Annotated in this window: 54 protein-coding genes (1 of these 54 running past the window's edge); 2 read left to right on the top strand and 52 right to left on the bottom strand. The window is 35.7% G+C overall.

Translation table 11 applies throughout. The annotated features are described in order from the left end of the window. Positions 1 to 12 precede the first annotated feature (12 nt). On the bottom strand, positions 13 to 633 hold the full coding sequence (gene lexA / locus WMO42_RS03455) for a transcriptional repressor LexA (protein WP_022501765.1): 621 nt from the start codon (positions 631 to 633) through the stop codon (positions 13 to 15). A gap of 186 nt (positions 634 to 819) precedes the next feature. On the opposite strand from lexA, the gene WMO42_RS03460 reads away from it, so the two are divergent. Both WMO42_RS03460 and WMO42_RS03465 read left to right on the top strand, forming a co-directional pair. After that, entirely contained in the window at positions 820 to 1,305 is a 486-nt protein-coding gene (locus tag WMO42_RS03460) for a LysM peptidoglycan-binding domain-containing protein (RefSeq protein WP_349191571.1), read from the top strand. Between the two features lie 65 nt (positions 1,306 to 1,370). Beyond that, positions 1,371 to 2,624, top strand: a complete 1,254-nt coding sequence (locus tag WMO42_RS03465; RefSeq protein ID WP_055174727.1) for a DEAD/DEAH box helicase — start codon at positions 1,371 to 1,373, stop codon at positions 2,622 to 2,624. Positions 2,625 to 2,793: 169 nt separating this feature from the next. On the opposite strand, the gene WMO42_RS03470 is transcribed toward WMO42_RS03465, so the two are convergent. From WMO42_RS03470 to WMO42_RS03720, 51 genes are all read right to left on the bottom strand, one after another. Continuing rightward, positions 2,794 to 4,317 carry a sodium/proline symporter gene (locus WMO42_RS03470; RefSeq protein WP_055174724.1) on the bottom strand — a complete coding sequence of 508 codons (1,524 nt, stop codon included), beginning with the start codon at positions 4,315 to 4,317 and terminating at the stop codon, positions 2,794 to 2,796. Positions 4,318 to 4,471: 154 nt separating this feature from the next. Continuing rightward, positions 4,472 to 5,032, bottom strand: a complete 561-nt coding sequence (locus WMO42_RS03475; RefSeq protein WP_349191572.1) for a L,D-transpeptidase — start codon at positions 5,030 to 5,032, stop codon at positions 4,472 to 4,474. Between the two features lie 143 nt (positions 5,033 to 5,175). Then, on the bottom strand, positions 5,176 to 5,811 hold the full coding sequence (locus WMO42_RS03480) for a cytidylate kinase-like family protein (RefSeq protein WP_022501770.1): 636 nt from the start codon (positions 5,809 to 5,811) through the stop codon (positions 5,176 to 5,178). A gap of 133 nt (positions 5,812 to 5,944) precedes the next feature. Continuing rightward, positions 5,945 to 6,475, bottom strand: coding sequence for a hypothetical protein (locus WMO42_RS03485; RefSeq protein ID WP_022501771.1), 531 nt, complete (start codon positions 6,473 to 6,475; stop codon positions 5,945 to 5,947). Between the two features lie 114 nt (positions 6,476 to 6,589). Next, the gene (locus WMO42_RS03490; RefSeq protein WP_349191573.1) at positions 6,590 to 7,558 is read right to left on the bottom strand and encodes an RluA family pseudouridine synthase; all 969 of its coding nucleotides are present in this window, start codon (positions 7,556 to 7,558) and stop codon (positions 6,590 to 6,592) included. A 57-nt stretch (positions 7,559 to 7,615) separates the two neighbouring features. Continuing rightward, entirely contained in the window at positions 7,616 to 8,176 is a 561-nt protein-coding gene (gene lspA, locus WMO42_RS03495) for a signal peptidase II (protein ID WP_349191574.1), read from the bottom strand. A 156-nt stretch (positions 8,177 to 8,332) separates the two neighbouring features. Next, positions 8,333 to 9,430 carry a 3-dehydroquinate synthase gene (gene aroB, locus WMO42_RS03500; RefSeq protein ID WP_349191575.1) on the bottom strand — a complete coding sequence of 366 codons (1,098 nt, stop codon included), beginning with the start codon at positions 9,428 to 9,430 and terminating at the stop codon, positions 8,333 to 8,335. A gap of 78 nt (positions 9,431 to 9,508) precedes the next feature. Then, entirely contained in the window at positions 9,509 to 10,045 is a 537-nt protein-coding gene (locus tag WMO42_RS03505; RefSeq protein ID WP_022501775.1) for a cell division protein SepF, read from the bottom strand. Between the two features lie 89 nt (positions 10,046 to 10,134). After that, positions 10,135 to 10,830 carry a YggS family pyridoxal phosphate-dependent enzyme gene (locus WMO42_RS03510; RefSeq protein WP_055306672.1) on the bottom strand — a complete coding sequence of 232 codons (696 nt, stop codon included), beginning with the start codon at positions 10,828 to 10,830 and terminating at the stop codon, positions 10,135 to 10,137. Positions 10,831 to 10,869: 39 nt separating this feature from the next. Continuing rightward, complete coding sequence (locus WMO42_RS03515) at positions 10,870 to 12,255, bottom strand: HlyD family efflux transporter periplasmic adaptor subunit (protein ID WP_349191576.1); 1,386 nt, start codon at positions 12,253 to 12,255, stop codon at positions 10,870 to 10,872. A gap of 84 nt (positions 12,256 to 12,339) precedes the next feature. Then, positions 12,340 to 12,735 (bottom strand): methylglyoxal synthase, encoded by a 396-nt coding sequence (locus tag WMO42_RS03520; protein WP_022501778.1) that lies wholly within the window; start codon positions 12,733 to 12,735, stop codon positions 12,340 to 12,342. An 88-nt stretch (positions 12,736 to 12,823) separates the two neighbouring features. Beyond that, a complete protein-coding gene (locus WMO42_RS03525; RefSeq protein WP_022501779.1) occupies positions 12,824 to 13,984 on the bottom strand; it encodes an FtsW/RodA/SpoVE family cell cycle protein in 1,161 nt (386 codons plus the stop codon). A gap of 40 nt (positions 13,985 to 14,024) precedes the next feature. After that, entirely contained in the window at positions 14,025 to 14,300 is a 276-nt protein-coding gene (gene minE, locus WMO42_RS03530; RefSeq protein ID WP_022501780.1) for a cell division topological specificity factor MinE, read from the bottom strand. A 53-nt stretch (positions 14,301 to 14,353) separates the two neighbouring features. After that, a complete protein-coding gene (minD, locus tag WMO42_RS03535) occupies positions 14,354 to 15,166 on the bottom strand; it encodes a septum site-determining protein MinD (protein ID WP_022501781.1) in 813 nt (270 codons plus the stop codon). A 138-nt stretch (positions 15,167 to 15,304) separates the two neighbouring features. Continuing rightward, positions 15,305 to 16,096 carry a septum site-determining protein MinC gene (gene minC, locus WMO42_RS03540; protein WP_022501782.1) on the bottom strand — a complete coding sequence of 264 codons (792 nt, stop codon included), beginning with the start codon at positions 16,094 to 16,096 and terminating at the stop codon, positions 15,305 to 15,307. 33 nt (positions 16,097 to 16,129) lie between these two features. After that, positions 16,130 to 18,964, bottom strand: coding sequence for a penicillin-binding transpeptidase domain-containing protein (locus WMO42_RS03545; protein WP_055174712.1), 2,835 nt, complete (start codon positions 18,962 to 18,964; stop codon positions 16,130 to 16,132). Next, positions 18,948 to 19,481 carry a rod shape-determining protein MreD gene (gene mreD / locus WMO42_RS03550; protein ID WP_022501784.1) on the bottom strand — a complete coding sequence of 178 codons (534 nt, stop codon included), beginning with the start codon at positions 19,479 to 19,481 and terminating at the stop codon, positions 18,948 to 18,950. The genes WMO42_RS03545 and mreD overlap by 17 nt, the downstream gene beginning before the upstream one ends. A 17-nt stretch (positions 19,482 to 19,498) precedes the next feature. After that, complete coding sequence (gene mreC, locus WMO42_RS03555) at positions 19,499 to 20,341, bottom strand: rod shape-determining protein MreC (protein WP_022501785.1); 843 nt, start codon at positions 20,339 to 20,341, stop codon at positions 19,499 to 19,501. A gap of 11 nt (positions 20,342 to 20,352) precedes the next feature. Further along, the gene (locus tag WMO42_RS03560) at positions 20,353 to 21,372 is read right to left on the bottom strand and encodes a rod shape-determining protein (protein WP_055174709.1); all 1,020 of its coding nucleotides are present in this window, start codon (positions 21,370 to 21,372) and stop codon (positions 20,353 to 20,355) included. A 28-nt stretch (positions 21,373 to 21,400) separates the two neighbouring features. Beyond that, positions 21,401 to 22,102, bottom strand: coding sequence for a DNA repair protein RadC (radC, locus tag WMO42_RS03565; protein ID WP_055306594.1), 702 nt, complete (start codon positions 22,100 to 22,102; stop codon positions 21,401 to 21,403). A 22-nt stretch (positions 22,103 to 22,124) separates the two neighbouring features. Beyond that, positions 22,125 to 22,397 (bottom strand): DUF4321 domain-containing protein, encoded by a 273-nt coding sequence (locus tag WMO42_RS03570; RefSeq protein ID WP_022501788.1) that lies wholly within the window; start codon positions 22,395 to 22,397, stop codon positions 22,125 to 22,127. Between the two features lie 133 nt (positions 22,398 to 22,530). Further along, a complete protein-coding gene (locus WMO42_RS03575; protein ID WP_022501789.1) occupies positions 22,531 to 23,808 on the bottom strand; it encodes a methionine gamma-lyase family protein in 1,278 nt (425 codons plus the stop codon). Positions 23,809 to 23,837: 29 nt separating this feature from the next. Further along, positions 23,838 to 24,818: a tRNA (adenosine(37)-N6)-dimethylallyltransferase MiaA gene (gene miaA, locus WMO42_RS03580; protein ID WP_349191578.1), complete on the bottom strand. Its 981-nt coding sequence runs from the start codon at positions 24,816 to 24,818 to the stop codon at positions 23,838 to 23,840. 14 nt (positions 24,819 to 24,832) lie between these two features. Then, positions 24,833 to 26,809, bottom strand: a complete 1,977-nt coding sequence (mutL, locus tag WMO42_RS03585; protein WP_349191579.1) for a DNA mismatch repair endonuclease MutL — start codon at positions 26,807 to 26,809, stop codon at positions 24,833 to 24,835. Between the two features lie 18 nt (positions 26,810 to 26,827). Further along, positions 26,828 to 29,497, bottom strand: a complete 2,670-nt coding sequence (mutS, locus tag WMO42_RS03590) for a DNA mismatch repair protein MutS (protein WP_349191580.1) — start codon at positions 29,495 to 29,497, stop codon at positions 26,828 to 26,830. 30 nt (positions 29,498 to 29,527) lie between these two features. Further along, the gene (miaB, locus tag WMO42_RS03595) at positions 29,528 to 30,985 is read right to left on the bottom strand and encodes a tRNA (N6-isopentenyl adenosine(37)-C2)-methylthiotransferase MiaB (protein ID WP_055174698.1); all 1,458 of its coding nucleotides are present in this window, start codon (positions 30,983 to 30,985) and stop codon (positions 29,528 to 29,530) included. A 10-nt stretch (positions 30,986 to 30,995) separates the two neighbouring features. Further along, on the bottom strand, positions 30,996 to 32,678 hold the full coding sequence (locus tag WMO42_RS03600) for a bifunctional diguanylate cyclase/phosphodiesterase (protein WP_349191643.1): 1,683 nt from the start codon (positions 32,676 to 32,678) through the stop codon (positions 30,996 to 30,998). Positions 32,679 to 32,690: 12 nt separating this feature from the next. Next, positions 32,691 to 33,938: a glutamate-5-semialdehyde dehydrogenase gene (locus WMO42_RS03605; RefSeq protein WP_022501795.1), complete on the bottom strand. Its 1,248-nt coding sequence runs from the start codon at positions 33,936 to 33,938 to the stop codon at positions 32,691 to 32,693. A gap of 100 nt (positions 33,939 to 34,038) precedes the next feature. Beyond that, on the bottom strand, positions 34,039 to 34,632 hold the full coding sequence (locus WMO42_RS03610; protein WP_055174688.1) for a 5-formyltetrahydrofolate cyclo-ligase: 594 nt from the start codon (positions 34,630 to 34,632) through the stop codon (positions 34,039 to 34,041). Then, positions 34,613 to 34,855 (bottom strand): DUF896 domain-containing protein, encoded by a 243-nt coding sequence (locus WMO42_RS03615; RefSeq protein WP_055174685.1) that lies wholly within the window; start codon positions 34,853 to 34,855, stop codon positions 34,613 to 34,615. The genes WMO42_RS03610 and WMO42_RS03615 overlap by 20 nt, the downstream gene beginning before the upstream one ends. A 29-nt stretch (positions 34,856 to 34,884) precedes the next feature. After that, positions 34,885 to 36,045: a hypothetical protein gene (locus tag WMO42_RS03620; RefSeq protein WP_022501798.1), complete on the bottom strand. Its 1,161-nt coding sequence runs from the start codon at positions 36,043 to 36,045 to the stop codon at positions 34,885 to 34,887. A 12-nt stretch (positions 36,046 to 36,057) separates the two neighbouring features. After that, entirely contained in the window at positions 36,058 to 36,906 is an 849-nt protein-coding gene (gene proB / locus WMO42_RS03625; RefSeq protein WP_022501799.1) for a glutamate 5-kinase, read from the bottom strand. A gap of 84 nt (positions 36,907 to 36,990) precedes the next feature. Further along, on the bottom strand, positions 36,991 to 38,667 hold the full coding sequence (locus tag WMO42_RS03630) for an FAD-dependent protein (protein WP_349191581.1): 1,677 nt from the start codon (positions 38,665 to 38,667) through the stop codon (positions 36,991 to 36,993). Next, complete coding sequence (locus WMO42_RS03635; RefSeq protein ID WP_349191582.1) at positions 38,664 to 39,929, bottom strand: aminoacetone oxidase family FAD-binding enzyme; 1,266 nt, start codon at positions 39,927 to 39,929, stop codon at positions 38,664 to 38,666. The genes WMO42_RS03630 and WMO42_RS03635 overlap by 4 nt, the downstream gene beginning before the upstream one ends. Positions 39,930 to 39,950: 21 nt before the next feature. Then, the gene (locus WMO42_RS03640) at positions 39,951 to 40,394 is read right to left on the bottom strand and encodes a hypothetical protein (protein ID WP_349191583.1); all 444 of its coding nucleotides are present in this window, start codon (positions 40,392 to 40,394) and stop codon (positions 39,951 to 39,953) included. A gap of 84 nt (positions 40,395 to 40,478) precedes the next feature. Then, a complete protein-coding gene (gene cdd / locus WMO42_RS03645) occupies positions 40,479 to 40,865 on the bottom strand; it encodes a cytidine deaminase (RefSeq protein ID WP_055306585.1) in 387 nt (128 codons plus the stop codon). A 123-nt stretch (positions 40,866 to 40,988) separates the two neighbouring features. Beyond that, positions 40,989 to 41,498, bottom strand: coding sequence for an rRNA maturation RNase YbeY (ybeY, locus tag WMO42_RS03650; protein WP_055306584.1), 510 nt, complete (start codon positions 41,496 to 41,498; stop codon positions 40,989 to 40,991). Beyond that, positions 41,488 to 42,558 (bottom strand): PhoH family protein, encoded by a 1,071-nt coding sequence (locus tag WMO42_RS03655; RefSeq protein ID WP_090140024.1) that lies wholly within the window; start codon positions 42,556 to 42,558, stop codon positions 41,488 to 41,490. Before WMO42_RS03655 ends, ybeY begins: the two co-directional genes overlap by 11 nt. Positions 42,559 to 42,590: 32 nt before the next feature. Then, positions 42,591 to 43,787, bottom strand: a complete 1,197-nt coding sequence (locus WMO42_RS03660; RefSeq protein ID WP_349191644.1) for a sporulation protein YqfD — start codon at positions 43,785 to 43,787, stop codon at positions 42,591 to 42,593. Positions 43,788 to 43,814: 27 nt separating this feature from the next. Further along, positions 43,815 to 44,075: a YabP/YqfC family sporulation protein gene (locus WMO42_RS03665; RefSeq protein ID WP_022501807.1), complete on the bottom strand. Its 261-nt coding sequence runs from the start codon at positions 44,073 to 44,075 to the stop codon at positions 43,815 to 43,817. Positions 44,076 to 44,174: 99 nt separating this feature from the next. Next, the gene (gene rpsU, locus WMO42_RS03670) at positions 44,175 to 44,351 is read right to left on the bottom strand and encodes a 30S ribosomal protein S21 (RefSeq protein WP_005539624.1); all 177 of its coding nucleotides are present in this window, start codon (positions 44,349 to 44,351) and stop codon (positions 44,175 to 44,177) included. 185 nt (positions 44,352 to 44,536) lie between these two features. Continuing rightward, on the bottom strand, positions 44,537 to 47,212 hold the full coding sequence (gene alaS / locus WMO42_RS03675; RefSeq protein ID WP_172677778.1) for an alanine--tRNA ligase: 2,676 nt from the start codon (positions 47,210 to 47,212) through the stop codon (positions 44,537 to 44,539). Further along, positions 47,178 to 47,327, bottom strand: a complete 150-nt coding sequence (locus WMO42_RS03680) for a hypothetical protein (protein WP_022501810.1) — start codon at positions 47,325 to 47,327, stop codon at positions 47,178 to 47,180. Before WMO42_RS03680 ends, alaS begins: the two co-directional genes overlap by 35 nt. A 70-nt stretch (positions 47,328 to 47,397) precedes the next feature. After that, the gene (locus WMO42_RS03685; protein ID WP_055174669.1) at positions 47,398 to 49,107 is read right to left on the bottom strand and encodes a hypothetical protein; all 1,710 of its coding nucleotides are present in this window, start codon (positions 49,105 to 49,107) and stop codon (positions 47,398 to 47,400) included. After that, the gene (gene deoD / locus WMO42_RS03690) at positions 49,107 to 49,835 is read right to left on the bottom strand and encodes a purine-nucleoside phosphorylase (RefSeq protein ID WP_349153207.1); all 729 of its coding nucleotides are present in this window, start codon (positions 49,833 to 49,835) and stop codon (positions 49,107 to 49,109) included. Before deoD ends, WMO42_RS03685 begins: the two co-directional genes overlap by 1 nt. Positions 49,836 to 49,929: 94 nt before the next feature. Next, positions 49,930 to 50,454, bottom strand: coding sequence for an adenine phosphoribosyltransferase (locus WMO42_RS03695; protein ID WP_022501813.1), 525 nt, complete (start codon positions 50,452 to 50,454; stop codon positions 49,930 to 49,932). A gap of 87 nt (positions 50,455 to 50,541) precedes the next feature. Then, the gene (spoIVA, locus tag WMO42_RS03700) at positions 50,542 to 52,038 is read right to left on the bottom strand and encodes a stage IV sporulation protein A (RefSeq protein WP_022501814.1); all 1,497 of its coding nucleotides are present in this window, start codon (positions 52,036 to 52,038) and stop codon (positions 50,542 to 50,544) included. 196 nt (positions 52,039 to 52,234) lie between these two features. Further along, positions 52,235 to 53,593, bottom strand: coding sequence for a sodium-dependent transporter (locus tag WMO42_RS03705; RefSeq protein ID WP_090140030.1), 1,359 nt, complete (start codon positions 53,591 to 53,593; stop codon positions 52,235 to 52,237). Between the two features lie 79 nt (positions 53,594 to 53,672). Continuing rightward, on the bottom strand, positions 53,673 to 53,903 hold the full coding sequence (locus WMO42_RS03710; RefSeq protein ID WP_022501816.1) for a hypothetical protein: 231 nt from the start codon (positions 53,901 to 53,903) through the stop codon (positions 53,673 to 53,675). 12 nt (positions 53,904 to 53,915) lie between these two features. Next, entirely contained in the window at positions 53,916 to 55,970 is a 2,055-nt protein-coding gene (gene recG, locus WMO42_RS03715) for an ATP-dependent DNA helicase RecG (protein WP_116443426.1), read from the bottom strand. 72 nt (positions 55,971 to 56,042) lie between these two features. Further along, on the bottom strand, positions 56,043 to 57,671 hold the 3' portion of the coding sequence (locus tag WMO42_RS03720; protein ID WP_090140034.1) for a DAK2 domain-containing protein. The gene runs 72 nt beyond the window's last position; the window shows 1,629 of its 1,701 coding nt (coding positions 73–1,701); its start codon lies beyond the right edge, outside the window; its stop codon occupies positions 56,043 to 56,045.

Consider the following 57,671-nt stretch of genomic DNA (forward strand, 5'->3'; position numbering starts at 1 on the left):
ATGTGCAGATAATTAATCAACCTGCCATCTTATCAGACCTATAACCTTACCGACTATTGAACAATCATCAACTATAATAGGATCCATAAAATCATTCTCTGGCTGAAGTCTTATATGTCCGTCTTCTTTGTAAAATCTCTTTACTGTTGCAGAATCATCTATAAGTGCTACAACAATATCTGAATTCTCAGCAGTATTACACTTCTTAACAATAACGTGGTCGCCATTGTAAATTCCTGTATTAATCATACTTTCACCCTGAACAGTAAGCATAAAACACTCTTCATTAGGCATAAATTCCGCTGGAATAGGGAAGTAGCCAGTTATATTATCAACTGCCAGTAAAGGCTCTCCGGCAGCTACACGGCCAAGAATAGGTACATTAACTACCTCTCTGCGGGCAAGATTAAAATTATCATCTATAATCTCTATTGTTCTTGACTTTGTTGGATCTCTTCTTATGTAACCATTCTTCTCAAGAGATTCAAGATGTGCGTGTACTGATGATGTTGACTTTAAATTAACAGCAGCACATATATCTCTAACTGATGGTGGATATCCTTTATTCAATATCTGTGACTTTATATATTCAAGTATCTCAGACTGTTTCTGTGTTATTCTGCCATATGCCATATATTTACCTCCAAATCATATAACTATATACAATATAATAACATACATCTGTCCATAACGCAAACGTATTTTCAGAACATTTTTTCTGAATTTATGTTCGATTGATATTGACAAACAACTGTTCGCAATTTATAATTACCAATATAAAGAACATATGTTTTAAATGCATCAGTTGGAGGTAATATTATGAACAATTCAATAGCAGTACATAGCCATACAGATTTAATCAATATATATAATAATGAATGTAATAACTATAGTGAAAGTGTTAATAATAGACAATACAATATTGATAAGCGTAATAGTGATAACATATTCAATATTAAACATAACAGCTTAGGGCATAATAATTCTGATAATAGATATTGCATATGTAATAATATTTTATTAAAGCTTATAATTCCAGTAATTATTCTGGCTGTAATAACACTTGGCTCTATTATGGTTAAAGCCTCTGAGACAGATACCAGACCATATTTAAAGAAGTATTATACAAGTGTAGAAGTAACTTCTGATGATACATTATGGTCATTAGAAGCTGATTATAATAATGGACTGGAAGACCGTAATACATACATTAATAATATTATGCAGCTTAATAATATGACATCTGATACTATAATTACTGGTAATCATCTGTTATTATATTATTATTCATCTGAACACAATTAGACTTTTAACATCTAATCTGATAGAATAATATATTATAATACTATACAGAATGGAGATATATAAATATGTTATTTAAAGATATAGATAATATTGATACTAATGTTGTTTCAATACTTTCTCAGTCCGGCATAACAGATATGACAGATGTACAGGCTAAGACTTATAAGCATATATCTAACAATAAAGATGTAATTGTATGCTCAGGAACTGGAACAGGTAAGACTTTAGCTTATCTTTGCCCTATAATTTCACATATAACAGGCAATAATAATAGTTTCAAGAATAACAATGCTGATATTAGCTCTAAGAATAACAACGCTGGAAGCACTGTGAATAATAAGAACACCTATAATGGACATAAGCCTACTCATTCAAAGAATATTCAGGCTATAATCCTTGTTCCTAATGGTGAACTTGCTTCCCAGGTAAACCATCAGGCTGAACAGTTATTCTCATATGAGGGTTGTCCATATACATCTATGTTTGTAACTGGAGAGGGTAATATTAACAGACAGATTGATAATCTTAAGTCTAAGCCTTCAATTCTTATTGGAACACCTGCAAGAATATGTCAGCTTATCAATATGAAGAAGATTAAGGTACACGAAGTAAAGTCACTCGTATTAGATGAAGCTGACAAGCTTCTTGGAAAGACTTATATTGAACACGTTCATTCGATAAGAAAGTCACTTATGAAGTATACTCAAGTTCTTCTTTTTTCTGCAAGCATAGATAAGAAGACACGCAAAGAAGCTAACAGCCTTACATTTAAACCTATAGACATTGATATTAATTCTATCAAAGCTTCTGAAAGTGTAATTCCTTCAACAATAAAGCATAACTATGTTATAACAGACAGACGTGAACGCATAGAAACTCTTAGAAAGCTTATTAAGGCGGTTAAACCTTCCAAGGCAATAATCTTTATTAACACCAAATATGACCTTGAAGAATCACTCCAAAAGCTCTTATATCATAATTATAATGTGGGTTACCTTTCAAGCAATGCAGATGCAACAACCAAGCGTAATACACTTGATAAATTCCGCTCAGGAAAGCTCCAGTTATTACTGGCCACAGATATAGCTGCAAGAGGACTTCAGATTGATGATATTGATGTTGTTATTAATGTAAATCTGCCTGAGGAATCAAAAGAATACATACATCGTGTTGGACGATGTGGACGTAACGGCAATCAGGGACTGGCTTTATCTATTATAACCGAGAATGAAACTAACAAGATAAAGAAATACCAGAAAGAATTCCATATTAATATGCTCCAGAAAAAGCTATATCAGGGAAGGCTTGTTGCTAAATAATCTATAAATAATTCAAAGCTATTGTTATATTTATTGTTGTATAATGCCTACAGTAATTAACAATAGCTTTTATTATCTATAAAAATCCATAAAAAGAGCAGTATAAGTTAAACATATAACGCCGATAAATCTCAGTTTATCGGCGTTATATTGTATTTATTATATCTAATTACTTATTTTTAACTTCTTCAAACTTTTCAATAACTTCCTTTGATGGACCGCCTGTTGCATAACTTACAATAACTATAACAAGTAATGCAACAATGAATGCTGGAAGCAATTCATATATTGAGAATATTCCTCCAAGCTTAGATATTCCATATTTCCATACGAATATCATAATTCCACCAGATATCATTCCAGCAGTAATTCCATATTTATTAGCTTTTTTCCAGAATAATGCACATAATACAACAGGTCCAAATGTAGCTCCAAATCCAGCCCACGCAAATGATACAATTTCAAATACAGAACTGTCCGGATTTGATGCGAGAATAATTGAAATTACAGATATAATTACAACTGTAATTCTAGCTACATTCATAGATGCCTTTTTAGATATTTTAATATGGAACACATCTGTAAGTATATTCTGTGAAATACTTGAAGCTGCTGCTAGTAACTGTGAATCTGCTGTAGACATTGTCGCTGCAAGAATTCCTGCTAATATAACACCAGAAATTATGGCTGTGGCAACTCCGTGTGTAGATAATAAATGTGCTATTTTTACAATTATCGTCTCAGAGTTACTTCCTGTAAGTGTTTCAATAGCACCTGCCTTAGTCATACTAAGACCAACAATACCAATAAATACAGCTACAGATAAAGAAATAACTACCCATATAGAAGCAACTCTTCTTGATAATTTAAGCTTTTCTTCGTCCTCTATAGCCATAAATCTCAATAATACATGTGGCATACCAAAGTATCCAAGTCCCCACGCTAACATAGATGCAATTTTAAGCAGGCTGTAAGGCTCTGCTGAATTAGTCGCTGCTGAATATGTATCAAATAATCCAAGATATCCTGGAAGTGCTTTGGAATTTTCCATAACCATATCAAAGCCACCTGCAACATTAACACCATATACAACAACTACAACCAGTGCTATTGTCATAACTATACTTTGAATTAAATCTGTCATACTAGCGGCAAGAAATCCACCTAATGTACAATATGCAACAATAACAATTGCACTTATTATCATTGCTGTTAAATAATTAAATCCAAAAAGACTTGAAAACAGCTTACCACAGGCGGCAAATCCTGAAGCTGTATATGGAATAAAGAATACTACAATAACTATAGCAGCTATTAATGTTAATATTCTCTTTTCATCTCCAAATCTCTTTGAAAAGAAATCAGGAATTGTAAATGAATCATATGCTTGTGTATATTTACGTATTCTTTTAGCTACAATCAGCCAGTTCACATATGTTCCTATTGCAAGACCTATAGCTGTCCACGCTGCATCCGCAACACCTGTAAGATAAGCAAGTCCTGGCAGTCCCATTAAAAGCCAGCTACTCATATCAGACGCTTCTGCACTCATAGCTGTAACAAATGGTCCTAACTTTCGTCCACCAAGATAAAAATCATCAACGGCGTTGTTCTTCTTTGAACATAGAACACCAATGTACACAACTGCGGCAAGATATATAATTATCGTTGCCATAATAATAATCTGTGACATAATTTTCTCCCTTTGTTAATTTTTGTTAATTTATGTAATTTTTATAATAACTTTTAAAGTATATCACAAATTATGACCTTTAGTCAAAAATTGTCACAAAAAAAGTATCATATAATTCATCTTTATATTAAGACAAATTATATGATACTCATATTTATTCTTCGAGTTTATCAACATAATTATATTTTTTAAATTCTGTTATATTAACTGAAGAAGGGATATCGAAATCATTCTCTATCTGCACCTGTGTATTAACACCGCAGTTATTATATATCCATTTGGCATCGGCAGGTGTCATATAGATTGAACCGCTTGAAGCACTTGTTCCCATTTTATTATACTCATCTATATTCATATTACCAACTGTCTTGGTAAAATATGCAGATGAACATATATATTCTGAATTATTAAGTCTTGTACTATAATGACCATATCCAGTAATATCAAGCTTACGCCACTCAGCCTTCTCTGATATAAATGTATCACCCGTATTAATATTACTGTTAACAGATACATAAAAAGCCTTCACAACATTATCGAACCCATTATTAGAACCTATACTGTATATAATAGCAATGTTCCTGCTGACATTAATTCTAATCTTATACGACTGGTTCTTTGCTATATATGCAGACTCCTCTGTTGTTGAACCGGTATCTTCCTCTGTTGTATCTGCAGACTCATCACTATCTGATGATACATTATCATTATGCATACTGACTATCGTCTTAAATGCAAACAACAATATCAATAAAAGCAACAGTAAAATTAAAATATATACTATTAAATTACTGCCTTTGAACCATCTTTTAATATCTTTCTTCTTTATGCGCTTATAACCACGAATTTCCATATCAATTAACCATTATTCTGATTTTTCTCTTTAAGTTCTATGAACTTTAATATAAGCTCAATAGCTCCATCAATGCCTACAAGACCACTATCTATACATAAATCATAGCTCTTAGCTTCGCCCCACTTCTTACTTGAATAATAATTGTAGTAGCTTGCTCTCTTCTTATCTGTCTTCTGTATAAGATCAGCCGCCTTAGAATCATTTAGTTCATATAACTTCTTAATTCTCTTAATTCTTTCATCAAGACTTGCTTTAATCCATACACTTACTGCAAATGGATCATCTTCAAGTGCATAGTCTGCACAACGTCCAACAATCACACAAGACTCTTTAGCTGCAAGCTTCTTTATTGCATCAAACTGTGCCAAGAATACTTTGTGATTAATTGGCATATCAACATATGAATTAGAATAACCAAGTGAATATGTATCCATAACCAAAGAATAAAGGAAACTGTTAGTAGGCTTTTCATCCTGAGAGGCAAATAACTCCTCACACAATCCACTTTCCTTTGCAGCAACCTGAAGAAGTTCCTTATCATAACATTTAATTCCTAACTTCTCAGCAAGCTTCATTCCTATCTCGTGTCCGCCACTACCAAATTCACGACCTATTGTAATTACTGTTCTTTCATCCATAATACATTACCTCCCGGTTACCTAAATATTTCAAACAGCTCTTTGATTTAGTTGTATTATACATTAAATTGTATATAAAATCCAGCTATTTTATGCAAAATTCATTCATTTTACACAATATTTTTGATATTTATTAATAACCGCTGGACATCATCTTCTTAAGATAATCGGATATTTCTTTGCCATATCGGTTGGAAATAACGCTGAACTGGCTTGGGGTAACACAGACCAGGCGGATATTACTGTACCCTCTTGCTCCAAACATATATTTCTTTACAATGTTAGTCTTCTCTATCATAAGCTTTACATTATCATCAGGCTTATTTCTTGTAATAATTATAAATGAAATATACGAATACATATGATTTTTACAAGGAAGTTTGTTATCATTACGGACAAAATGCGGTTCTATCTGCTCAATCGTGAACTTAACAAGATCCTTTAACTGTTCTTCATCAAGTGAATCACTGTTAATAAAGAATAAATGCTCAAAACATTTCATATCCCATAATTTTGCAGAATCAGTTGTCGAGAACTTATCCCTGTTCTTGTAATTATATGCGTATATGACAAATTTTCTATTGTTAAACCAATAATTATGATATATATCAAATGTATCCGAAATACCATTTAATATAGTATCAATAAACTCTTTCCTTCTCATAATCCTACTACCTGCTATAAATCCTGATATCTGTCATATTGAAGTGCCCAGACAACACTTGATATTTACTATATAAATAATTATATACTGTTATCTGCTTCTGTATAATATGACTTAACTGTTCCTTAACCGGCTAATAACCTTTTGAAAATATTCTGGCAAATCTGCACTATATTCCACATACTCTTTGGTTGTCGGATGTATAAAGCCAAGAACACCTGCGTGCAAGGTCTGTCCACACAGATTAAATGGAGATTTGCCGCTTCCATATACATCATCTCCAAGCAGCGGATGTCCTATACTTGCCATATGAACTCTTATCTGATGTGTCCGTCCGGTTTCTAACTGACATTCAATGTAGCTGAATTTGCCAAATTGTTCTAATACCCTATAATGCGTTACTGCCCTTTTACCATTCTTTTTATCAACTGCCATCTTCTTTCTATCTGATGGATTGCGGCCAATCGGAGCATCTACAACACCCTCAGTGTTATTAAATTGATTATGTACTATGGCATAATATTTTCTTGTAATAGAATGAACACTTAACTGCTGTGCAATAAAATTATGTGCATAATCATTCTTGCAGGCAACGATAACACCTGTTGTATTCATATCAATTCTGTGAACTATTCCCGGTCTTAATACACCATTAATTCCCGATAGATTATCACGGCAATGATACATCAGGGCATTAACAAGCGTTCCACTATAGTGCCCTGCAGCTGGATGTACAACCATACCTTTTGGCTTATTAATAACTATTATGTCATCATCTTCATACACTATATCAAGCGGAATATCCTCAGGAACAATTTCAGGAACTACAAGCTCAGGAATATGTACATTTATAATATCATCAGCCGCAACCTTATAATTGGATTTGACTTTGTTATTATTGACAGTAATCATACCCTCATCAAGCAGCTTCTGTATTCTTGAACGTGATACATCTGCCAGTTCATCAGAAAGATACTTGTCAATTCGTGTATTCTTGTCATCAATATCTACAATAAATGTAGTATCTTCCAGCAAATTTTCTTTATCCGTATTTATTATTTCGTCAATCATATTATTCTGCATTCTATTCCTCAATTCTGGTAATAATCCAAGATTCATATAATTAATATATTGCCCTGCTTATTTCTTTAAAGATAAGAACGCAAAATCATCTTCATTCTTATATACAAAAAGAATAAGTATTATAAATATAATAACTGACACTGTAACATAACAATCTGCTACATTAAATACCGGAAAATTAATTATTTTGAAATATATAAAATCACGAACATATCCAAATCTCACCCTATCTATAAAGTTTCCTATAGCTCCAGCAGCAAGTAATATACAGGTTATGTATACAGGTATATATTTCCTGATTAATGGTGTCTTAAGAACTACGTATGTAATTAAACATATCATAATTACTGTAAGCACCAGAAAGGCATTAATCTTTCCGCTAAACATTCCAAACGCACTTCCGTTATTTCTAAGATATGTAAGATGAAGAACATCTTTAATAATTACAAAATCCGGCTTATTGTACAGCCTTTGTTCAGCTATATACTTAGTTATCTGGTCTATCTGTGTAAGCACTGCTGTTATAACAATATATAAGACAAGGCTTAATATTCGTCTTTTCTTACTAATGCAGTTAAAATCCTGCTGTGCTGTGTTGATAATATCTGTATCTGACATATACTCTATTCTCCAATTATTATGTTCTCTTTATAAAACAGAATGTGCTTTGCACATTCCCACGCCAAGCACGGTCGTTAGCGTTAAACCAGAGCTTCGTGCAAGTGTGTATCATCGTCACATAGTATTTTTATGTAATATGGTGTTTTATTGAAATTACCTATTACATAAAATAACATCTTTTAATGCTGCAAGCATCTCCTCATCTGTTACATCATAGTCAATATAAGCATTACCGATTTCTTTTAAAAGAATAAATTTAATCTTGCCTGCATCCATTTTCTTATCGCTCTTTGACACTTTGACAACATCTTCTGCTGTAATTCCTGTTACATTAAGAGGGAAATCATATAACTTGAACATATCTATTGCATCATTATAAGCCCCCTCATCAATATCGCCTCTGTTGACTGATATTCTTAATGCAGCAATCATTCCAAGTGTAACACATTCACCGTGATAGAGTTTAAAATTCATAAGTTTCTCTATTGCGTGTCCTAATGTATGTCCATAATTAAGAAGTGCCCTGTCGCCTTTTTCTTTAGGATCTTTTTCTACAACTTCTCTCTTTATATTGCAGCTTACATATATCATCTGCTCTAAGGCATCTGAATTCCGGTTCTTAATGTTGCTTATATTATCTCTTAACCATTTATAATATGCGGCATCTTTAATAAGACCGTGCTTGATTATTTCACCAAAACCGGAATTGAATAATCTGTCTGAGAGGCTCTTAAGCACTGATATATTCATATATACAAGCTTAGGCTGGTAAAATGCTCCTACCATATTCTTGTATGCTCTGAAATCAACACCTGTCTTTCCACCAATACTTGAATCAACCTGTGCAAGAAGCGATGTGGGAACCTGTATAAAGCTTATTCCTCTAAGATATGTAGCTGCTGTAAATCCAGTTAAATCTCCAACAACACCACCGCCAAGTGCTACAAGCATATCTTTTCTATCAAAATGGTTCTTAATAAGAAACTCATAGACATCTTCAACTGTATCAAGATTCTTGTTAGCCTCGCCAGCTTCAAATACATATGTAAATATCTTATTGCCAGTCTTTGATAACTGATCCTCTACATACTTCGCATATAAAGGTGCAACATTGCTGTCAGACACAATACAGAGTTTTCTTCCTGTAACTCCTAACTTATCAAATTCTTCTGCTAACTTATCGAAGCTCTGTTCAATAACAATATTATATAAAGGCTTTCCTTCGTATTTAACATTAATACACTTAGACATAATATTCTCCAATCTAATCTTAGTAATAACTAAACTGCCACTCCTTGCAAACCAAAGAGTGGCAGTAATATAAATTATCTAGAACTTTGTATCATTCTTAAATGATGTAAGATCAATACCACCAGCTACTATCTCAGGAATATCTCCTGAAATATCCACATTAGGAGGTGTAACAAGGAATATGTAATTGGTAATCTTCTGTAAATTACCTCTTATCGAATAACATGAGCCTGCTGAGTAATCAATTATTCTCTGTGCAATCTCAACGTGAATTCCTTCAAGATTAAGTACAACAGCCTTACCACTTAAAAGCGTATCTGTTATCTCACTTGCATCTTCCATAGACTCTGGTCTGATAACAACTACTTCAAGACCTCTCGCTGTCTGCTTAATTGGAACAACCTTTCCTCTTGAGTTCTTAGGCTTGTCGCTCATTGTAAATGAAGTTGATGTATCTTCATCATCTGACTTCTTAGAACCTGAAAAAAGCTTCTTTCTTGCTGAAGGCTTATCATCATCTTCGTCATCATCAAATTCTTCATCGTAATCGTAATCATCATCAAATTCATCATCCTGAACCTTGAAAAGATTCAAAAATCCATCAACAAAACTCATAACATCTCTCCCTAATATATTATAATATTACATTAATTATAGTAACTAAAAATCTTATCCTTCTGTATCAACACACATATGTCTTTATCTTACGCATTACCATAATCTCTATGTCCGAATATAGCAGTACCAACTCTTATATGAGTAGCACCTTCTTCAACAGCTATAACATAATCATTAGTCATACCCATTGAAAGCACATCCATATTGATATTATCAATGTTTTTAGCATTAATGTCAACACATAATTGCTTTAATTGTCTGAAATAACACCTATTATCTTCAGGATTTTCTACATATGGAGCACTTGTCATCAATCCACGGACTCTAATTCCACTAAATCCACTAATTGCTCTAACAAACGCTTCAACTTCTTCTGGTTTAAAACCAAATTTATTAAGTTCGCCTGCAACATTTACTTCAATTAAAATGTCAGCTACAATCCCTTTTTTAACAGCCTCCTGATTAACAGCCTCTGCTAATCTTAATGAATCAACCGAATGAATCATAGAAGCCCTGCCAACAACATATTTAACTTTATTACGCTGTAAATGTCCTATCATATGCCATACTATATCTTTAGGAAGAGCATCAACTTTATCTACCATTTCCTGAACATAATTCTCTCCAAACTGGTGTTCACCACATTCATATATCTGCATTATATCTTCCTGTGGCTTAGTCTTGCTTACTGCAATAAGGCACACTTCACTCTTATCACGTCCGCTCCTCTCGCAAGCTGCTTTAATATTCTTCTTAACAGCTTCATAATTAGATTTTAGCATTTCATTATGATTATCCAACATAGCAATTCTCCATTCTGATTAATATATCATTTCATTTGGCTGGTATTTCAATGCGTCTAATATAATTCGGTCATACACTGATATTCCGTGTGTAAGATTTTGCTTGACAATATAATATTCATTATTCTCATCAATAATCTCAACCGGACAGAATATTGTATATCCGGTATTAACACAATATACACCTTTTAACTTCTTCGTTGCCCCGATAACATACCTTGATGCAGAGTCTGGCATTACAACCGCAATTCCTGATTCCCAGTCTGACTTGCTTACATACACATAATCATCAGTAAGCTTGTATATATCTGCTTCAACAAATGTAGTTATAAGATTACCATTATCATATTTCTCACATATAAATCCCTGATTACTGCTGTTACCACCTTTTGTAAGGTAAGACCTTGGAATTTCGTAGAATTCATTTTCTGTAACTGCTGACACAGGTATCTTCATACCACTCTTACCAGTTGTAACAAGCTCAATATCAAGAAATCTTTCCTGTGCATATCTTATCATATAGCTGTCTAGTGATAACTTTCCATAATAGCCATCGCTCTTCTCTATAATAGAAAAACCACATTTTACTGTCATATTATCTTTCTTAATCTTAATATTAAGGCTTTTCTTAGAAGCCAGTCCATACTCATCAATATCATCTTTAGATAACTTGATAAGCATATACCAGTCTTCACTTGTAACTATCTTATAAGCAGGATTACCTGATACAATAAGTGATTCACCTTTTAAATTATTCTTATTATAGTTATCTTTATTGAAATCATTAGTTGTTACATTGTTGTCATTAATCTGTTCATATCCGTCAACCGCATATACAACAATACCATTGCTTTCAGCTGTTACTGTCTGGAAAAGGTTCTGGCTTCCTGTATTCTCTACAATAGAATCAAGGTTAGCAACAACATTTTCATTAATAGACTGTAATACAGTCACATTAAGGTCTGATTTCAGGTCATATACATATGTAAAATCACTTCCATCATAATCAGTCTTATAATTATTGAGTGTCGTCTTAATATCTGATAAATTCTTCTCTGAAAGTGAATTCTCACCTAATTTGTTATATGAAGAAAGTATCTCTGATACCCTGCCGGTTTCATCGACAGTATAAATGGTATCGCCCTTCTTAACTCTCGTCCCTTCCCGCTGGTAATAATTGACATTGCCAGAATAAGGCGAATTGTATACACTTTCCTCTCTTACTGCTAACGCTGTAAATACAGCATTATTCGTTAATGAACCTACGTTAACTTCATATGTCTGAACCTTTGCTTTGGTTGTATACAACACAAAAAAACATATTATATAAATAAGTACAAGGGCAAATATAAATGCCACAGCCCGTGGTCTTCTTTTATACCTGACTACTTTATTACCTGGCATAACTCCTCCCTTAATCATTAATAATACATCAAAAGCTACCGTTCTTGTTCAAACGGCAGCTTATATTTTAATAATTCTCACTGATTATTGATATATTTCTCTCCATTCCATATCGCCTCTTTCCAGCGACTTAATCAATAATTCTGCTGTGGCAAGATTAGTTGCTAATGGAATATTATACATATCACACAGCATACATATATTATTAGAATCTGGTTCATGAAGATTTGGTGATTCCACATCTCTTAGGAAAATGACAAGATCAAGCTGATTATGCTCAATCTGGGCACAAAGCTGCTGGTCACCACCAAGATGTCCTGCAAGGAACTTGTGTATAGAAAGATTAGTAACTTCTTCTACAAGTCTTCCTGTTGTACCCGTCGCAAATAACTGATTCTTGTTCAGAATTCCTTTGTATGCAATACAGAAATTCTGCATTAATTTCTTCTTTGAATTATGTGCTATTAAACCAATGTTCATAAGAACCCCCTATCTTATGCTGTTATTTTATCAAGATTGCATTTTAATGCTATGGCTTGTTACAGCCAATATCTTTAATACTTATCTATTATCCACGGAAATCATCTGCAAATATCTCATCATCTCTGTCGACATTTCTTTGCAGATTGATATTCAACACAATTCCCATTGCCGCAAATAAATTAACAAGTGATGTTACACCACAACTAAAAAATGGAAGTGGCAAACCTGTATTAGGCAGAAGCTTTGTAACAACGCCTATATTAATAAACGTCTGGAATGCTATATACGCCGCTACACCGCAGCATATCAGCCGCCCTTCTAAGTCCTTAGCCCTTACTGCTGTAATTATACACTCTATTACGATAGTAAACAACAAAAAAATTGTAATTAAGCAGCCTACAAATCCAAGTTCTTCACCTATAACCGCAAATATAAAGTCATTCTGTGCTTCTGCTATATATCCGGCATTCTTAAGTGAAGATGGATCTTCATTATTAAGGCCTTTACCTGATAACTGTCCTGAACCTATTGCCTGAACCGCATAATTCTGCTGATATACACCAGCACTTACCGTTCCATCAGTAGAATCACTTCCGTATATGAAATCGACAATACGATTTCTCTGATATTGTTCCATAAATATAGGATCTGGTGTAGCAATAATGTATACAAGAAATGCTGCTATAAGTGGAACTACAACAAGCAGCACCATACCAATTATCTTATAACTTATCCCTGCACAGAATATAATAGTAACTACTATAAGAACAACCATAACAGTGGTAGATAAATCTGGTTCTTTAACTATAAGCAGTATAGGAACTAAAAGTACAAGTGCAATTATGACGAGAAACTTCCACGTATTAAGCCTGTCCTTATACATAGATATTACCTTAGCTAAGAATATGGCTATAATAAGCTTCATAAACTCTGAAGGCTGTATCTGAAAAGATGTACCTATGCCAAGCCATCTTTTCGCACCGTGGCTTGATTTACCTATAAGCAGTACAAGAACAAGCAGTATATTGCCTATTGCATACCAAAGCCAGTAATATTTAGTTATAAATTTGTAATCAACAAATGATATAAAAATCATCATTAAATATGCTACAGCCATACCAGCACCCTGCTTTATGGTATAACTTGAATTAGCACTGTTTACAACCATTAACGCATATATACAGGTAATTGTTATCAAAGCAATAAGCCTGAAATTATACGATCTTAGTTTATATTTTTTAAACATAAATTCTCCACCACAATAATCCTTATTTGATTACACGTGATTATTTGTCACTATTTCTCATATCCTTAATTGGAATATTAGCATAGATTGCAGGTACAGAACCATTATCACCTTCTGATTCTGTAGATGTTATCTGGATATCAAGTCCTTCTGCATCTATTACCATGTATTTTGAAATAACTTTAATTATGTCATTTTTTATCATTTCCATAACTTCAGGAGAGCAATTAGCCCTGTCAGATACGAGCAAAAGCTTAAGTCTGTCTTTTGCTACATCACCAGAACCCTTCTTCTTAAATAAATCAAGTAAACTCATATCTTCTTCCATTCTGCCATATATGGCTCATATACTTAAGGCCTGAATTGGTCTTAGTTCTTTTTATCACCCTTAAAGAGTGATGATAACTTCTTAAAGAATCCACCCTTGCCATTAAGATCAAGGAAAGGTACATCTTCACCGAGAATTCTATGACATATATTCATATATGCCTGTCCAGCCATACTGCTGTCACCTACTAAAGGCTGACCCTTGTTAGTAGCAACTACAATATTCTCATCATCTGGAACAGCACCTATTACATTGAGCTGTAAAATGTCGTTGACATCTGCGATTGACATCATCTCACCTCTGTTGACCATATCCATTCTTATTCTGTTGACAATTAAATCCTCGCGGTCTTTTAAGCCATTAGCATCTAATAAACCTACAATTCTGTCAGCATCACGGATAGCTGAGACTTCTGGAGTAGTTACAACTAAAGCTCTGTCAGCTGCAACTATGGCATTCTGGAAGCCCTGCTCAATACCGGCTGGGCAATCAAGTAATATGTAATCAAAGTTCTCTGGATCTGCTTTAATCTCATCTACAAGCTTAATCATCTGTTCAGGTGAAATAGCTGACTTATCCCTTGTCTGTGCTGTTGGAAGAAGATACAGATAAGGACATCTCTTATCTGTAATCATAGCCTGCTTTAAACGACAGTTACCCTCTACAACATCTACAAGATTGTATACAATTCTATTCTCAAGTCCAAGTACTACATCAAGGTTTCTAAGGCCTGTATCTGTATCAATCATAACAACCTTTTTTCCAAGCTTAGCAAGACCAGTACCTATATTAGCTGTAGTTGTAGTCTTACCTACGCCGCCTTTTCCTGACGTAACAACAATAACTTCACTCATTTTATTTCCTCCAAAATTAATATACTAAGTAAATAAATACACAATAAAATAATTATGCGTAATTTTGCTCATTAAATCAAGACTTTTTTTGAATTTATGAACATTTATTCTAAAATAAACCTGTTTACACATTCAAATTTATAAATGAATATCTTCAAGTACATCCTGTGCAAAATCTTCAACATATATATTGCCTTCAAATACATATGCTATCTTAGGCTGTACGCCTTTGACCTTACTCTTTAATCTCTTCTTTATAACAACAGGAGCATCTGAACTTCTGGCTATAACATCTGCAATCTTAATCTGCATAGGATCCATATCAAGAGCAACAACAAATGCATTCTCATTGCCATTGGCACCTGCATATATATTGCCTCTTAAGCTTCCTAATACGATAACATTGCCACACGCTATAACCTTGCCACCCGGATTAACATCTCCAAGTATTACTACACTACTCTCTGTTTCAAGAACTTGTCCTGATCTTAATGTTCCTTTATAGAACTGGCATAATGGCTGTGTAAGTGTATTATCTGTCGATACATCATCTATGCTGGCACTGGAAAATACACGGCTGTGCATAACCTCTTCATTTGTATTATCATATGGTACATCTGGCAATATGCCATCTCCGGCAACCTTGGCGATTGCTCTTGCGTACACTTCATCTTTATCCTTGTTGTGTTCCATCAGACACACAATGTTAATATCCGACTCCTCAGATATAATATCAAGAATTTCCTGCTCCTCGTTGTCAGTAAGATTTCTTCCTTCAAGTGATAATGCAAGATTGGCTTTTTCAAAGAATTTGGCTGACGCCGCAAATTTGGTTCTTATTCTGTCTTTGAGCTCGTCAAATCCAAGATTATCATCGAGTTTAACAGTAATTCCATTCTTACTTCCCTTGATTACTACTGAGTTATCCAACTATCTTCACCCCTTATTTAATATTATTTATAACTATTCCATTCCATAATATATCTTATACACATCTGCTGTCAAATCCATAGATGTTGTTGATGAGTATCCGTGCTGGATACATACTGATACACATATCTGCGGATCATCGTATGGAGAATATGTTACAAGTAATGAATGGTCCGGTTCGTTAGTATTTTCCTGTGCAGTACCTGACTTAGCTGCAATCTTTAAACCAAGCTTGGCTATTGTTGAATATGAATTACCTGCGAGCATCATACCCTCGTGTACTGTACTCCATATATTACTGCTTAGTTCAACCTGATGATCAACATCAGCGTGATTATCTTCAATAAGATTACCATCAGAATCTGTAATCTTATCTACTAGTGTAAGATTATAGCATGTTCCTGATGTAGCTATAGTTGTTACATATCTTGCAAGGTTTAATGTACTGTATTTGTGGTTACCCTGACCGATAGCTGAAGCAACTGAGTTAGTATTAGAAGCCATTGGCTCACTTTCCTCAATTTCAACACCTGCTTTAGTCGATAAACCCAAAAGGTCTGAGTATTTCTGTAATATAGTTGTTCCGTAAGTACTGTTATAATTGCCATTCTTACTGCACGCAAGATTATAACCTACATTATAGAAGAATACATTACAGGAATCTCTTATCGCTGTTGCAGCCACTTCGCCACCATGTCCTGATAATCTCCAGCATTTTGGTGATGGTGTTACTTTATCAAATGAACCAGAACAATAAAATGTAGTTCCAGATGATATTATACCTGTATCCATACCTGCTATAGTTGTGCATGGCTTGTATGTTGAACCGGGTGCAGTAAATGACTGTGTTGCCCTGTTTAACATAGGACTTGCCTTATCATTAATAAGACTGTTGAAATACTTGGCATCAACGCTTCCTGACAGCTTGTTATTATCATAGCTTGGATAAGATACCATTGCTATGATATCACCATTCTTAGGATTTGTTACAACAGCAGATGCTGAACAAGGTTCTAATGCAAGCTGGGCAGGAGTTATTATTTTATTAGATATCGCATATGTCATAAAATCATATGCTCCAAGGCTTCCTGCTGCTAATGCTGAATATCTTGAATTCTCAGAATTCATATCAAGCACTCCCTGTTCATACAAAAGCATACATACCTGTCTTCCTGATATAGAACCAGAATTAATCATATATTTATACATTTTCTTATAAAATGAGGTATCTTCCCTTAAATATCCATCAATATAATCAAGAAGTGCATCATATGATTCTTGTAAACTTGTGTACTGTTCAGTAGAGAAAACATTAAGATTAATCCAATTCTTAGCTATTCCGTGTGTCAGAAGTTCTTTAAGACTTGTTCCATCTGCCTGTGTCCAGTCCTTATATACATCATCTGTTGTATCGACATTAGATGTATTAAATACCCCTCTGTCTTTAAGGCTTGTATACACATACCATATATAAAGCTGCTGTTCTTCGTTTAGCTTTCCATAAGGTGTATCACCGTCAGCTAACTCACTTCGTATCCAGTCCATTGTACTGTCCTGTTTTGAAAGAAAAGCTGAATAAACCTGTGCCTCCGTGTCTGTACTCTGTTCAGCGATATGCTTTATTGACACAATATTGTTATCAATAAGTGCAAAATATACTTCTTTAGCAAGAATGTATACAGTATCTACACTTCCGTTAGAAGTATATGAATACTTGGTATCACCACTTGTCATATAAGTAAGAAGTATCTGTACAAGTCTGTCCTCAATTGCATTATATAGATTTTTCTGAAGATTAATATCGATTGTAAGGTACACATCATTGCCAGTCTCTGGGTCTGTCTCACCAAGTACCTCTGTAATTCGTCCTACTGTATCTACATAAACCTGTCGTTCACCCTTAGTACCTGAAAGCACTGATTCCATACTCTTCTCAATGCCACTCTTACCTACAGTATCGTTACTGTCGTACTTATCTCCAAGTGTTTCTAACTCGCTTGTAGATACTGTACCTGTGTATCCTAATATCTGTGAGCAGTATACACTGTCCACATATCTTCTTATATATTGTTCTTCTACTGTAACACCTGTCAGATCATCTGAACTCTCAAGTATTGCCGCAACAGTTTCATCTGATACCTCATTGGCAATTGTAAAAGAAATGTATCTGTTATATGAATTAGCAGACATATATCTTCTTAAATTAACAATCATAAGTGCATGGTCAACAGAAAAACCTGCTGCTTCTACCATATACCCCTGTGATTTAAGGAAACTAACTGTTGATGAAAGAACCGTTGCCTGATTTTTTGAACTATCAGACGCAACAACAACCTCATACTTTTCACATAACTGTCTGAAAAGCTCCTGTGCTGTTACATTTCTTTCTTCATCACTAAGCTCACTTATTGAACGTTTGCCATATATATCCCTTAAAAATCTTAAAAGTTCATTATCCTTTATATTGAATACATACTGTCCGTCTTCATATACAATAGGAAAATCATTAGAATATGTATCTCCCTTTGCCTCAATAATATCAAGTGTCTTATCTATTGAAGCATTAAGCTTTTCATTCTTCTCTGCGTTATTGTTATATTTACCGCTGTCACTTATTCTTACGGCATATGCAAGGTCATTATAAGCAAGAAGCACACCATTCTTGTCGAATATTCTTCCTCTTGTCGCCGCAACGCTCATATCTTTCTGTATAGAACTTGATAAATCTTTTACATAAGACTCTCCATTGATTATCTGCAATCCAAACAGCCTGTTAATAAGCACACCTACCAATATGGCAAATACCAATATAAGTGGAAAAATTCTTGATTTGAAAAGACTTAATATATACTCAAATACTTCCTTCATCTAATATACCTTTTTTCCTTTTCTTCCATTGAATATCTAATATTGAATCGAACTTCATCAAAGGATAATACAATACCAATGCTACAACTAATGTATACACAACCTCCGGCATAATAAATCTTCTTAAAAAGAAGTCTACATTCAGCCTGTTGTGTAATAAGAAATTGCCTATATATGATAAAAATTCAAAAACAAAATCAGATGCCATTATCATTGCCAATGGAATAAGGACTTCAACCTTCTCATATTCTTTATAAAATATTCCCGAAAAATATCCTATGTATACAAAAACCAATGCTGAAAATCCAAACAGAGAAGAAAAGAAAAGATCATACATAACACCTGATAAGAAGCCTACTAACATTCCTTCATTCCTGCCTTTAAAAAAGCCAAACAGCACCGGCAGTATTATAAGCAGATTAGGTGTAATGCCACCTATTCCGATAGCATTGCCAAATGTAACCTGTATCAGATAAAATAATAATATTAAAATTATTTCTGCAACTTTCCTTTTCATAACACTCCTGCTTTAAATCACTGATTTTTCATTTCCGTTATAATAAGTACCTCTTGAAGATTATTAAAATCAACTGCTGGGACAAGATAACCTGACTGTGTCAGATTATTAGAGTCCGCTGTTACATCCTTTGCATATCCTATAAGAATTCCCTGAAGATATTTGTCGCTGATATTGGAAGTAACTATCTTATCACCATTTCTTACTGTTATATCAGCCTTAATATGGTTAAGATGTACAAGACCACTGTCAGAAAGCTCAATATCTCCCTCAACTATACAGGTATCATTAGTATCTATTAACATTCCACTTACTGAATTATTATCTTCAATAATTGTCTTGACTATGGAATAATTCTTTCCTACCTCAGCAACTATTCCAACAAGACCACCACTTGCAATAACATTCATATCTTTCTTAATTCCGTCATCAAGGCCTTTATCTACTTTAAATGCCTTAGACCAGTTATCTGTTGTAACACCGATAACTCTTGCACCTACTTTAGTATAGCCCGGATACTTCTCGTCAAGCTTATATAGCTCTCTAAGACGTGTAAGTTCATAGGAATCCTGTCTTAACTGGTTGTTCTCTTCTGTCAGATTATCTATTTGGTTCTTTAACTCATTATTCTCGTCTAATACAACTGAGATTTCCTGTAAAGTAGTAACTTTATCATAGGTCCAAAGTCCAAGATTATTCATTCCCTTCTGCAACGGAACAACAACCATAGAAACAGCATTTCTTAAAGGTGCTACAAGACTATCTGTAAAGAAGCTTGTTGAAACAAATATTATACATACAACCGTCACTGCAATAAGAATGTATCTTGATGTCATATATGAAGATAATTTTTTTCTCATATTACCTGTCCTTAATCATAATTTTTATCTTGTGGAGTATATGCAACCTTAGAAAACTGTGGATTATTTACTACTCCTATAAGACCTCTTACAACACTTTCAGAAGGCTGGTCTACGATATTAACATTAAGATTAGTCTCCTGCTTTATAAACTGTTCAAGATTGTTAATCTGTGATGTACCACCTGATACATATACACCATTCTTAATAATATCAGCTGCAAGTTCTGGTGGAGTTCTCTCAAGTATAACTTTGATTGCATCCATAATTGAGTGAAGTGCATCAACAATCGCATTATAGACAACATCTGATGATACATCTACGCTTACAGGAAGTCCTGAAAGTACATTACGTCCAAAGCCGAGTGCAAATGTTTCTTCAACCTTTACCGCACTTCCAAGTTCCTTCTTTAAGCTTTCTGCTGTCTTGCTTCCTATTACAAGATTGTATACCTTTTTAACATTATTGATAATGCAGTCATCAAGCTTATTACCACCAATCTTGATTGACTTGCTTATTACAATACCACCTAATGACAATACAGAGATTTCTGTTGTCTCTGCACCGATATTAACCATCATAATACCTCTTGACTTAGTTACATCAAGACCTGCACCGATTGCATCTGCAACTGGCTTATCAACGATATATATATTCTTGGCTTTAACTTTTGAATCAGCAACAAGTTCATAAAATGCTCTCTTTTCTACTTCAGTAACATCAGTAGGAACTGCAATATAGAAATCATTATTGCCTGTATTCTTCTTATCTCCATTAACCTTATTAAAGAAATTAAGAAGTAAAGTCTGCATATTCTCAATATCTGCAATCACACCAAACTTAACCGGGAACGAAACATCAATATTCTCTGGTGCTTTCTCATACATTTCATATGCTTCATCACCAAATGCTAAAAGGTCTTTCTTATTAGCAATGGCTATAATGTTCTTCTCATTTAATATTGTATCTTTTTCTTTACAGCACATTTTAAAATTACTTGTACCAATATCAATTCCATATACGTTAGACATATTTTCTTCCTTTCCTGTAGCAACAATTCTATTGTCTCAAATAACCACATTCATTAAGACTTGTGAAATTATTATCTCCAATAATTATATGATCTATCAGATGTATTCCAAGAATAAGACCCGCCTTTCTTATCTGCTCTGTAACACTTATATCCTGCGGACTTGGTGCTGGATCACCGCTTGGGTGGTTGTGAATAAGAACTATGCTTACCGCTTTGTTCTTACAAGCTTCACTAAACACCTCTTTAACTGAAACAAGTGAGCTGTTCACCGTTCCGATTGATATAACACTGTCCTTAATAAGATTAAGCCTGCTGTCAAGCATTACAAGAACAAGACGTTCTTTGGTTAAATGTCTCATATCCTGCATATAATACTCAGCAATAGCATATGGCGATGAAAAATCCAGTCTTTTCCCTGCTGACTGCTTGGCAAGTCTTCTTGACAACTCACAGATACACTTTAACTGTGCCGCCTTCGCAAGCCCTATTCCCTTGATATCCATAAGTTCATCAATAGACATATCAAATAGTCCTAACAATCCTTTGTTATGGGACTTGTCAAGAATATCCTTTGCAAGCTCTCCCGCAGGCTTTCCTGATACACCAGTCTTTATTATCGCTGCAATAAGTTCTGTATCAGTAAGCGACTGTTCACCCAGTGATATACATTTCTCGTATGGTCTTAAGTCTTTAATACAATCTTTGTCACATATTAAATTGTCATTCATAAAATCTTAGATAAGATTTACCCTAAATAAATTTATATATAACAATTGCGAGTATAACGCCAATAATACTGGCAATTGTTATCTTAATCTGAATTGAAAATGTAAGAACAATAAATCCCAGATTAAGAATAACAGGACTCTCCATAAGTCCCGCCCCAAATGACTGGCCATATGAAAGCCAGCTAAGTGCTGGTATGCCCGATGTTATCTCAGCTATAAGCCCACCCAGCACAATACCTATAAGAATGAACAGTATAAGAAACCAGCCATTCTTGTACTTGGAAATACTACTCATATTCCTCCATTCTTGCGTATTAATATTAATAATACGCTAACATTTTATCAACTTTTTTATAAGAATACAATATTAACTATTCAATATATTATAATATTATTAAAAAACTGACTAATGTAGTATAACACAATTACTAAATCTTAAGAAGCCCTTTTTCATACATTTTCTGCATACTCATCATAATTCCAAGCTTAGCGTGGTACCATGTAAGACCACCCTGGAAATATACAGCATATGGTTCTTTTACAGGACCATCCGCACTAAGTTCTATTGATGACCCCTGTACAAATGCACCTGCTGCCATAATAACATCTGAATCATAACCTGGCATTGCCCAAGGCTCAGGTGTTACAAAGCTGTCAACTGGTGCTGCTGCCTGAATACCCTTACAGAAAGCTATAAGACCTTCCTCTGATTTTAACTCAACTGCCTGAATAATGTCATATCTTTCCTCTGTGGCATCAGGGACGCACTTAAATCCAGCCTTTTCATATACATTTGCTGCAAATACAGCGCCCTTAAGTGCACCGGCAACTACAGTTGGTGCAAGGAATAATCCCTGATAGAAATCTTTGTTGACACCAATTGTTGCACCAACCTCTTTTCCAAGACCCGGTGAAGATAATCTGTAAGCTGCCTGTTCAATGCAGTCTTTTCTTCCTGCTATATATCCTCCACAAGGTGCAAGTCCGCCACCTGGATTTTTAATAAGTGAACCGACAACCATATCCGCACCGACTTCTGATGGTTCAATCTTCTCAACAAATTCACCATAACAGTTATCTACCATACATATAACGTCTGGTTTGATATCTTTAATAAAATGTATAAGCTCGCCAATTCTTTCAACAGATAATGTCGGACGCGTTGCGTAACCCTTAGAACGCTGTATAGTAACAAGCTTAGTCTTTTCATTAATAGCTTTTCTTATTCCATCATAATCAAAGCTTCCGTCATCTAACAGATCAACCTGTCTGTATGATATATTGTATTCTGCAAGACTTCCCTTTGATGGTCTTATTCCTATAATCTCGTCCATAGTATCATATGGCTTGCCAACTGGCGATAAAAGCTCATCACCCGGTCTTAAATTAGATGAGATAGCTACATTTAAAGCATGTGTTCCACATATAATCTGTGGTCTTACAAGTGCGTCCTCTGTCTTGAATATATCTGCATATACTCTCTCAAGAGTATCTCTTCCCTCATCATTATATCCATATCCGCTAGTACCTGAAAGGTGCATCTCAGCGACCCTGTTCTTCTGCATAGCCGCGATAACCTTTAACTGGTTATACTCAGCCACTTCATCAATAGCTTCAAATCGTTCCTTTAAATTTTCAAGTACATTATTGCCATAATTGTATACAGCTTCATCAATTCCAAGCTGTCCGCAATACATTTCCTTCATTATCTTTCTCCCTGATTGTTAATTTTGCATTACTTAATAATACCACTATCTTTAAGCTTATCAAGCATATAATCCATAATTTTAACGCAATCATAATCATATTCGTTAATACTAATCCAGTCAATAACTTTTTCTCTCCTGAACCACGTAAGCTGTCTTTTTGCAAAATGTCTTGTATCGCCTTTAATCTGTTCCTTTAATAAGGCGATACCATTTTCATCAATAGTGCTTCCATAAGGCTTACCCAAATTGTCCCAGTAATCAAGAATTTCTTTATAGCCTATGCCCTGCATAGAAGTATTATCCCTGCCTATGCCCATTTTGGTAAGCAACTGCATTTCATCAATAAGACCATCATCGAACATAATATCAACTCTTTTATTAATCCTCTCATAAAGATTATCCCTTATGTCATTAAGAACAAAATATTTATAATTATATGGTGAATCTTTTTTTCTCTGCTCCTCGTTGTGTTCAGATATTCTGTTGCCAGTCTGCTTGTAATATTCCAGTGCCCTTACAACTCTTTTTACATTTCTGTAATGTATGCTCTCTGCTGATTTAGGATCCACATTTTTTAACATCTCATAAAGATACACAGCACCTTTTTCTTTTTCAAGCTGGTATAACTCCTGTCTATACGATGTATCCGCATCGTTGTCTTCAAATTCTATATCATACAATAAAGCCTGTATATAAAATCCTGTACCACCTACAATCATAGGTATATAGCCGTCATTTCTTATCTGTTCTATAGCCTTTAGTGCTTTTTCTTTAAATATTGTGACATTAAACTCCTCTGTAGGTTCTATTTCGTCTATAAGATAATGCTTTACGCCTTGCATTTCAGAAGATGTAATCTTAGCAGTTCCTATGTCCATATGCCTGTATACCTGCATAGAGTCTGCACTTATTATCTGTGCCCCAATCTTTTTTGCAAGTTTAATAGAAAGTGAAGTCTTTCCGACAGCAGTTGGCCCTGTAAGTATAATTAAAGGTTGTTTACACATACACTATTCCCCTTTTACACTATTCGTTTAAATTTCTTTTCTATATCATATTTACTCATAACTATAAGCGTTGGCCTGCCGTGTGGGCAGTTATATGGATTGTCAGCTTTCATAAGTTCTTCCATAAGTTCCTTTGCTTCTTCATATGATATTTCGTTATTGCCCTTAATAGCCGCCTTGCACGACATAGACGCTATCTTTTCTGTAAGTATATCCATATCTGTCATTCTGCCATCCTGCATAAGACCATCTATAAGGTCAGTTAGCATCTGCCTGTAATCAAGCTTCGGAAAACCTGCCGGTATTCCTGTTACTTTATATTCATTGCCACCAAATTCTTCTATCTCATATCCAAGCTTATTAAATATTGACATATTCCTTTTAAGTACTTCTTCCTCATTCATATTAAGAGTAAGAATAATAGGCGGCATAAGCATCTGTGTATCAATTTTTTGAGTTCTCAATTTATTCATCGTCTTCTCATAAAGAACTTTTTCGTGTGCCGCGTGCTGATCCATCATATAGAATCTGTCCTCAAATTCTATAAGCCAGTATGTATCAAATAATTGTCCTATTATCCTGTAATTATTCTTATTCTTCTCATCTAGAAGCTTATCCTCAAATAAAGATATCTGCCTGCTCTCCTCTGCTTTTCTTGAATTGTACTGTACAATATCTTCTTTAATAAGTTTATCAGACCTCACGGTTTCAAATGGCTCTGGAAGCCTTGTTTTATTCATAATCGAAGATTCATTAGCGATAACCTTATTCTCATTTATAGCACCTGAACCTGCCGGTACACCATATTGCTTGACCGTAGCACCTGAGCCTGCCGACATATTATGTTGCGTAGCCGCAGCACCTGAATCTGACGGTACATTTTGCTGTACTCCCGTTGCACTATACCCAGCCATCTGCTTTTGTTCTTCTGCCTTCTTTTGCTCCAGCTCATCATTATGAATTTTATTCATAAACTGTCCATCTGGTTCAACTTTTGCCACAAGTTCTTTTCCCTTAAGCGTTGATAATATTGAATCATATACGAAATTGTATACATACTCGTTATTCTGAAATCTCAATTCCATCTTGGTAGGGTGGACATTCACATCAATTATATCCGGACTTATCGTAAAATGTATTACAGTGAACGGATAATTATGAGGCATTATAAAACCTTTATAAGCTTCCTCAATTGCCTTATTAATTATATTGCTCTTTATATAACGTCCGTTAATGTAATAATTCTCGTAAGTCCTGTTACCTCTGTTAATAAAAGGTTTCCCTATATAACCCTCAATCTTAATATCCTGTGTCTTTGCATTAATATCATACAGATTAGCAGTTATATCACGGCCATACACATTATATATAATATCCTTTAATTTCATATTTCCAGATGTATGAAGCTTATTCTGGTTATTATTAATAAATCTGAATGAAACCTCAGGATGTGATAAAGCCATATACTGCATTAACGCATTAATGTATCCTGCCTCTGTCATCGCTGACTTTAAGAACTTTCTTCTGACTGGTGTATTAAAGAACAAATTTCTTATAATAAATGTTGTTCCATCAGGTGCACCGATATCTTCAACAGATATAACCTCGCTGCCCTCTGACTGATACCTCGTTCCTGTTATATCATCCTTAGTCTTGGTTATTAATTCAATCTGCGATACTGCCGCTATACTCGCAAGTGCCTCACCCCTGAAACCAAGTGAGGATACAGTTAAAAGGTCTTCAATTGACTTAATCTTACTTGTGGCGTGTCTTTTAAATGCAATATCTATCTCATCTTTCTTAATACCTGAACCATTATCCGTAACCCTGATAAATGAAATTCCGCCTTCCTTTGCTTCGACAGTTACAGCAGTCGCCCCGGCATCTATTGCATTTTCAACAAGCTCTTTTACAACAGAAGATGGTCTTTCTATAACTTCTCCTGCTGCTATTTTATTAATTGTATTCTGATCAAGTAACTGAATTCCCATATTAACCCTCACTTCACATTAATTCTCATTAACAAAGTATCTGTTCTTAACCTTGCCCTGAAGCTTATAAAGAATATTAAGTGCATCAATTGGTGTCATATTGCTTATATCAAGCTCTTTTATATCCTTTATTATATCATCGTCCTTTACAGTATCAAAAAGTGTCATCTGCTTTACTTCCAGTTCATTGACATTCTTATAACGGTCATTCATCTTCTCCACTTTCTTTGAATACTGTGCAATATCCTTTGCCTTTTGTGATATATCTGCATCACTGAGTTCTACAACAAGTTCCTTAGCCCTGTTTAATACATTTTCTGGAACACCTGCTAATTTGGCCACCTGTATTCCGTAGCTCTTATCTGCACCACCTTTTATAATCTTTCTTAAAAATACGATGTCATCCCCGCACTCTTTAACTGCTATACAGTAATTATTAACGCCATCAAGTGTTCCTTCAAGCTCTGTCAATTCATGGTAATGAGTTGCAAACAGTGTCTTTGCTCCTAATATCTTAGTGTTTGCAATGTGTTCAACAACCGCCCACGCTATACTAAGGCCATCAAATGTACTTGTGCCTCGTCCTATCTCATCAAGAATTATAAGGCTATTAGATGTCGCATTACGGAGAATATTAGCAACCTCTGTCATCTCAACCATAAATGTAGACTGTCCGGAAGCCAGGTCATCAGATGCACCTACTCTTGTAAATATCCTGTCTACAATACATATATTAGCAGAGTCTGCAGGGACAAAGCTTCCTGTCTGTGCCATAAGGACAATAAGAGCTGTCTGCCTCATATATGTTGACTTACCAGCCATATTAGGTCCTGTTATTATCGCAACCCTGTTGGAATTACTATCAAGATATGTATCATTGGCTATGAACATATCATTGCTTATCATCTTCTCGACTACCGGATGTCTTCCATTCTTTATATCAATTACACCCTTATCGTTAATCTTAGGCCTTACATAATTATTCTGTGTCGCAACAACTGATAATGAAGCATATGCATCTATCATAGCAACCGCTTTTGCTGTACCCTGTATGCGGACTACCTGCGAGGCAATACGTTCCCTTACCTCGCTGAAAAGGTCATATTCCAAAGAATAAAGCTTATCCTCTGCACCAAGAATTACATCTTCAAGATGTTTAAGCTCATCTGTTGTATAACGCTCTGCATTAGTCAATGTCTGCTTTCTTACCCATTCAGGAGGTACTTTGTCCTTAAATGAATTTGTCACCTCAAGATAATAGCCAAACACTTTGTTATATTTAACCTTTAATGTCTTAATTCCTGTTCTTTCTTTCTCTCTTATCTCAAGCTCAGACAGCCATTCCTTTCCTTTTATCTTGGCATCTCTTAACTCGTCAGCCTCTTTTGAATAGCCCTCTTTTATAATACCTCCATCTCTTACTGATATTGGTGGTTCTTCAACTATAGCTGAATTAATAAGCTCGTACAAATCAGCAAGGTCATCAAGCTTATCATAGCAGGCTGCAAATTCCTCTGAATGGAAATTACCTATAATCCTCTTAATATGTGGAAGCATTTCAAGTGTATTCCTGAAAGCTATTAAATCCCTTGGATTGGCTGTCTTACAGCTTATCTTAGTCATAATTCTTTCTATGTCATACACTGGATTAAGGTATTCCCTTAATTCTTCCCTGTCGATAAGGCTGTCGCCCAATTCTTGTATACAGTCCTGTCTTTTAATTATATCATCTTTGTTAATAAGCGGCTGTTCAATATAAGAACGTAACATTCTTGCACCCATCGCTGTCTTAGTCTTATCAAGCACCCACAGAAGCGAACCCTTCTTCTGCTTTTCTCTCATTGTCTCAACAAGCTCAAGATTTCTTCTTGATGAGCTGTCAATAAGCATATATTTGCCTGACGAATAAGGAAGAAGTGTTGTGATATGAGGCATATTGCTTTTCTGTGTCTCATATAGATAAGTCAGGAGTGCACCCGAAGCTATTATTCCAACTGTATAATCTTTTAAACCAAGTCCATCTAACATCTCCATATGAAAATGTTCCAAAAGCCTTTTCTTACAGGTCTCCTCGTTAAAATACCAGTTATCAAGCGTTGACATAGCTATTCCAAGTTTTGTATTGACAGTATCAAGATTAATGCCACTCATCGCGAAGTATTCATTAACAATTATCTCCGATGGCACGAACTTATTAATCTCATCTATAAGCTCACTTCCACCGGCTAACTCTGTCACAAAGAAATCGCCCGTTGAATAATCCGCTATTGAAACTCCAAGATTATCACCAAGATATACTATACTCATCATATAGTTGTTCCTTGTTTCATCAAGTCCAAGTGTATTAATATTAGTTCCCGGTGTTACCACCTTTATTACTTCTCTTTTTACTATGCCCTTTGCCTGCTTAGGGTCTTCCATCTGCTCACATATTGCAACTTTATAGCCTGCTGATACCAATCTGTTAATATAAGTCTCCGCAGCATGAAAAGGAACGCCGCACATAGGTGCACGTTCCTTTTGTCCGCAATCTTTTCCTGTGAGAGTAAGCTCTAATTCCTTAGATGCAACTACAGCATCATCAAAGAACATTTCATAAAAATCACCAAGTCTGTAAAACAGTATACAATCCTTATATTCATTCTTTGTAGCAATGTAATGCTGCATCATTGGTGAATACTCAGCCATCTTTATCCTCCAGTCATCCTGCTTATAATATTAATCGTTCTTTGTTCCCATATAATAGAAGCCTTTACATTCATCAAGATGTACATTGACTATACTTCCTATAAGTTCTTTGTCACCCTTGAAATGGACTAAAATATTATTAGTCATTCGTCCTGTTACAAATGTATTATCGTGGTCATCTATATCCTCAACCAATACATCCATATCCATACCTTCATATCTCTTGATATGTTCGTGGCTCACCTCAGATACAGTTGCTAACAATCTGTTAAATCTGTCTTTTACTATATCTTCACTGACCTGTCCGTCCATCTTGGCAGCAGGTGTTCCAGTTCTCTTAGAATATATAAATGTGTAAGCACTGTCATACTTTGCTTTTCTTACAACATCAAGTGTATCCTCAAAGTCTTCCTCTGTTTCACCTGGGAAGCCTACAATTATATCTGTTGTAATAGATATATCTGGTATTGTATTTCTTATCTTGTCTACCAGTTCAAGATAATGCTCCTTAGTGTACTGTCTGTTCATAAGCTTAAGAAGACGGCTGCTTCCTGACTGTAATGGAAGATGTATATGGTTACATATCTTGCTGTTATCTCTTATTGCCTCTATAAGCTCATCTGATAAATCCTTTGGATGAGGTGTCATAAATCTTATTCTTTCAAGTCCGTCAATCTTGGCAATCTCTCTTAGCAGCTTAGCAAATGTAATATCGTCCTCAAGTGTCTTTCCATAAGAATTAACATTCTGTCCAAGAAGCATTACTTCCTTTACACCGTCACTTACAAGTCTTTCAATCTCTCTTATTATCTCTTTTGGCTCTCTTGATTTCTCCCTGCCTCGCACATATGGAACAATACAATATGTACAGAAGTTATTACAGCCAAACATAATATTGACACCAGACTTAAATGGATACTTTCTTGAAGTTGGAAGCTCCTCAACAACCTCCTTAGTAGAATCCCATATATCAATAACCTGTTCATCACCTGTAAAGCACATATACATAAGCTCTGCAAGCTTGAAAATATTAAATGTACCAAACACAATATCTACGAATTTGTAAGATGTCTTTATCTTTTCTACAACTTCCGGCTCCTGCATCATACAACCGCACATTGCAATAATCATCTCGCCATTGGCTCTCTTAACCTTTTTTAACTGTCCGAGACGTCCGTATACCCTTAAGTTGGCGTTCTCCCGCACCGTGCAGGTATTGTATATTACAAAATCAGCATTTTCTTCATCGTCTGACTCCTGATAGCCGATATCCTTTAATATTCCAAGAAGCTTTTCTGAGTCCCTTGCATTCATCTGACAGCCAAATGTTGAAACTACAGCAGTAAGTGGTCTGTTAAGTGCTTCTGACTTTTCCTTAACAATCTTTCTGCAGGCCTTTAAATAGTAATACTGTCTCATCGGCTCGTATTCTGGAACCGGAGCAGATAAATCTATGCTGTTAATCATATTCTCAATTGTTGTATCCATTATTTATATATTACCTCTTTATTCTTTCCTGTTGTTTAATCATTCTATAAAATTCAACGTCTTTGACAGGTTTGCCGTAATAATACCCCTGTATATAATCAGCCTCAAGCTTTGTTACAGCCATCAATTCATCTTTTGTTTCAACACCCTCAACGCATATTTTAACACCCATCTCGTGTGCCATTTTTATAATAAAGCTGACAAGTATTCTGTTGTTATCTGTAAGATGTATATCAGTAATAAATGCCCTGTCTATCTTTAAGATACCAAACATCTTATCCTTCATATATTCAAAATTAGAATATCCGGTTCCAAAATCATCTATTGCAAGTAAAAAGCCATTATCCACGAATTCTTTAAGAACTCTTTTTATCGCAATATTAGAATCCATCTGTATACTTTCAGTAATCTCAAATACAAAATGTTCATTTCCAGCCTCATATTTGCTTATATTCTCAATTACATCTTTTATAACATTGCTCTTTGCAATCTGTACAAACGAAAGATTAATATGCATAACAAACTGGGGTATTATCTTTACCCATTCGTTGCATTGGGCAGCAGCTGTATCTATAATCCATCTTCCCAATGGTATAATAAGCGAGCTTTCTTCAAGCAGTGGAATAAACTCTACAGGCGACATAAAACCATATTGGTCACTTTTCCATCTTAAAAGTGCCTCTGCACCCTCAATCCTACCTGTATCAGCATCAACAATCGGCTGGTAAAACAATTCAAATCCTTTGAAATTATCATTAACACTAGACCTTAACTCGCCCTGAATTTCAAGCCTTTTTATATAATTAGCATAATCAGCCTTATCAAAAAATTCAAATCTGTTCTTTCCGTTAAGCTTTGCTTTATGCAGGGCAAAACGGGTATTCTTAATAATATCTTTATAGGTATCTGTATTAGTATCAAACGCATACGCACCTGCTGATATATTAAAGAATACATCATATCCTCTGTCATCAATAACACTGTCTATATCTTCTCTTATAGTCTTGTATAACATCTTGGCATTTTTCTTAATATCACCGCTCATATCAAGGGATACTATTATGAACTCGTCTCCTCTTGTCCTATATACAGAAAATGTCTGTTCTTTGGATTGTCTGACAAGAATGCCTGCCAATATTGCAAGCACCTCATCGCCTGTCTTAGTGCCATATTTCTCATTAATCTCTTTGAAATTATCAATCCCTATCTGCATAATACAGCCTGTATGACCATCGCTCTTTACAATATCGTCATACCTGTCTTCAAGAATTAAATCTGTATATATGCCGGTTACATTATCATATCTGTTCTTTTTTCCAATCTCTGATACACGGCCTATCATATAATTAATGCCATTTCTTCGTACCAGCTGTCCGCGGCAGCTTATAAATACATATCCGTTCTTTCTTGATTTCCAGCGGTATTCCATATTATGACAGCTTATATGTCCATTCTGAAGTTCACTAATATTGTTAAATACAGCTTCATAATCATCAGGATATATTACATCCTTTAACTTTCTTCCCGCATTACTGAATTCTGCAACATCAAGTTCAAAATCCTTTGTTATAGAACTACTGTATATCGCATAATCATCACTTAAGTCATATATGTATAGATAATCATCTGTGCATTTAGATATTATAGATAAAAAATATTTCCAGTCTGCTATATCTTCTCCCATTTGTCCCATAATATTCAAACCCTATTCTCTAACCTGTCCATTGCCATATATTATATATTTACTTGTTGTTAACGCCTCAAGTCCCATAGGTCCTCTTGCGTGTATCTTCTGTGTACTTATACCTATCTCTGCTCCAAATCCAAATTCAAAGCCGTCAGTAAATCTTGTAGAAGCATTTACATATACACAAGCCGCATCTATCTCATTAAGAAACTTCTGTGCATTATTATAATCTTTAGTTATTATTGACTCTGAATGACCCGTATTGTACCTGTTGATATGTGCAATTGCCTCATCTATATTATCTACTACTTTAACAGATATAATATAATCAAGATATTCACGTCCCCAATCCGTATCATCTGCCTTTATTATTCTGTCATCTATAGCTAAAGCTTTCTCATCACCACGTATCTCTACATTCTTGGTCTTTAACTTATCTACTATTACCGGAATAGCTTCACCTGCAATATTCTTATGAACAACAAGCGATTCGCACGCATTGCATACGCCAATTCTTTGTGTCTTGGCATTGTATATTATATTCACCGCCATATCTATATCTGCATATTCATCTACATATATATGGCAGTTTCCTGTTCCTGTCTCTATTACAGGGACTGTGCTGTTATTGACAACATTTTTAATAAGACCTGCTCCACCTCGTGGTATAATTACATCTACATACTCATTAAGGTGCATAAGCTCATCAACATACTTTCTATCTGTTTCAGAAATGTAACTTATGACATCAGGGTCTATTCCAAGTCCTTTTAATACATCTGTTATAACATTCACAATTGCTATATTAGAATTAACAGAATCGCTCCCGCCTCTTAATATGCAGGCATTAGCTGACTTAAAGCAAAGTCCGAAAGCATCTGCTGTAACATTAGGTCTTGATTCATATATAATCGCAACAACTCCTAATGGAACAGTCTTTTTACCAATCATAAGTCCATTAGGACGTGTCTTCATTGACTTGACCTCGCCTATTGGATCGTCAAGTCCTGCAAGAACTCTTAAGCCGTCAGCCATTCCTTCTATTCTGCTCTCTGTAAGCATAAGTCTGTCTAAAAGAGCTGTGCTCATATTATTCTTCTTGCCATTAGCAAGGTCAATAGCATTAGCTTCTCTTATGTAATCACTTCTTTTTACAAGGGCATCAGCAACCTTTAATAAAGCATTATTTCTTTCCTTAATGCCAAGCTTTGCAAGATATGTGGACGCTTTCTTTGCATCACTGCCCATCTGTGTTAATGTCTTCATATCAATCCTCACTTCCGTGCATAACTGCACTAATACTTAATAACTAATTATCATTTATAAGTATTTTTACAACTCCTCAATATCCATATCTCTTTATTAATTACAGCTCCTGAGCTGTTATAATTCTTTTATCAGTTATAATCATATCTGGTCTTATGTCGAATTCCTCTGCCGGTATATCATCAAGCACCTGATAATCAAAGCATATGGCTGTCTTATAATATCTGTCGCCATTCTTAACAAGATATCTGTCATAAAATCCACCGCCGTAACCTATTCTGTTAAGCGTAACATCAAAAGCAAGCCCCGGCATAACAAGAAGTCCGTCCTGTGGAATTTCATAGTCGTCAGATACAGGTTCTTTAATTCCCATATATCCATCCTGCAAGTCATCATAAGAATTAATTCTTACAAATTCCATATATTTATCTGACCTGTCTTCTTTATTAATTATAACCTTAGGAACATACACTTTTTTGCCACGTTCAAGGCTTTTATTAATAATACCCGATGTTTCGACTTCCTGATTATAGCTTACATATATAAGTATATTATCATTGTCCTGATATTCCTTTGACAACTCAAGTCTGTCTGTAATTATTCTGCTTCCTGCAGTTATTTCTTCAACAGACATAGCCTTTTTCTTATTAGTTATTAATGTTCTGATTTCTTTCTTATTCTGCTTTACTGTCATTATTCTTCATCTTCTCATCATGTCTTTGCTTTACATCTATAATAGAACCATCTGGATTTTGTATCTTTATTGTCTCTAATGTGCCTCTTAAATTATTACGGAATGCCGCAACATATTCTTTTCTTAATCTAATCTGTTCTTCGGCTTCTTCCTTTGTAAGACCTTCACCCTTAGACTTATGATAGAGTTCATTTATTCTTTTAATTGTATTCTCTGTTACCATATATTCTCCATTCTTATTATATCAACTTCCTACAATGTAAATACAAGCAGGTCATCTCCATTTACCATACAGGTATTAAATTGTGCTTTCTTCTTAAGAAGTGCGTGGTGTATATCCGGAAACTTGTAGGCTTCAATATACTCTGAACCTTTTTTGATAAATGGTATTCTGTGCTTTATATGGGTGACAAGAATTACATCATTACATACATATTGTATCTGCATATTAGAAGGAATCTGATATTCCTCTTTCTGCGTATTAAGATTAATAAGATATGTCACATCTTTGTCCTTCTTTATTGTGTAGGGATTGCCCTCAATAACATATGTATAACTAAGGTCTGATGCTTCCTTAATATCATTATTAATTCTTATCTGCTTTACTTTATTCTCAAAATCATAAAGCACAACTTCTTCTGACATCGCACTTATATTAAACTTTGAATATATAACCCGGTTCTCAGAACGCTTCATATATGCAAATGTCTTGTCCGTATCCGCTGTATCTAATATATCCATAGTAATCTCTGCTGGATTTAACATCATCTCAGATACAAACTGCTTGGTATTAACAATACCTATATATTCCTGATTATGCTTTTCTTCATTAATATCTGTGCCATCGAAGTCTTTTCTACTGCCGAGCTTTAACACACTGTTATTGCCCTCTAACGGAATAATATTATAAAGTCCAAGTCTTTTAAGCAGTGACCCTTCTGTTGATATTTCCCTGTCAGAATTAAAATCCCGAAGCACTACATTAGTCACTTCATTATCTTGTCCGATTTCTTCAATTATTGCAAAATCATATTCCAATACATATATATGTATATGACTTTGTCTGATTTTCTCAAGTTCATCAATCTCATATCTATACACAAGTGTACTCTCGTTATCATCAAATGAATATCTGTACAGCAATATATCTGCCTTGCTGTCTGTAATCTGTTCCGCAGATACATAGAACACATAATCGTGCGTATTATGGGCATAAATAATACTGGCTATATTATATTTCTTGATTTCTGGTGAGATTTCATACCTCTCATTCGTAATAGAATTAAGGATATACAATTTCTTACCAATAAAATCAAGAAACTTATAGTTATCATCCACCATCTGTAACACAAGCCCGTTATTGATTGGTTTGAACACGGCATCTTCTGTATTCCTTATAAGCTTTATGTCCATCAGCACCTCCCCTTAGCCTATGAATTTGACAAGGTCAAAATTCTCGTCTTTACAGCTTACAAAAAGTGTACCGACATCTGCACCTGACATTATCTTAGCAATATTATCAATATCATTGCCATTTGCTATAACCATATCTGCACCTGAGCTTACAGCTATTCCTGCTGCCTTAAGCTTAGTTGCCATACCACCTGTTCCAACACCGCTTCCTGATGTACTCTTGCCCATATTAAGAAGCTTGTCATCTATGACATCTACCTGATTAATAAATCTTGCATCCGGGTTAGAATTAGGGTCGTCTGTATACAATCCGTCTATATCTGATAACAATATAAGGAGGTCTGCATCAATAATTGAAGTAACAATTGCTGAAAGCCTGTCATTATCTCCAAAAGTCTGAACCTGTTTAATCTCGTATGTAGATACTGTATCATTCTCATTAACAATAGGAACTGCACCAAGATTTAACAGCTCATTAAATGTATTCTGTGCATTTCTTCTGCTCTTATCATTCATAACTGTAGCCTTAGTCATTAATACCTGTGCCGCTGTAGTACTGTACTCAGCAAATATCTTCTGATATACCATCATAAGCTTTGCCTGTCCAATAGCCGCACACGCCTGCTTTACAGGGAGTTCATCAGGCTTCTCATTAAGCCCTATTGCCATTCTTCCAACAGCGATAGCTCCTGATGAAACAAGAACAACATCCTTGCCAGAATTCTTAATATCCACTATTGTACGCACTAGCTTTTCTATCTTTCCAAGATTAAGCCTGCCTGTTTCATTGTGCATAAGCGAAGAAGAACCTATCTTAATTACTATTCTCTTCTTATCCTTAACTGCTTCTCTTATATTCATTATTATTCCTCACTCCTGCCAGCCTGACTTAGCATAAGCTTATCTGACATTCCTATATGGTTAAATACCTAATAAGGTATTGTACTATACCTCTTTAAAAAAGTCTATATTTGCCGCAATTTTCTCTGCAATCTTAATTCCGTCAACCGCCGCAGAAGTTATTCCACCAGCATATCCTGCGCCTTCTCCACAAGGATAAAGACCAGCACAGCCAACCGACATCAGCTCATCATTACGTGTTATTCTTACAGGGCTTGAAGTCCTGCTCTCAACGCCTGCAAATACAGCATCGTCCATATCAAAGCCTTTTATGTATCTAGAACAGCCTGTAACTCCCTCACACAAAGCCTCTGATATATATTCAGGAAGTACATTTCTTATATTGGAAAGCTTGTACTGTCCCTTAATGCAAGGTGTTACCCTGCCTAACCCTGTTGATGTAACATTTTCCTTAAAATCAGCAAATAACTGCACAGGTATCTTTCCAACACCTTCTTTATACGCAGCCCTTTCAAGCTTTCTTTGGAATTCCACGCCGTCAAGCACTCCATTTCCGAAATCATCTGGTGTAACTGTTACTATCATTGCACTGTTCGCGTTAGCTGAGTCACGCCCAGAATAGCTCATACCATTAACTGCAAGCATATTCTCCTCTGAGCTTGCATTAACAATATATCCGCCAGGACACATACAGAACGAATACACACCACGTTCTTTTCCTGTGCTTACTGATTTGTATGTAACCTTATAATCTGCTGTTGGAAGCTTGTACTCACACTTTCCATACGCATTTTCATTGATGAATTCCTGTGTGTGCATTATTCTTAACCCTACTGCAAATGACTTCGGCTCCATCATTATATCTTTGCTATCAAGCATTTTAAATGTATCTCTTGCACTGTGTCCGATTGACAGGCATACTTGTCTGCACTGTCTTTCAAAATATATATCATTCTTGATATCGTACACTTTTATTGAGCTTACTTTCTTATCACTTATATTAATGTCATCTATTCTATGATTAAAATTAATCTGTGCACCAAGACTCTCACAATACTTTCGTATATTGTATACAACATTCATCAGCACATCTGTACCGATATGCGGCTTGTTAGAATATAATATCTCTGATGAAGCACCAAATCTTACGAACATTTCAAGAACATTTCTTATTCGTCCTGTAGGGTCTTTTATTACTGTATTAAGCTTTCCGTCTGAAAATGTTCCTGCTCCGCCTTCACCGAACTGCACATTTGACTGTGTATCAAGCTTTCCTGTATTCCAGAACTCATCAACCTTTCTGTGTCTTTCTTCAATACTGTCCCCACGCTCATATACAACAGGCATAAGTCCAGCCTCGCTAAGCTTAAGTGCCGCAAACATTCCCGCTGGTCCAAAGCCGATTATAACAGGCCTGTCTTCTTCCTTAATTCCTGCGCCCTCATAATTATTAATTCTGCCATATGGAAACTCATATATAACCTTCTCATTATATGTAATATTATTATTGGCTGTTTTCTTTGCAAACGCTTTCAAATCCGTATCTTTATTATTGATAACAAGCTTCTTCACATCAACACTGTATACATACATAATGTCAGGCTTATGTCTTGCATCTATAGATCTCTTTATAATGTCGGACTTTATATCACAGTTATTCTTTAACCTGAGTGCTTTCTTAACTGCCTTTAAAAGCTCAGCCTCTGTGTGGTCTGGTTTTAATTTTATATTATTAATTCTTATTACTTTTTCCTGTTTCAATTATTTATCCTTTCCTTTACTCCTGCCGCCGCTAAGTATGCCGAACTCCACGCCCATTGCAGGTTATAGCCACCGCATTTGCCGTCAACATCAACAACCTCACCAGCAAAGAACACACCCTTTACCTTTTTACATTCCATATTACTTATGTCAATGTCATCAAGAGCAACTCCGCCCTGACACACCTGACCATAATCAAATCCTTTATCACCTGTTATAACAAATCCAAAATGTGTCATAGTTTCAATAATATGTCGCATTTTTTCAATATCAATATCTGCTATGTGCTTACTTTCGCTTATTTTGCATCTTGCCGCTATCATAGCAACAAGCTTTTTATTAATAAGCCCTTCAAAGAACTGCTCTAACGTCTTATAACCTTCTGCTATAATTCGCCTGTTGAAAATATCTTCTATATCACTATCTGTTATATCAGGTATCATATTAATAACAGCCTTGACTTCCCTGTTCTCATCTATAGCTTTTACTGCAAATCTGCTTACCCGAAATACCGGTATTCCTGATATTCCATAATCTGTATACTGGATTTCTCCTGTATCATTTGCTACGCACTGTCCGTCAACCCAAAGCTCTATGCTTCCATAGCTTCTTACACCTGCACCAAGCTTACATACAGCTTTGTCACTGCATACAAGCTGTACAAGTGCAGGAAGTGGCTTTACAATATCAATTCCAAGCTGTCTTACAAGCTCATAACCCGAACCATCTGAGCCTGTCTTTGGCGAAGCCTTTGAACCTGTTGCAATAATTACTGTATCTGCTATAAAGTCTATACCGTCACATTCAAGAACGAACACATCCTTTCCATCAGCTTCTTTCTTATAAATCTTATTAATGACAGTATCCATATTAACCTTAATGCCAGCGTTCTTTATTGCCAATCTTAATGCATTCTGTAATGAAGCGGCTGTCTTAGAATGTGGATATACATAACCATCCTTTTGTGTATAATATACGCCTATACTTTTAAAGAATTTAAGCGTATGCTGTACATCAAACTTATCAATAACTTCCATAACAAGTCTGTTATCTTTATTCTGATACATTTCACTGCTCATATTAAGATTAGTAAAATTACACTTGCCATTGCCTGTCTGTAATATCTTGCTTCCAATCTTTCCTGTGTGTTCTATTATGCAGTTATCTATTCCATAACCTGCAAGCTGTACTGCCGCCATCATTCCAGCCGCACCGCCGCCGATTATGACACATTCGTGCTTTTTCACATATTTGCTTTTCATATATCACTATCCTTATTACTGTTATTCTATGCTGTATGCCTGTATAAAATCATACAGCTGCTGTTCTCCATTTAAACCAAGCCCGTCTGTACATTCTTTCTTTATGCTTTCTGGCAGCAGTTCAATATCAATCTGGGCATAATCGTAGAATTCATATTCAATGTCCGAATTCTTCAATACACCCCTGTATATTACAGCCTGTCCGTCCTGTAACTGCAACAGATAATTATCCGTATATGTCTTATTCTGCTGTGATACCCCTGCTGTCTGCTGGGACGTCACCTGTTCTGTGCCAGCTCTTTTATTCTGCATATCTTCATACTTAACTCTGTCCTTCTGTATGTCATCTATATGCTCATAGCCTGTATTGCTGCGTGACAGAAATACTATTGTTAATATTACAATTACAGCCGCCACAACACATATTGATATAACATTTCTTCTATTAAATATACCATTTTCCATTCTTTTGCACCTTCCTTGCAATATGAATTTATATGGTAATTATTTGCAAAATGTTATATTTTATACATTTCATTTTACTATTTATTACAATTTAAAACTATCAGGCAGTAAATAATCAATAGTATATTTAATTATCTCTCCAGCATTTTCAAGAATTATCTGCTCATTACCCTTAAAGAATTCACTCATAACCTGCCTGCATATTCCACACGGATACGTCTTTAAACCTGAAGATGACACTATGGCAATCTTAGCGAATTCTTTTCTACCCTCACTTACAGCCTTGAATATTGCTGTCCTTTCTGCACAGTTAGTCGCACCAAAGCTTGAATTCTCTATATTACAGCCTGTATAAATATGTCCGTCCTTTGTAAGTACGCAAGCCCCGACCTTAAACCTTGAATAAGGTGAATACGAATAAACCATTGCCTCTTTTGCTTTATCTAAAAGCTCTCTATCTGTGTATTCCATTATACCTATACCTCTCACCCGCGATTTCTATATTCTTATAACTGCAATATATAACCTCAATGTTGTCATTTTATAGTTAACTACAATATTATCATTCTTATAATTGTAATATATCCAATATAATTATCTTGTAATTCCTATATTATCAAGGACTTCTCTCTGCTTAGCTTCCATAACCTTGCTTTCTTCTTCTGTCATATGGTCATATCCAAAAAGGTGCATCATACTATGTGCAACTAAGAATGCAAGTTCTCTCACTTCACTGTGTCCATATTTTTCAGCCTGTTCAGCCACCTTCTCTACTGATACAACTATATCACCAAGCATAAGTTCACCTGTATCCGGATTAAAATAGTCCTCTGTGTTATTCTCAAATTCGTCTTCAAGTGACTCAAAATCAGATGGTGCTTCATAATTAATCATAGGAAATGAGAGAACATCTGTAGGTGCATCAACTTCCCTGAACTCTTTGTTAATCTGATGTATCGCCTCATTATCCGTCAATGTGACATTAACCTCTATCTCATATGGACATTTCTCATATGCAGCTGCCTCATTAACAACCTCATTAATTATCTTCTCATAATCTAAATCTAACTTTTTATCTGTTTCATATTCTATATTAATTGTCATTCTTTCTTGTTCCTTTCTCTTTCTTACCCTGTCTGCTGTCGTAATTCTTTTTTGACCTGCCATCAGATTCTTTCCTATTCCGCCTGTCAAATTCTTTCTTGTTCTGTCTGTTCTCATATTCCTCATAAGCTTTTACAATCTTCTGTACAAGAGGGTGTCTTACTACATCGTGGTTAGTAAGCTTTACAAAACCTATCTCATCAACCTTTGAAAGCACCTTCATAGCAACGTCCAGACCAGATGTTACATCTCTTGGAAGATCCTTTTGTGTCTGGTCTCCAGTAACTACTACCTTAGAACCGAAACCTATTCTTGTAAGGAACATTTTCATCTGTGCAGGCGTTGTATTCTGTGCTTCATCTAATATTATAAACGCATTATCAAGAGTTCTTCCTCGCATATATGCAAGCGGTGCTACCTCTATAAGTCCCTTTTCCATATTAGCATTAAAGCTTTCTGCACCCATAATCTGAAAAAGTGCATCATATAAAGGGCGAAGATATGGGTCTACCTTGCTCTGTAAATCACCCGGAAGAAATCCAAGCTTTTCTCCTGCCTCTATCGCTGGTCTTGTAAGAATTATCTTATTAACCTCATTAGACTTAAATGCCTGAATAGCCATTGCCATTGCAAGATATGTCTTTCCTGTACCAGCAGGACCTATTCCAAATACAATCATTTTATCCCTTATCTGGTCTACATAATTCTTCTGGCCTAATGTCTTTGGCTTAATTGGCTTTCCTGCTATAGTCCTGCATACTGTATCGGAGTCTATCTCTAACATAGTATCCTGCTTATCATCAAATGATAACGATATTGCATAATCAACACTCTGTCTACTTATCTGGTTACCTCTTCTTGCAAGCTCTATAAGATTATCAAGCACGCCTCTTGCCCTTATAACATTAGCTTCTGCTCCTATTATCTTTACAACTCCGTCCCTTGCTATTAATTCTATATTAAGATTACTCTCTATTGCCTTGGCATATTCATCAAACTGTCCAAACACCATACTGCTGTATTCTGCTGGCATATCAATAACAACTTCTACTTCACTCATTAATATTAATCCTCTTTCTATTAATATGTATATCAATTAGTAACCGGAAGAAGTACTTCCAATTCTCCAGTACAGCTTCCTCTGTCATCAGTTGTATCTATATTAACACGACAATCCATTATTTGCACTCCTTTTTGTTCCATATGTGAAATATACATCTGTAATCTTTCATTAAGAATATCTTCTAACTGGACATCATTATACCTGTCATTCATAACTTTATATTCTTTTCTGTTCTCTACCCCAATAACAATTCCAGTATCTATCCCTCCTGCAACAATCAATGGATATTTCTGCGTTATTATATCATACTGCTCTATCCGCCTGTGCGGCTTGGTCAGCTTAATTAAGCCGCTGTTATTTTCTATAATTAACGAAGAATATCTCCTCTTGGTATACTGTCTGTATCCGTATTCTCTTTCCAGTATATCATCATAAGCAATTACTGTATGAACTAAAATGTCTGCATCAGGACATACATCTACCTGATACAGCTCCGTTCCTGAGTCATCAGTAACAGCCACCCTGCCAGATACTAACACCTGCCCCTCCTGAACCTCATCACCGCAGGCTACTAGTGGTGTACCACTTCTTGTAATTATCTTCTTAACAACACCCTGACAACTGCTTACTATATCTTCACCGTCATTATACACAGACTTCACTGCTTCTTTATTCATAGAATAATTTTCTTTTATGTATACATTAACCATTGAGCCTTTTATCTCAACACTCGCCCATGTAACATCAAGATCATTTCTTATGCACTCTTCAATATACGCACAGTCAATATTTTTAAGCATATTTCCATTATAAACTTTCATATCCTTTATATAACTTTTCAAATACTCATCTGTGTATACATAATTACCATTAAAATTCACTTTCCATACGAACATTCCCAGAAGCTTTATTATAACAAATGCAATAAGCACCCCGTAGGCAAACGAATAATGCTGTCTGTATCTAAATATGTAATATCTTGGATAAGCCTTTTTGATAACTTTAATATGCACCCTTGCCGCCTTAACAAGATTTTTTATCATAAAGAAATCATTTCTTGCTATCCTGGCACGCACAGCATTATTGCCAGCTTTAATATACTGTACATCAAAAAATATTATATCTTTTTTTCTGCACATATTAAAAAATGTATTTATACCATCCCCGCTTATTTCCAGTTCAATATAAAAAATATGCTTCAATCCATCTTTAATACCCAGTTTCATATTATACACAGCACCCCATTAACCATATTACTCAAATGTAATCTCTTTAATCCTCCCTTTTATGGATATTTCATCCATATCCAGATATCCTATATCAAGGTCACTTCCCTTAACGTGTACAATTCCACGCCTTGTAATGACTTTGACACTATCACATTCATACTCCATTATTGATTTAAAATTCTCTATATACATTTCCTTATTGCCAATAACTGTAAGAATCGGCATAGTAACAGACTGCGGCATAACAACCGAACGCACATCTTTCGCACACCTAAACTTTCCCATATCTTACCCCAGCATAACAACTTACGCTTATATATAAAATATGCAAAAAAATCCCGATGTATTCTAAAATACACCGGGATTAAATATTTCGCTATCAAATTAATTGAACTTACGTTTTCTAGCAGCTTCTGACTTCTTCTTGCGTCTTACGCTTGGCTTTTCGTAATGTTCTCTTTTACGAATTTCCTGCTGAATGCCTGCCTTTGCGCAGTTTCTCTTGAATCTGCGTAATGCGCTATCTAAAGACTCGTTTTCTTTAACGATGACATTTGACATACCTTTTCCTGACCACCCTTCTGTTGCGTAATTGTGCTGGGCAATACATATAGGGTTTTACCTAATCGCACAACAGATATTATATCACAGAAATCACCTAAGTCAACAGAAATTTTACGATTTTAGCACAATTTGTTAAATTAATATAATAACCAATATCATAGTGGTTATTATTACTATTATAATTAAAGCTGTTCTGCAAGCACTTCTGGTGCCTTCTTTAATAGCTCATCAATACCAGAAGCATTCTTACCACCAGCCTGAGCCATATTAGGACGTCCGCCACCGCCGCCACCAACAAGTGAAGCAACAGACTTAATAAGATTACCAGCATGAGCACCCTTAGCAACAACATCATCTGTAGCCATCGCTATCATATTAACCTTATCAGCCGCAAGTGCACTTACAACAAGTACAACACCTGAACCAATCTCTCCCTTTAACTTATCGCCAAGGTTTCTAAGTTCATTCATATCAACATTATCTACCTTAGTTGCAAGAAGCTTAACACCCTTAACATCAACAACATTATCTGTCACATCACCTAAAGCATTATTAGCAAGCTCTGCCTTAAGCTTATCATTCTCAGATATAAGTGCCTTAATCTCATCATTCATTGTATGAATTCTTCTTACAAGCTGTGTGCTCTCTGCCTTAGCTGCTATTGAAGCTTCTTTTACAAGAGTTTCAAGGTTATTAAAGAACTTAAGAACTCCCTTATCCGTAAGAGCTTCTATTCTTCTTACTCCTGCAGCAACACCTGACTCAGATACAATCTTAAAAAGTCTGATGTTAGCTGTATTGGCAACATGTGTACCACCACAGAACTCCTTAGAGAAGTCACCCATACATACAACTCTTACCTTCTCACCATACTTTTCACCAAAAAGTGCCATAGCACCTGTGTTCTTAGCTTCTTCGATTGTCATAATCTTTGTCTCTACTGGAATTGCCTCAGCAATCTTTTCATTGACAATATCTTCGACCTTCTTAATCTCCTCTTCTGTCATACTCTGGAAATGTGTAAAGTCAAATCTTAATCTTTCAGGATCTACATAAGAACCCTTCTGTTCAACATGGTTACCAAGTACAGTTCTTAATGCTTTCTGTAAAAGGTGTGTTGCACTATGATTCTTGCATGTATCTGCTCTGTATTCTGAATCTACAGTAAGAGTAACTGTATCGCCAGCTTTGAGCATACCCTTTGTCATAGTTCCAACGTGGCCAATCTTGCCGCCTTTAAGCTTGATTGTTGTATCAACCTTAAATTCGCCCTCAGAAGTTGTGATATAACCTTTATCACCTTCCTGACCACCCATTGTTGCATAGAATACTGTCTGATCAACGATAACTGTTCCCTTATCTCCTTCTGAAAGAGCTTCTACAACATCTTCTTCTGTTGTAAGAACTGTTACCTTGGAATCATTAGACAGCTTGTCATATCCAACGAATTCACTTGTGATAGCTGGATCAATCTTATCATATACAGTTGCATCAGCACCCATATAGTTAGTTGTCTTACGAGCCTTACGTGCTTTCTCACGCTGCTCATTCATACATTTAATGAAGCCGTCTTCATCAATAGTTATGTTCTTTTCTTCTAAGATTTCCTTAGTAAGATCAATAGGGAAACCATAAGTATCATAAAGCTTGAAAGCATCTTCCCCAGAAAGAACGCTCTGGTTCTTCTCCTGAAGTTCCTTTTCCATATCTGAAAGAATACTTAATCCCTGGTCAATAGTCTTATTGAACTTATCCTCTTCCTCAGATATAACTTTAGTAATGAATTCCTTCTTTTCTTCAAGTTCTGGATATCCGTCCTTAGAACCTTCTATAACTGTTTCGCAGAGCTTTGATAAGAACTTTCCTTCTATCCCTAAAAGTCTTCCATGTCTTGCCGCTCTTCTTAAAAGTCTTCTAAGTACATAGCCTCTGCCTTCATTAGATGGCATAATACCATCACTTACCATAAATGTTACTGAACGTATATGATCTGTGATAACACGGATAGATACATCCTGCTTCTCATCTTCCTTATACTTAACACCAGCCATCTCGCATACCTTATTACGGAGTGCCTGTAATGTATCAACATCAAATATAGAGTCAACGTCCTGAACAACAACTGCAAGTCTTTCGAGACCCATACCTGTATCAATATTCTTCTGGATAAGGTCTGTATAGTTACCCTTACCATCATTATTGAACTGTGAGAATACGTTATTCCATACTTCCATATATCTGTCACAGTCACAGCCTACCGTACAGCCTGGCTTTCCGCAACCATACTTTTCGCCACGATCATAATAAATCTCAGAACATGGACCGCAAGGTCCAGCACCGTGTTCCCAGAAATTATCTTCCTTACCAAATCTGAATATTCTCTCAGGTGCAATACCTATCTGTTTATTCCAGATTTCAAAAGCTTCATCATCCTCCTCATATATTGATGGATATAATCTATTGGCATCAAGTCCTACAACTTCTGTAAGGAACTCCCAAGACCAATGAATAGCTTCTGTCTTAAAATAATCGCCAAAAGAGAAGTTACCAAGCATTTCAAAGAATGTACCGTGTCTTGCTGTCTTACCAACATTTTCAATATCACCTGTACGGATACACTTCTGACAAGTAGTCACTCTTCTTCTTGGTGGGATTTCCTGACCTGTAAAATATGGCTTTAATGGAGCCATACCTGAATTAATGATAAGCAGACTGTTATCATTATGTGGAACAAGTGAGAAACTCTTCATCTTTAAATGTCCCTTGCTCTCAAAAAAGTCAAGATATAATCTTCTTAATTCGTTAACGCCTCTGTACTGCACTTTATTCTTCCTCCTGTTTAGCTGCCTTTTTAGCATCTAATCCTTTTCTAATCTTACCACCGGCAAATACTGCAAGAACTAAAAGTCCAAGCATAACTACAAACTTTACCGCTTCAAATATTAATTCCGAAACTAATGTTAATCCTACCATAAGCCTTCCTTTCTGCTACTGCCGGCTTTGCAGCAGCTATAAACAACATAGTATTTTACCATAGCTCATATCAATTTTCAACATTCCACTTTCCATTATTAAGAAAATAGCCCGCACTTCTCTCAGCCGCATTAATAATAGTGCTGTCATAACCTATAGTCTTTAACAGCTTTATTGCATTTCTTGTGGTTGCAGGTCCTGTATACAGCTTGAAATCAAATACAACCTCATCATCTGTAACCTCCTCCTGAAAATGATAATTATCATATTTTCCTCTAAGAAGTGATGTAAGCTCTACATCGTGTGTTGCCGCAAACACAAGTGCTTTATCAGTCCTTATGCTCTTTAGTATCTCTGATGATGCCGCAATACGCTCAACCGTGTTAGTTCCACGAAGCACCTCATCAACAAACATAAGAACAGGATGTCCCTCTTTAGAAGCCGCATCCAACATCCTCTTAAGTGACTTAATTTCCACTATATAATAGCTGTTGGAGCTGCTAAGGTCATCTCTTAATGCCATTGACGAATATATTCTGTATACAGGTGCTCTGTAGTATTCCGACACACTCGTATATATTGTCTGTGACAAAAGTGCATTAATCGCGATTGTCTTAAGAAATGTCGATTTTCCAGAAGCGTTAGATCCTGTCAGAAGTACATTATGCTTAGTATTTATAGAGTTGGCTACAGGCTTTGTTATAAGCGGATGATATACATTTCTTACTTCAAGCTGCATATCATTATCCTTCCTGAACTCAGGAACGCACCAGCTGCCAAGCATACATCTGAATGAAGCAACTGATATGGATGCCTCTATAAAACCAAGTGTATCTATAAGCTCATATATATAATCTTCTTTATCATTAAAAAGCTTTATAAGATTATTAAACTTTATAAGGTCAACGTGTGTCAACATTCTTAGGTAATCAAGCAAAATCTCGGCTATAGAACCATCAACATTACCCGTTTCAAGAAGCCATGACCTCTTTGTTATATCTGAAAGCTCCTCTGATATATTCTTTAACTTATCGTTATACTCACCAAGAAAATCAATATTAAGTGCTGTTATCTTTTTCGCACCCATAAGCAGTTTCACAATATGATTAACACATATGAAGTACCTATCAACAGCAGCCTTATATTTATAATACGTTATTATCGAAAATGCGATAGCTGCGATACAAAGCCATATTCCAAGCACCGGGCTTATGGTGCAGGTAAATATAACTGCTGCAAGAATAAAAAGCATTGAAGCATAATGAAGAACGTTGCTTTTTTTCTCAAGTCCTACCACAACATCGCAGTAATCACTTATTGATATATGCTTTGCACGTCCTATCCATACAAATATTTTCTGTATGTCAAGTCTTTTAGCAGCATTTTTATCAAAGTCAGAGGCAAGCTTATCAAGCTTTTTAAGCGACTGGATATCCGCATTGGGACATCTTAACATCTTATATAGATATTCCTGTCCTGCAGATGAATTCGTATTATTCATCATACAAAATACCGCATCCATACCAAGATCATTCCATGTTATATCATCTATAGAGTTCTCATCTTCATTTCTTTTAAAGTAATGTGATATGCACTCATAATCTTCACCGGAATACTTTCTTTGTGACGGTTTTCCCCAGCCATTTTTCAGCTTTTTAATAATTAAATTCTGCTTTCTTCTATTATTCGTAACTGTGACATATACAGCAATAATAATAACAAGTGCAAAAAATACAAGTATCTGTATACTTGTCATATCTGTATAACCCGACTTGTCCATTATACGCCTCCCCCGATATTATACAATCTTGCAGTTTCAAGTGAAAGCTTTATCATATCATCAAAGCCCTCCTGTCTTTCCTCAACCGATAATGACTGTCCATTCATAAGATTATCACTTATAGTAAACATAGCAAGAGCATTCTTTGAAAGGCGGGCGGCATTCATATAAAGTGCCGCTGATTCCATTTCAACAGCAAGCACACCCATATTACTCCACGCCTTATTATATTCTGGATTATCATTATAAAAAACATCTGTTGATACGACATTCCCAACCTCAGCAGCAATACCATAAAGCTTCGACTGCTCATATGCACAGTTTAAAAGCCCGAAATCTGCCACAGGTGCATATGTTCCAGGAAGATTATACTGCTTAGCATAGTTAGAGTCAGTACTTGTACCGATAGCTAACACAATATCCCTTAAGTCAACCTTGTCAGATATACTTCCTGCCGACCCTATTCTTATAATATTATCGACATCATAGTACTTAAATAACTCGTAGCTGTATATGCCCATAGAAGGCATACCCATGCCACTAGCCATAACGGATATATCAACATCCCTGTATACACCTGTATAACCATATATATTTCTTACATTGTTAAACCTGACTACATTATCAAGATAAGTATCAGCTATATACTTCGCCCTTAAAGGATCACCCGGCATTATAACTGTCTTAGCTATATCACCTGTATTCGCTGTGTTATGTGGTGTTGGCATAACATCACCCCTTCCATATCCAAACAAAGGCTGCATCCTGTCAGAAAATCCCACTAAGGCACTCTGAAGCAAACATACAGCCCTCATTATTATTTTACTTTCCAGCGTACTTTATAACTGCGTCAACATCATATCCGCTAAGCTTTTCCCTGCCCTTAAGCCCCTCAAGCTCAATAAGGAATATAATCTTTACAACTTCACCACCAAGCTGTTCAATAAGCTTGATAATAGCTTCTGTTGTTCCACCTGTTGCGATTAAGTCATCTACAATAACAACCTTCTGTCCCGGTACTATGGCATCCTTATGCATCTCGATAGTTGCTGTGCCATATTCAAGCTCATAATCCTGTGAAATAGTTTCACAAGGAAGCTTACCTTTCTTTCTTACAGGAACAAAGCCTTTGCCATTAGCATATGCAACTGGAACTCCGAATATAAATCCTCTTGATTCTGGTCCAACTACAACATCATAATCAACACCTTTAAGCTTTTCATTAATTCCATCTATAGCAAGCTTTAATCCCTCTGGACTCTGGATTACTGTTGTTATATCCCTGAATATAATTCCTTTCTCTGGAAAATCTGGAATACTTCTTACATAATCTTCAACCTTTTTCATATTGTCCTCCTATTTGCCTTTTATTGTGCAAAGTACATTAATTACAACTAATTTTATCAGAATTCTCTCTTACAATCAAGCACTCAGCTACACAATCAGGCAGACAAGTCCCGAATTCTCATTCATAACCTTTTCTATAGTCTCCCCAATCTTATCCATATTATCTTTAGTTATATTATGTGTCTTTTCGTATATCCCATCATTAACAATCTGTTCTATCGTCTTTCCAAATATATTAGTATCCCATATGCCGTCCGGATTATCCTTTGTATTATCTTTAATATAATTAATCAGATCCTCTGCCTGGTTTTTAGTTCCGACTATAGGTGCAATCTCAACATTAATCTGTGTCTTTAACATATTCACTGACGGAACTTTAGCCTTAATCTTAACGCCATATTTGTTACCATTTTTTATAACAACTGGTTCTTCTAATTCTATTGCACTTCTTACAGGCGTTACAACACCGAAGCCAGACATATTAACATCAGTTACCGCATCAGATACACTTTCATATTCCTTCTTTCTTAACGCCAGATCTCTTATTGTACTTATAAGCTCATATTCATTTAATATCTTAGTTCCGGTAAGCTCGCTTAAAATGCCATAATAAATATTAGCATCTACAGACATCTTCACACTCACCCTTCCCTCCGAAAGTGACACATCTGTAACATCAAGCTTCTTTATGTATTCATTATCTGCACTATATTTATAATTATCAGCATCTTTTATTGTATTAATGCCTTCTAACACCTCTCCAGCCACCTGCATAAGCTCTTTTTTGAGCCAATGCTCATCAGGAAGCACCTGTGTCCATTCAGGTGCAAAAAAGTCAATCTGTGTCACTGCAAACTGCTTAAGCACCTCTTTAAGAATATTATTAACATCTTCATTCTTTAACTGGTCACAATTAACAGGAATAACAGGAACTTCATAATCAGCCGACATATTAACAGCAAGTTCTTTGGTCTTTGCAGCATAAGGCTTATCACTGTTTAATATTACAACGAACGGCTTATTTATCTTTTTTAATTCATTAATTGTCTTTTTTTCTGCCGCCACATAATTTGTTCTGTCAATTTCTGTAAAAGAACCGTCTGTTGTCACAACAATCCCTATTGTTGAATGGTCATTTATCACTTTCTTAGTCCCAATCTCTGCCGCCTTGGAAAACGCTATTTCCTTAGTGTCCCACGGCGTCTTAACCATTCTCTCTTTTCCATTATCAAGATGCCCATTAGCCCCTTCAACCATAAATCCGACACAATCAACAAGCCTTACCTTCATATTAATTCCCTCAAATGGACTTATAAGTGCTGCTTCACTCGGAATAAATTTAGGCTCAACTGTCATAACTGTAGTTCCACCTGACGACTGTGGGAGTTCGTCCTGTGCCCTCTTTCTTTTATTATCATCTTTCATAGAAGGAAGGACACACAATTCCATAAATCTTTTGATAAAAGTTGACTTACCGGTTCTTACAGGTCCTACAACACCAAAATATATTTCTCCATTGGTTCTTTTCTTAATATCCATATATACATCATACGCTGCACCTGATACAAGCTCTTTTCCATCCATATATCTAACCTCCATATATACGCATATAAATGTATATTCCCTTCAATAAAAAAATATGCCAGACGAACACCTCAATTCCTGCCTGCGTGGCAGAAAATGTACAGCTTTCATCTGACATACATATTAATCACATAACCCTGTAATTATATTCATCGCATAACCTGTAACGAATTAAAAATACATATTCTGTGACGAATTAGAATTTAATTATATTAAACTGTGCCAATGTGTAGAACACAAGAATAATAAGCAATAATACCGGTGCTATATACTTAATCATAACGCGGTATATTTTCTCACGCTTAAAAGCTTCTCCATTCTTGGTAGCTTCTCCAATAATATAGTCAGCACCCGTTGACCAGCCTATCATAAGGCAGGTAAAGAAGGCTACTATAGGAAGCAGAAGACTGTTGCTTATAAAATCGAAGAATGTAAGAAAATCCATTCCAAGTATTGTAATGTGTGACCATACCCCATTACCAAGTGAACAAGGTATTCCAAGGGCAACCGAGAATATAATAACACCAAGGCACGCTTTAATTCTGCTTATATGAAATCTGTCTATAAGCATTGAAACTATTGCTTCCATAACGGATACCGAACTTGTAAGTGCCGCAAAAAACACAAGCACAAAAAACAATCCGCCTATAAATCTTCCAGCAGTCATCTGTGTGAATACCTTAGGAAGCGTTACAAACATAAGTCCTGCACCACTCTGTGATGTTCCAGCTTCACCGCTGAATATATACACTGCCGGAACAACCATCATTCCTGCAAGAATGGCAATTCCTGTATCAAATATCTCTATCTGGTTGACAGATTTTACAATGCTCACCTCATCTTTAGTATATGAACCATAAGTTATCATAATTCCCATTGCAAGACTCATTGAATAGAACATCTGTCCCATAGCTGCACACACCGTCTTAAATGAGAATTTAGAGAAATCCGGCAGAAGATAATATTTAATTCCTGCTGATGAACCTGGAATTGTAATTACATATATACATATTATAACGGCAAGCACAATTAGTGCTGGCATAAGATAACTGCTCACCTTCTCAATTCCTTTTTCTACACCTGATATTACAATAAGTGATGTAAGCCCAAGGAATATAATAAAAAATATAAGTGGTGCATATTCCCTTCCAATAAAGTTACCAAAAAATGAGTCTTCGGCAGCAGCTATATTCTGTCCTGCCGCAAATACTGTGACATATTTTGTAACCCATCCTCCTATTACACAGTAATATGGCAGAATGATAACCGGTATTATAAATGCAATCGGCCCAATAAATCCAAACTTAGAATCAACCTCTTTATACGCCCTTGTCGGACTTAACTTTGTCTTTCTTCCTATAGCAATCTCTGTTGTCATAAGAGTAAAGCCAAATGTAAGTGCAAGTATAATGTATACAAGAATAAATATTCCTCCGCCATATTGTGCCGCAAGATACGGAAATCTCCACAGATTACCCAGTCCAACAGCACTTCCCGCAGCCGCAAGTACAAATCCTATTTCTCCCGTGAAACTGCCCCTTTTCTTCTTTTCCATTAGTTATTCCAAACCTTTCCTTATAAATCATTTAATGTTTAATATTCAATATTTAATTATACATATTATTAATATATTTTCAATCTTCAAATTCCGCAAGCACATAATATCCTCTGCTTGTCTCTCCGACTTCTTTAACAACTCCATGTCTTGACTTAAGCCTGTCAGGAGTTGAGTAATTGCCTGACATAGCAACTGCTGGCTCAATAGTATAATAATAACTGCTTGGAAGCTTTCCCTCAGTTATCTCAACCTCATCACCCTGCTTAACAAGATTAGGCCTGCTCATTGTAAATTCCATCTGTCTCATAACCAGTCTCCTTTATAAATTGATTTTCTCCAGACATTTTCTCGTATAGTCATCAACCTTTTCCTTAAGATATGTGTTAGCGCCATCCTCTATGTCAAAGCCGCTATCCATCATCTCTTTAGCCGCATCTGAGGCTTCTTTTAAAGTCTTGGCATCTGTGAATACGTCTGCTATTCCGAAATCAAAATCACCACTCTGTCGTACCCCAAAGAAATCTCCCGGACCACGCTGTTTCAAATCTTCCTCTGCTATCTTAAAACCATCATTGGAATATTGCAGTATATCCAGCCTGTCCTTTATCTTCTTGGATTTATTGCCAGTAACAAATATACAATACGACTGGTACTTTCCTCTTCCGACACGTCCTCTTAACTGATGAAGCTGTGCAAGTCCGAATCTTTCAGCATTTTCAACCATCATAACCGTGCTGTTAGGAACATTTACCCCAACCTCAATAACTGTCGTAGATACAAGCACATCTATCATTCCGCTGGCAAATCTTTCCATAATCTCATTCTTATCGACTGGACGCATTTTACCGTGAAGATACTCAATTCGCACGCCTTTAAGTTCAGCTCTTAACTTATCCGTGTAATCTATTACATTTTCCGCTTCAATATTCTCGCTATCCTCAACCATAGGACATATTACATAGCACTGTCTGCCCTCGCTGACCTGCTTTTTAATAAATGCGTATGCCTTTGGCCTGTATGAATCATCCACAACACAATTCTTTATTGCAAGTCGGTCTGATGGCATTTCATCTATAATAGATATATCCAAATCGCCATATAATATAATCGCAAGAGTTCTTGGAATTGGTGTTGCACTCATCACAATTATATGCGGATTGTTCCCCTTATCTGACAACTGTTTTCTCTGGTTGACACCAAATCTGTGCTGTTCATCTGTTATTACAAGTGCCAGATTATTATATTCAACCTTCTCCTGAATAAGTGCGTGAGTACCAACTACTATATCAATAGTACCATTTTTTATATCATCATACACTTTTCTCCTGGCAGATTGTGTCATAGAACCTGTAAGAAGTCCAACATTAATATCTATACCGGCATTGGCGAACATATTTCTTATAGACTCATACTGCTGCCTGGCAAGTACCTCTGTAGGAACCATCATTGCCCCCTGATACCCTGCAAATGCTGTATTCATAAGTGCAAGCACAGCGACAATCGTCTTACCAGAACCAACATCTCCCTGTATAAGACGACTTGTAAGATGCTTTCCACTCATATTATTCTTAACCTCTTCCCATGTTCTTAGCTGTGCATGAGTAAGCTTAAACGGAAGCTGGTTAATGAACTCTCTTGTCTTTACATTATCAGGGATAACATAGCTATTAGGTATTCTTTCGTTAGAAGCTTTCATATTAAGAGTTGCAAGCACGAACAGAAAAAATTCCTCAAATGCAAGCCTATGCCTTGCAATAATATAATCATCCATACTCTGCGGAAAATGTATATTAACCATCGCATAATTATGCTCTGCAAGATTATACTTTTCCCTTATATATTCAGGTATATATTCCTTTTCCAACCCGATTTTATATTTATCAAGTGCCTGTGTTACTGCTTTTACAACAGTCTTGTTAGATAATCCTTTCGTCAGAGGATATATAGGCATAAGCTGACCTTTAACCTCATTGTACCGAGCCATTGTATACATCTGCGGCTGTTCTAATATATAACTGTCTTTCTTATGGTTCACTTTTCCCCTGAATACATAGTGTGTTCCTATTCTTAATGATGCTTTCAAAAATAGCATATTATACCATACACATTTTATCGCACCGCCTTCTAAATCCTTAATGATAACAGACAGCATTTTAAGCCTTCCATTACCATATATATCAGGGCTTCCAACTACCGTTCCCTCTATAGCAGCAATCTCTGTATCATCATCAATTGAACTAATAAAAACAGGCTCTTCATATACATCGTAATCTCTCGGATACAGCTTTACGAGATCTTCTACTGTGTATACAGAAAGCCTGTTTAGATTGTTAGCAGTTACAGCCCCTACTCCTTTTAATTGAGTAATATCCATACATCTACTCCATATCTGACAGCTTATATGCGTGTCATCATCAATTAAATAAAGGGCTAATATCTTTAATTATTATTCAACAGATACTATATAATAGTATACTGGCTGGCCACCATACTGAAGTTCCACATCAACACCGTCAAACTTCTCTTCTATCTGTGATACAAGTTCGTTGGCATCATCTTCCTTAATATCCTGTCCATAGTATACGCTTATAAGTTCTGAGTCATCATTCACAAATGTATCAAGCATATCTATAAGTGTTGTATTCATATCTGTTCCAACAGCCGCAAGTCCCTTGTCACCAAGTCCAAGGTAATTATTCTTCTTAATCTCTTTGCCGTCAATTGAAGTATCTCTTACAGCATATGTTAATTCACCTGACTGTACAGTTGAAAGTGAATCAAGCATAGCCATCTCGTTCTCTTCTGCACTTCTTGTCATCTCAAAGTTAATCATAGCTGTAATTCCCTGAGGAATTGTCTTTGTTGGAATAACAACAATCTTCTTATCCTCAATAATTGAAGCAGCCTGATTAGAAGCAAGAATAATATTGCCATTGTTAGGAAGAACAAATATAGTATCTGCATTAATCTTCTCTGCGGCATTAAGAATATCCTCTGTTGATGGGTTCATTGTCTGTCCACCCTGTATTACTTCATCAACACCAAGACCCTTGAATATCTCTGCTATACCTTCACCAGCAGCTATTGTAACAAAACCGAAATCTTTCTTAGGTTCCTGTTCCTTCTTCTCCTGCTCGTGCTTCTTCATAGCATCTGCGGCAATAGCTGACTGCATCTCTGACTGCGCCACAACCTTCTGGTTATGTTCTTCTCTCATATTGTCAACCTTCATCTTAGTCAGCTGACCGTATTCAAGCCCCTTTTCAAATGCCTGACCAGGATGGTTAGTATGAACATGAACCTTAACGATATCATCAAGATTAACGCACACAATTGAATCACCAATTGATGAAAGAAATGCCTTAAAGTCCGCCTCTGTCTTTTCATCAAATGACTTTTCAAGCATAATTATAAATTCTGTACAGTAACCAAACTTAATATCTACATCTTCAATGGCAGCACCTTTTCCAGGCATACTAGAACCAGATTTAAACTCAGCATTAGGTTCTGTAATTGTGAAATCTGTAACCTTTCCAGTAAGGGCATCTAACATTCCCCTAAGAACAACTACAAGTCCCTGTCCACCTGAATCTACTACTCCAGCTTCCTTTAATACTGGTAACATCTCTGGTGTCTTAGCAAGCACTTCCTCTGCATAATCAATAATCACTGATAATGCTTCTTCTAAATCTGTCACATTCCCTGCAACCTCTGCCGCTTTATCAGATACACCCTTTGCAACTGTAAGGATTGTTCCTTCCTTCGGCTTCATAACAGCCTTATAAGCTGTCTCTGTCGCTCTCTGTGTTGCAACTGCAAGTGTCTCAACAGTTATCTCACTAACGTGTGACATTTCCTTAGTAAAACCTCTAAGAAGCTGAGAAAGAATAACTCCTGAATTACCTCTTGCTCCTCTTAATGAACCTGTAGAAATAGCTTTAGAAAGACTCTCCATTGTTGGATTGGCAATTGCACTTACCTCTTTCGCCGCTGACATAATTGTAAGAGTCATATTAGTTCCTGTATCACCATCTGGTACTGGAAATACGTTAAGGTCATTAATCCATTCTTTCTT

The organism is Lachnospira sp. CLA-JM-H23 (assembly GCF_040096425.1).
Lineage (GTDB): Bacteria > Bacillota > Clostridia > Lachnospirales > Lachnospiraceae > Lachnospira > Lachnospira rogosae.

Excerpts from the sequence above, each read along its gene's own strand:
- lexA (WP_022501765.1), bottom strand. The coding sequence starts at position 633 with ATGGCATATGGCAGAATAACACAGAAACAGTCTGAGATACTTGAATAT.
- WMO42_RS03460 (WP_349191571.1), top strand. The coding sequence starts at position 820 with ATGAACAATTCAATAGCAGTACATAGCCATACAGATTTAATCAATATA.
- WMO42_RS03465 (WP_055174727.1), top strand. The coding sequence starts at position 1,371 with ATGTTATTTAAAGATATAGATAATATTGATACTAATGTTGTTTCAATA.
- WMO42_RS03470 (WP_055174724.1), bottom strand. The coding sequence starts at position 4,317 with ATGTCACAGATTATTATTATGGCAACGATAATTATATATCTTGCCGCA.
- WMO42_RS03475 (WP_349191572.1), bottom strand. The coding sequence starts at position 5,032 with ATGCATAATGATAATGTATCATCAGATAGTGATGAGTCTGCAGATACA.
- WMO42_RS03480 (WP_022501770.1), bottom strand. The coding sequence starts at position 5,811 with ATGGATGAAAGAACAGTAATTACAATAGGTCGTGAATTTGGTAGTGGC.
- WMO42_RS03485 (WP_022501771.1), bottom strand. The coding sequence starts at position 6,475 with ATGAGAAGGAAAGAGTTTATTGATACTATATTAAATGGTATTTCGGAT.
- WMO42_RS03490 (WP_349191573.1), bottom strand. The coding sequence starts at position 7,558 with ATGCAGAATAATATGATTGACGAAATAATAAATACGGATAAAGAAAAT.
- lspA (WP_349191574.1), bottom strand. The coding sequence starts at position 8,176 with ATGTCAGATACAGATATTATCAACACAGCACAGCAGGATTTTAACTGC.
- aroB (WP_349191575.1), bottom strand. The coding sequence starts at position 9,430 with ATGTCTAAGTGTATTAATGTTAAATACGAAGGAAAGCCTTTATATAAT.
- WMO42_RS03505 (WP_022501775.1), bottom strand. The coding sequence starts at position 10,045 with ATGAGTTTTGTTGATGGATTTTTGAATCTTTTCAAGGTTCAGGATGAT.
- WMO42_RS03510 (WP_055306672.1), bottom strand. The coding sequence starts at position 10,830 with ATGCTAAAATCTAATTATGAAGCTGTTAAGAAGAATATTAAAGCAGCT.
- WMO42_RS03515 (WP_349191576.1), bottom strand. The coding sequence starts at position 12,255 with ATGCCAGGTAATAAAGTAGTCAGGTATAAAAGAAGACCACGGGCTGTG.
- WMO42_RS03520 (WP_022501778.1), bottom strand. The coding sequence starts at position 12,735 with ATGAACATTGGTTTAATAGCACATAATTCAAAGAAGAAATTAATGCAG.
- WMO42_RS03525 (WP_022501779.1), bottom strand. The coding sequence starts at position 13,984 with ATGTTTAAAAAATATAAACTAAGATCGTATAATTTCAGGCTTATTGCT.
- minE (WP_022501780.1), bottom strand. The coding sequence starts at position 14,300 with ATGAGTTTACTTGATTTATTTAAGAAGAAGGGTTCTGGTGATGTAGCA.
- minD (WP_022501781.1), bottom strand. The coding sequence starts at position 15,166 with ATGAGTGAAGTTATTGTTGTTACGTCAGGAAAAGGCGGCGTAGGTAAG.
- WMO42_RS03545 (WP_055174712.1), bottom strand. The coding sequence starts at position 18,964 with ATGAAGGAAGTATTTGAGTATATATTAAGTCTTTTCAAATCAAGAATT.
- mreD (WP_022501784.1), bottom strand. The coding sequence starts at position 19,481 with ATGAAAAGGAAAGTTGCAGAAATAATTTTAATATTATTATTTTATCTG.
- mreC (WP_022501785.1), bottom strand. The coding sequence starts at position 20,341 with ATGAGAAAAAAATTATCTTCATATATGACATCAAGATACATTCTTATT.
- WMO42_RS03560 (WP_055174709.1), bottom strand. The coding sequence starts at position 21,372 with ATGTCTAACGTATATGGAATTGATATTGGTACAAGTAATTTTAAAATG.
- radC (WP_055306594.1), bottom strand. The coding sequence starts at position 22,102 with ATGAATGACAATTTAATATGTGACAAAGATTGTATTAAAGACTTAAGA.
- WMO42_RS03570 (WP_022501788.1), bottom strand. The coding sequence starts at position 22,397 with ATGAGTAGTATTTCCAAGTACAAGAATGGCTGGTTTCTTATACTGTTC.
- WMO42_RS03575 (WP_022501789.1), bottom strand. The coding sequence starts at position 23,808 with ATGAAGGAAATGTATTGCGGACAGCTTGGAATTGATGAAGCTGTATAC.
- miaA (WP_349191578.1), bottom strand. The coding sequence starts at position 24,818 with ATGTGTAAACAACCTTTAATTATACTTACAGGGCCAACTGCTGTCGGA.
- mutL (WP_349191579.1), bottom strand. The coding sequence starts at position 26,809 with ATGGGAATTCAGTTACTTGATCAGAATACAATTAATAAAATAGCAGCA.
- mutS (WP_349191580.1), bottom strand. The coding sequence starts at position 29,497 with ATGGCTGAGTATTCACCAATGATGCAGCATTACATTGCTACAAAGAAT.
- miaB (WP_055174698.1), bottom strand. The coding sequence starts at position 30,985 with ATGGATACAACAATTGAGAATATGATTAACAGCATAGATTTATCTGCT.
- WMO42_RS03600 (WP_349191643.1), bottom strand. The coding sequence starts at position 32,678 with ATGGGACAAATGGGAGAAGATATAGCAGACTGGAAATATTTTTTATCT.
- WMO42_RS03605 (WP_022501795.1), bottom strand. The coding sequence starts at position 33,938 with ATGAAGACATTAACACAGATGGGCAGTGATGCAAAGAAAGCGTCCACA.
- WMO42_RS03610 (WP_055174688.1), bottom strand. The coding sequence starts at position 34,632 with ATGACAGTAAAGCAGAATAAGAAAGAAATCAGAACATTAATAACTAAT.
- WMO42_RS03615 (WP_055174685.1), bottom strand. The coding sequence starts at position 34,855 with ATGGTAACAGAGAATACAATTAAAAGAATAAATGAACTCTATCATAAG.
- WMO42_RS03620 (WP_022501798.1), bottom strand. The coding sequence starts at position 36,045 with ATGGACATAAAGCTTATAAGGAATACAGAAGATGCCGTGTTCAAACCA.
- proB (WP_022501799.1), bottom strand. The coding sequence starts at position 36,906 with ATGAATATAAGAGAAGCAGTTAAGGATAAGAAGAGAATAGTAATTAAG.
- WMO42_RS03635 (WP_349191582.1), bottom strand. The coding sequence starts at position 39,929 with ATGAAAAGCAAATATGTGAAAAAGCACGAATGTGTCATAATCGGCGGC.
- WMO42_RS03640 (WP_349191583.1), bottom strand. The coding sequence starts at position 40,394 with ATGGAAAATGGTATATTTAATAGAAGAAATGTTATATCAATATGTGTT.
- cdd (WP_055306585.1), bottom strand. The coding sequence starts at position 40,865 with ATGGAATACACAGATAGAGAGCTTTTAGATAAAGCAAAAGAGGCAATG.
- ybeY (WP_055306584.1), bottom strand. The coding sequence starts at position 41,498 with ATGACAATTAATATAGAATATGAAACAGATAAAAAGTTAGATTTAGAT.
- WMO42_RS03655 (WP_090140024.1), bottom strand. The coding sequence starts at position 42,558 with ATGAGTGAAGTAGAAGTTGTTATTGATATGCCAGCAGAATACAGCAGT.
- WMO42_RS03660 (WP_349191644.1), bottom strand. The coding sequence starts at position 43,787 with ATGAAACTGGGTATTAAAGATGGATTGAAGCATATTTTTTATATTGAA.
- WMO42_RS03665 (WP_022501807.1), bottom strand. The coding sequence starts at position 44,075 with ATGGGAAAGTTTAGGTGTGCGAAAGATGTGCGTTCGGTTGTTATGCCG.
- rpsU (WP_005539624.1), bottom strand. The coding sequence starts at position 44,351 with ATGTCAAATGTCATCGTTAAAGAAAACGAGTCTTTAGATAGCGCATTA.
- alaS (WP_172677778.1), bottom strand. The coding sequence starts at position 47,212 with ATGCTAAAAAGGCAGCTAAACAGGAGGAAGAATAAAGTGCAGTACAGA.
- WMO42_RS03680 (WP_022501810.1), bottom strand. The coding sequence starts at position 47,327 with ATGGTAGGATTAACATTAGTTTCGGAATTAATATTTGAAGCGGTAAAG.
- WMO42_RS03685 (WP_055174669.1), bottom strand. The coding sequence starts at position 49,107 with ATGGACAAGTCGGGTTATACAGATATGACAAGTATACAGATACTTGTA.
- deoD (WP_349153207.1), bottom strand. The coding sequence starts at position 49,835 with ATGCCAACACCACATAACACAGCGAATACAGGTGATATAGCTAAGACA.
- WMO42_RS03695 (WP_022501813.1), bottom strand. The coding sequence starts at position 50,454 with ATGAAAAAGGTTGAAGATTATGTAAGAAGTATTCCAGATTTTCCAGAG.
- spoIVA (WP_022501814.1), bottom strand. The coding sequence starts at position 52,038 with ATGGATGGAAAAGAGCTTGTATCAGGTGCAGCGTATGATGTATATATG.
- WMO42_RS03705 (WP_090140030.1), bottom strand. The coding sequence starts at position 53,593 with ATGGAAAAGAAGAAAAGGGGCAGTTTCACGGGAGAAATAGGATTTGTA.
- WMO42_RS03710 (WP_022501816.1), bottom strand. The coding sequence starts at position 53,903 with ATGAGACAGATGGAATTTACAATGAGCAGGCCTAATCTTGTTAAGCAG.
- recG (WP_116443426.1), bottom strand. The coding sequence starts at position 55,970 with ATGGATATTACTCAATTAAAAGGAGTAGGGGCTGTAACTGCTAACAAT.